At 53.9% G+C, this 57,061-nt stretch carries 58 protein-coding genes and 1 pseudogene (2 of these 59 cut by a window edge); 14 read left to right on the top strand and 45 right to left on the bottom strand.

Features of this window, described 5'->3' with window-relative positions; all coding sequences use genetic code 11:
* The 16 genes and pseudogenes from mraY to G340_RS0101555 form a co-directional block, all read right to left on the bottom strand.
* On the bottom strand, positions 1-76 hold the 5' end (the start) of the coding sequence (mraY, locus tag G340_RS0101485; protein WP_020071880.1) for a phospho-N-acetylmuramoyl-pentapeptide-transferase. Its footprint begins 941 nt before the window's first position; 76 of the gene's 1,017 nt are visible here — the first part of the coding sequence; it begins with the start codon at positions 74-76; its stop codon lies off the left edge, out of view.
* A gap of 43 nt (positions 77-119) precedes the next feature.
* Complete coding sequence (locus G340_RS0101490) at positions 120-671, bottom strand: hypothetical protein (protein ID WP_020071881.1); 552 nt, start codon at positions 669-671, stop codon at positions 120-122.
* Between the two features lie 123 nt (positions 672-794).
* The gene (locus G340_RS0101495; RefSeq protein WP_020071882.1) at positions 795-3,053 is read right to left on the bottom strand and encodes a penicillin-binding transpeptidase domain-containing protein; all 2,259 of its coding nucleotides are present in this window, start codon (positions 3,051-3,053) and stop codon (positions 795-797) included.
* A 135-nt stretch (positions 3,054-3,188) separates the two neighbouring features.
* Positions 3,189-3,677 (bottom strand): hypothetical protein, encoded by a 489-nt coding sequence (locus G340_RS0101500; protein ID WP_020071883.1) that lies wholly within the window; start codon positions 3,675-3,677, stop codon positions 3,189-3,191.
* A 62-nt stretch (positions 3,678-3,739) separates the two neighbouring features.
* Positions 3,740-4,672, bottom strand: coding sequence for a 16S rRNA (cytosine(1402)-N(4))-methyltransferase RsmH (gene rsmH, locus G340_RS0101505; protein ID WP_020071884.1), 933 nt, complete (start codon positions 4,670-4,672; stop codon positions 3,740-3,742).
* Between the two features lie 173 nt (positions 4,673-4,845).
* Positions 4,846-5,265 (bottom strand): division/cell wall cluster transcriptional repressor MraZ, encoded by a 420-nt coding sequence (gene mraZ, locus G340_RS0101510; RefSeq protein ID WP_027103812.1) that lies wholly within the window; start codon positions 5,263-5,265, stop codon positions 4,846-4,848.
* 439 nt (positions 5,266-5,704) lie between these two features.
* On the bottom strand, positions 5,705-7,639 hold the full coding sequence (locus tag G340_RS0101515; RefSeq protein ID WP_177309633.1) for a methyl-accepting chemotaxis protein: 1,935 nt from the start codon (positions 7,637-7,639) through the stop codon (positions 5,705-5,707).
* A 258-nt stretch (positions 7,640-7,897) separates the two neighbouring features.
* Complete coding sequence (locus G340_RS18320; RefSeq protein ID WP_020071887.1) at positions 7,898-8,035, bottom strand: hypothetical protein; 138 nt, start codon at positions 8,033-8,035, stop codon at positions 7,898-7,900.
* Positions 8,036-8,224 (bottom strand): annotated as a pseudogene (locus G340_RS18325) (helix-turn-helix domain-containing protein); the annotation flags it as partial.
* 135 nt (positions 8,225-8,359) lie between these two features.
* Positions 8,360-9,016, bottom strand: a complete 657-nt coding sequence (locus G340_RS0101525; RefSeq protein ID WP_020071888.1) for a sigma-70 family RNA polymerase sigma factor — start codon at positions 9,014-9,016, stop codon at positions 8,360-8,362.
* A complete protein-coding gene (gene spoIIAB / locus G340_RS0101530; protein ID WP_020071889.1) occupies positions 9,009-9,452 on the bottom strand; it encodes an anti-sigma F factor in 444 nt (147 codons plus the stop codon). Before spoIIAB ends, G340_RS0101525 begins: the two co-directional genes overlap by 8 nt.
* A complete protein-coding gene (locus G340_RS0101535) occupies positions 9,436-9,774 on the bottom strand; it encodes an STAS domain-containing protein (RefSeq protein ID WP_009063040.1) in 339 nt (112 codons plus the stop codon). Before G340_RS0101535 ends, spoIIAB begins: the two co-directional genes overlap by 17 nt.
* A gap of 219 nt (positions 9,775-9,993) precedes the next feature.
* A complete protein-coding gene (locus tag G340_RS0101540; RefSeq protein WP_020071890.1) occupies positions 9,994-11,295 on the bottom strand; it encodes a bifunctional folylpolyglutamate synthase/dihydrofolate synthase in 1,302 nt (433 codons plus the stop codon).
* 251 nt (positions 11,296-11,546) lie between these two features.
* Positions 11,547-14,180, bottom strand: a complete 2,634-nt coding sequence (locus tag G340_RS0101545) for a valine--tRNA ligase (protein WP_020071891.1) — start codon at positions 14,178-14,180, stop codon at positions 11,547-11,549.
* Positions 14,181-14,412: 232 nt separating this feature from the next.
* A complete protein-coding gene (locus tag G340_RS0101550; RefSeq protein ID WP_020071892.1) occupies positions 14,413-14,907 on the bottom strand; it encodes an LURP-one-related/scramblase family protein in 495 nt (164 codons plus the stop codon).
* 39 nt (positions 14,908-14,946) lie between these two features.
* Positions 14,947-16,731, bottom strand: coding sequence for a hypothetical protein (locus G340_RS0101555; protein WP_020071893.1), 1,785 nt, complete (start codon positions 16,729-16,731; stop codon positions 14,947-14,949).
* A 560-nt stretch (positions 16,732-17,291) separates the two neighbouring features.
* Between G340_RS0101555 and G340_RS16235 the strand changes: the two genes are divergently transcribed.
* Together G340_RS16235 and G340_RS0101565 are read left to right on the top strand one after the other, a co-directional pair.
* On the top strand, positions 17,292-17,657 hold the full coding sequence (locus tag G340_RS16235) for an HTH domain-containing protein (protein WP_020071894.1): 366 nt from the start codon (positions 17,292-17,294) through the stop codon (positions 17,655-17,657).
* 22 nt (positions 17,658-17,679) lie between these two features.
* Entirely contained in the window at positions 17,680-18,780 is a 1,101-nt protein-coding gene (locus G340_RS0101565; RefSeq protein ID WP_020071895.1) for a DUF3810 domain-containing protein, read from the top strand.
* A gap of 297 nt (positions 18,781-19,077) precedes the next feature.
* Here G340_RS0101565 and G340_RS0101570 read toward each other — a convergent pair whose 3' ends face one another.
* Positions 19,078-19,788, bottom strand: a complete 711-nt coding sequence (locus G340_RS0101570; protein ID WP_326522291.1) for a polysaccharide deacetylase family protein — start codon at positions 19,786-19,788, stop codon at positions 19,078-19,080.
* A gap of 28 nt (positions 19,789-19,816) precedes the next feature.
* Between G340_RS0101570 and G340_RS0101575 the strand changes: the two genes are divergently transcribed.
* Positions 19,817-20,026, top strand: coding sequence for a hypothetical protein (locus tag G340_RS0101575; RefSeq protein ID WP_326522292.1), 210 nt, complete (start codon positions 19,817-19,819; stop codon positions 20,024-20,026).
* A gap of 605 nt (positions 20,027-20,631) precedes the next feature.
* Here G340_RS0101575 and cysK read toward each other — a convergent pair.
* From cysK to G340_RS0101640, 12 genes are all read right to left on the bottom strand, one after another.
* Positions 20,632-21,564 (bottom strand): cysteine synthase A, encoded by a 933-nt coding sequence (cysK, locus tag G340_RS0101580; RefSeq protein WP_020071898.1) that lies wholly within the window; start codon positions 21,562-21,564, stop codon positions 20,632-20,634.
* Between the two features lie 253 nt (positions 21,565-21,817).
* Positions 21,818-21,982: a hypothetical protein gene (locus tag G340_RS18160; protein ID WP_020071899.1), complete on the bottom strand. Its 165-nt coding sequence runs from the start codon at positions 21,980-21,982 to the stop codon at positions 21,818-21,820.
* 430 nt (positions 21,983-22,412) lie between these two features.
* Positions 22,413-23,831, bottom strand: a complete 1,419-nt coding sequence (gene pdxR / locus G340_RS0101595) for a MocR-like pyridoxine biosynthesis transcription factor PdxR (RefSeq protein ID WP_027103815.1) — start codon at positions 23,829-23,831, stop codon at positions 22,413-22,415.
* A gap of 395 nt (positions 23,832-24,226) precedes the next feature.
* Complete coding sequence (locus tag G340_RS0101600; protein WP_020071902.1) at positions 24,227-25,063, bottom strand: DegV family protein; 837 nt, start codon at positions 25,061-25,063, stop codon at positions 24,227-24,229.
* 174 nt (positions 25,064-25,237) lie between these two features.
* On the bottom strand, positions 25,238-25,699 hold the full coding sequence (locus tag G340_RS0101605; RefSeq protein ID WP_020071903.1) for a pyridoxamine 5'-phosphate oxidase family protein: 462 nt from the start codon (positions 25,697-25,699) through the stop codon (positions 25,238-25,240).
* 131 nt (positions 25,700-25,830) lie between these two features.
* Positions 25,831-26,136, bottom strand: a complete 306-nt coding sequence (locus G340_RS0101610) for an MGMT family protein (RefSeq protein ID WP_020071904.1) — start codon at positions 26,134-26,136, stop codon at positions 25,831-25,833.
* A 101-nt stretch (positions 26,137-26,237) separates the two neighbouring features.
* Positions 26,238-27,482, bottom strand: coding sequence for a mechanosensitive ion channel family protein (locus G340_RS0101615; RefSeq protein ID WP_027103816.1), 1,245 nt, complete (start codon positions 27,480-27,482; stop codon positions 26,238-26,240).
* Positions 27,483-27,906: 424 nt separating this feature from the next.
* Positions 27,907-28,938 (bottom strand): uroporphyrinogen decarboxylase family protein, encoded by a 1,032-nt coding sequence (locus tag G340_RS0101620; protein ID WP_020071906.1) that lies wholly within the window; start codon positions 28,936-28,938, stop codon positions 27,907-27,909.
* A gap of 7 nt (positions 28,939-28,945) precedes the next feature.
* Positions 28,946-29,632: an amino acid ABC transporter permease gene (locus G340_RS0101625; RefSeq protein WP_020071907.1), complete on the bottom strand. Its 687-nt coding sequence runs from the start codon at positions 29,630-29,632 to the stop codon at positions 28,946-28,948.
* Positions 29,632-30,336 (bottom strand): amino acid ABC transporter permease, encoded by a 705-nt coding sequence (locus G340_RS0101630; protein ID WP_020071908.1) that lies wholly within the window; start codon positions 30,334-30,336, stop codon positions 29,632-29,634. The genes G340_RS0101625 and G340_RS0101630 overlap by 1 nt, the downstream gene beginning before the upstream one ends.
* A 36-nt stretch (positions 30,337-30,372) precedes the next feature.
* The gene (locus G340_RS0101635) at positions 30,373-31,236 is read right to left on the bottom strand and encodes a transporter substrate-binding domain-containing protein (RefSeq protein ID WP_020071909.1); all 864 of its coding nucleotides are present in this window, start codon (positions 31,234-31,236) and stop codon (positions 30,373-30,375) included.
* Positions 31,237-31,293: 57 nt separating this feature from the next.
* Positions 31,294-32,046 (bottom strand): amino acid ABC transporter ATP-binding protein, encoded by a 753-nt coding sequence (locus tag G340_RS0101640; RefSeq protein ID WP_020071910.1) that lies wholly within the window; start codon positions 32,044-32,046, stop codon positions 31,294-31,296.
* 718 nt (positions 32,047-32,764) lie between these two features.
* Between G340_RS0101640 and G340_RS0101650 the strand changes: the two genes are divergently transcribed.
* Entirely contained in the window at positions 32,765-33,556 is a 792-nt protein-coding gene (locus G340_RS0101650) for an SDR family oxidoreductase (RefSeq protein ID WP_326522293.1), read from the top strand.
* Here G340_RS0101650 and G340_RS0101655 read toward each other — a convergent pair.
* A complete protein-coding gene (locus G340_RS0101655) occupies positions 33,553-34,548 on the bottom strand; it encodes a LysR family transcriptional regulator (protein WP_020071913.1) in 996 nt (331 codons plus the stop codon). The two genes, G340_RS0101650 and G340_RS0101655, sit on opposite strands and share 4 nt — an antisense overlap.
* Before the next feature lie 213 nt (positions 34,549-34,761).
* On the opposite strand from G340_RS0101655, the gene G340_RS0101660 reads away from it, so the two are divergent.
* Positions 34,762-35,964 (top strand): pyridoxal phosphate-dependent aminotransferase, encoded by a 1,203-nt coding sequence (locus G340_RS0101660; protein WP_407635349.1) that lies wholly within the window; start codon positions 34,762-34,764, stop codon positions 35,962-35,964.
* Positions 35,965-36,178: 214 nt separating this feature from the next.
* Complete coding sequence (locus G340_RS0101665) at positions 36,179-37,108, top strand: fumarylacetoacetate hydrolase family protein (RefSeq protein ID WP_020071915.1); 930 nt, start codon at positions 36,179-36,181, stop codon at positions 37,106-37,108.
* 207 nt (positions 37,109-37,315) lie between these two features.
* On the opposite strand, the gene G340_RS0101675 is transcribed toward G340_RS0101665, so the two are convergent.
* Complete coding sequence (locus G340_RS0101675) at positions 37,316-37,696, bottom strand: DUF4363 family protein (protein ID WP_020071917.1); 381 nt, start codon at positions 37,694-37,696, stop codon at positions 37,316-37,318.
* A complete protein-coding gene (locus G340_RS0101680; RefSeq protein WP_326522294.1) occupies positions 37,693-38,361 on the bottom strand; it encodes a DUF421 domain-containing protein in 669 nt (222 codons plus the stop codon). Before G340_RS0101680 ends, G340_RS0101675 begins: the two co-directional genes overlap by 4 nt.
* Before the next feature lie 242 nt (positions 38,362-38,603).
* Between G340_RS0101680 and G340_RS0101685 the strand changes: the two genes are divergently transcribed.
* Complete coding sequence (locus tag G340_RS0101685) at positions 38,604-39,050, top strand: hypothetical protein (RefSeq protein WP_020071919.1); 447 nt, start codon at positions 38,604-38,606, stop codon at positions 39,048-39,050.
* 102 nt (positions 39,051-39,152) lie between these two features.
* Here the strand turns inward: G340_RS0101685 and asnB are convergent, their stop codons facing one another.
* On the bottom strand, positions 39,153-41,006 hold the full coding sequence (asnB, locus tag G340_RS0101690) for an asparagine synthase (glutamine-hydrolyzing) (protein ID WP_020071920.1): 1,854 nt from the start codon (positions 41,004-41,006) through the stop codon (positions 39,153-39,155).
* Between the two features lie 201 nt (positions 41,007-41,207).
* Positions 41,208-41,369: a hypothetical protein gene (locus G340_RS18165; RefSeq protein WP_020071921.1), complete on the bottom strand. Its 162-nt coding sequence runs from the start codon at positions 41,367-41,369 to the stop codon at positions 41,208-41,210.
* 124 nt (positions 41,370-41,493) lie between these two features.
* Between G340_RS18165 and G340_RS0101700 the strand changes: the two genes are divergently transcribed.
* Positions 41,494-41,670, top strand: coding sequence for a hypothetical protein (locus G340_RS0101700; protein WP_020071922.1), 177 nt, complete (start codon positions 41,494-41,496; stop codon positions 41,668-41,670).
* A gap of 404 nt (positions 41,671-42,074) precedes the next feature.
* Here G340_RS0101700 and G340_RS0101705 read toward each other — a convergent pair whose 3' ends face one another.
* The 5 genes from G340_RS0101705 to G340_RS0101725 all read right to left on the bottom strand — a co-directional run bounded on the left by G340_RS0101705 (position 42,075) and on the right by G340_RS0101725 (position 45,113).
* Positions 42,075-42,887, bottom strand: coding sequence for an MBL fold metallo-hydrolase (locus G340_RS0101705; protein ID WP_020071923.1), 813 nt, complete (start codon positions 42,885-42,887; stop codon positions 42,075-42,077).
* Between the two features lie 129 nt (positions 42,888-43,016).
* The gene (locus G340_RS0101710) at positions 43,017-43,343 is read right to left on the bottom strand and encodes a hypothetical protein (protein ID WP_020071924.1); all 327 of its coding nucleotides are present in this window, start codon (positions 43,341-43,343) and stop codon (positions 43,017-43,019) included.
* 66 nt (positions 43,344-43,409) lie between these two features.
* Entirely contained in the window at positions 43,410-43,709 is a 300-nt protein-coding gene (locus G340_RS0101715; protein WP_020071925.1) for a hypothetical protein, read from the bottom strand.
* Complete coding sequence (locus tag G340_RS0101720; RefSeq protein ID WP_020071926.1) at positions 43,706-44,260, bottom strand: DUF1836 domain-containing protein; 555 nt, start codon at positions 44,258-44,260, stop codon at positions 43,706-43,708. Before G340_RS0101720 ends, G340_RS0101715 begins: the two co-directional genes overlap by 4 nt.
* A 4-nt stretch (positions 44,261-44,264) precedes the next feature.
* A complete protein-coding gene (locus G340_RS0101725) occupies positions 44,265-45,113 on the bottom strand; it encodes an AraC family transcriptional regulator (protein ID WP_020071927.1) in 849 nt (282 codons plus the stop codon).
* A gap of 274 nt (positions 45,114-45,387) precedes the next feature.
* On the opposite strand from G340_RS0101725, the gene G340_RS0101730 reads away from it, so the two are divergent.
* Together G340_RS0101730 and G340_RS0101735 are read left to right on the top strand one after the other, a co-directional pair.
* Positions 45,388-45,828, top strand: coding sequence for a hypothetical protein (locus G340_RS0101730; protein WP_326522295.1), 441 nt, complete (start codon positions 45,388-45,390; stop codon positions 45,826-45,828).
* 646 nt (positions 45,829-46,474) lie between these two features.
* Complete coding sequence (locus G340_RS0101735) at positions 46,475-48,709, top strand: ATP-dependent helicase (protein ID WP_027103817.1); 2,235 nt, start codon at positions 46,475-46,477, stop codon at positions 48,707-48,709.
* Between the two features lie 507 nt (positions 48,710-49,216).
* On the opposite strand, the gene G340_RS0101745 is transcribed toward G340_RS0101735, so the two are convergent.
* Together G340_RS0101745 and G340_RS0101750 are read right to left on the bottom strand one after the other, a co-directional pair.
* Positions 49,217-49,873, bottom strand: a complete 657-nt coding sequence (locus tag G340_RS0101745; protein WP_020071932.1) for an undecaprenyl diphosphate synthase family protein — start codon at positions 49,871-49,873, stop codon at positions 49,217-49,219.
* Positions 49,874-50,274: 401 nt separating this feature from the next.
* On the bottom strand, positions 50,275-50,760 hold the full coding sequence (locus G340_RS0101750) for a cupin domain-containing protein (protein WP_020071933.1): 486 nt from the start codon (positions 50,758-50,760) through the stop codon (positions 50,275-50,277).
* A gap of 290 nt (positions 50,761-51,050) precedes the next feature.
* Between G340_RS0101750 and G340_RS0101755 the strand changes: the two genes are divergently transcribed.
* Together G340_RS0101755 and G340_RS18330 are read left to right on the top strand one after the other, a co-directional pair.
* Positions 51,051-51,266: a hypothetical protein gene (locus G340_RS0101755; protein ID WP_020071934.1), complete on the top strand. Its 216-nt coding sequence runs from the start codon at positions 51,051-51,053 to the stop codon at positions 51,264-51,266.
* Positions 51,267-51,289: 23 nt separating this feature from the next.
* A complete protein-coding gene (locus G340_RS18330; RefSeq protein ID WP_326522296.1) occupies positions 51,290-51,709 on the top strand; it encodes a hypothetical protein in 420 nt (139 codons plus the stop codon).
* 53 nt (positions 51,710-51,762) lie between these two features.
* Here the strand turns inward: G340_RS18330 and G340_RS0101765 are convergent, their stop codons facing one another.
* The gene (locus G340_RS0101765; RefSeq protein ID WP_020071936.1) at positions 51,763-52,080 is read right to left on the bottom strand and encodes an AbrB/MazE/SpoVT family DNA-binding domain-containing protein; all 318 of its coding nucleotides are present in this window, start codon (positions 52,078-52,080) and stop codon (positions 51,763-51,765) included.
* 372 nt (positions 52,081-52,452) lie between these two features.
* Positions 52,453-52,680 carry a hypothetical protein gene (locus G340_RS0101775; RefSeq protein WP_020071938.1) on the bottom strand — a complete coding sequence of 76 codons (228 nt, stop codon included), beginning with the start codon at positions 52,678-52,680 and terminating at the stop codon, positions 52,453-52,455.
* Positions 52,681-52,858: 178 nt separating this feature from the next.
* Here G340_RS0101775 and G340_RS0101780 point away from each other — a divergent pair, with 178 nt between their 5' ends.
* Together G340_RS0101780 and G340_RS0101785 are read left to right on the top strand one after the other, a co-directional pair.
* Positions 52,859-54,331, top strand: a complete 1,473-nt coding sequence (locus G340_RS0101780; RefSeq protein WP_154653061.1) for a recombinase family protein — start codon at positions 52,859-52,861, stop codon at positions 54,329-54,331.
* A 69-nt stretch (positions 54,332-54,400) separates the two neighbouring features.
* Positions 54,401-55,066 carry a hypothetical protein gene (locus tag G340_RS0101785; RefSeq protein WP_020071940.1) on the top strand — a complete coding sequence of 222 codons (666 nt, stop codon included), beginning with the start codon at positions 54,401-54,403 and terminating at the stop codon, positions 55,064-55,066.
* A gap of 552 nt (positions 55,067-55,618) precedes the next feature.
* Here the strand turns inward: G340_RS0101785 and G340_RS0101795 are convergent.
* Positions 55,619-57,007 carry a sensor histidine kinase gene (locus G340_RS0101795; RefSeq protein ID WP_020071942.1) on the bottom strand — a complete coding sequence of 463 codons (1,389 nt, stop codon included), beginning with the start codon at positions 57,005-57,007 and terminating at the stop codon, positions 55,619-55,621.
* A gap of 2 nt (positions 57,008-57,009) precedes the next feature.
* Positions 57,010-57,061, bottom strand: partial view of a response regulator transcription factor gene (locus G340_RS0101800; RefSeq protein ID WP_027103819.1) — the 3' end only. The gene runs 650 nt beyond the window's last position; only the last 52 of its 702 coding nucleotides appear in the window; its start codon lies beyond the right edge, outside the window — the gene reads right to left on this strand; it ends in the stop codon at positions 57,010-57,012.

The raw sequence follows: 57,061 nt of genomic DNA on the forward strand, positions 1-57,061 counted from the left end.
GAATCAACCATTTGCCCGATATTCCGGTAATGAGAAATGCCGTACCTGCCGCCGCTCCTATTTCAAACCCTGCCATCACTGTTCCACCTTTTGTATGTTCTCTTATTTTCTCCCGTTCGTCAGCCTAAATTCCGGCTCAACAGCGGAATTTCATTGAGCGCATCCGTTACCCGCGCAAACGGAATCCCACAGCGGATTGCCGCAAGGGCCGCCACAAGGGCCGGTAGGATTTCCCGCTCCTCGCCGAGCGTGACACGCCCCACGATTCCGCCACTTTCCAGCTCAAACACGACCCCATGTCCGCCTGAGCGGATATTCCGGGCGAAAACGTCCGCTTTGGGGCTGTGTACGGAATAGCTGACCCGCTGCGCTCCCGGCAGCACCGGGAGCGCCGTTTCATATTCTACCGCGTGATAGCGGAAAGGGCAAGAGCTACTTTCCGTCATTCTTCCCGAATTTTCCAGGAGCATGTATTCCAGCCCTTCCGCCCGCTTTGGTGCGCCGCCGGGCGGCACCAGAAGAAAGTCCGCCCCGGGCAGCTCCGCCGGGTCACACACCACCCGGTAGCCGCTGCTTTCAAGAAGGTATTGCAGCAGCCGCGCCGCCTCCGGGTTTTCAATCGCCAACAGCCGCGCCGGATATTTCTTTTGTACAGACTGCCACTGTTCCATATGCTTCCTCCGCAAAGCGCCGTCTGTAAAAAACGCCGCCTTTCCAAACAGCTCATTTTGTTTCTTTCCCCGCTTTACTCGGGGGGAAAACAGTTATTTGAAAGTGTTCGGGCAATATTGCGATTACTGCACCTGGTCAAATTCGATGAAACCGACGTTGACCACCGTGCCGGGAGACACCTTTGTTCCCACGGCGATGCTCTGGGAATGCGACTGCGCTTTTCCGCCCGTCAAAGCCGCGCCGGAAACCGTGATGTTGATTCCCGCTTCGGCCGCGGCGCTGTTGGCCTGCGTCAGCGTCATGCCCACCAGATTCGGCACCGTCACCTGGCGGCTCTCGCTCTCGGCGTCCGTCATGAGCACCACCGTGCCGTTCTGCGGGATGCTCTTGCCGGATTCTGGAATCTGCTTGAGCACGGTATCGCCGCCGCCGTACACCTTCTGCTTCAGGCTCAGCTTTTGCAGCGCGGCTTTGGCGGCGTCGAGCTTCTTGCCGGTTACATCCGGCGTCGCCACATCGAGCTTTTCCATTTCCGCATCGGTATATTTTCTCTCAACACCCAGATAGGGCAGGATTTCTTCCATCATTTTGCCGAATACGGGGCCGGCCACCGCGCCGCCGTAGTAGCTGTCGCCCTGCGGCTCGTCAAAGAATACCAGCAGCGCGATCTGCGGGTCGTCCGCCGGGGCAAAGCCGCAGTAAGAGGCAATGTATTCCATCTTTTTCTTGCCGCCCGCATTGTACTCCGCCACCTTTTCAGAGGTACCGGTCTTACCCGCTACCCGGTAGCCGGGCAGGTAACCGTTTTTCGCGGTGCCCGTGGTGGCGTTCATTTGCAGAATCTTGCTCATACGGCGGGAAACATCCTCAGAAATGACCTGACGCTTGACCTTGGTATCCACAGACTGAACAATGTTGCCGTCACTGTCCAGCACCTGACTGACCACATGAGGCTGCACCAAATAGCCGCCGTTCGCCACCGCAGCCGCAGCGGTAATCATCTGCAGGGGAGTAATGCTGAAGTTCTGACCAAAAGACTCTGTCGCCAACTCAACAGGATTCAATTGATTGGCGGTGTAATACAGGCTGCCCGCTTCGCCGGGCAGATCGACCCCAGTTTTTTCGGTCAGGCCGAACGCCGCAAAATACTTAAAGAAGCGCTCCGCGCCCAGCATCTCACCCACCTTGATAAAAACCGGGTTGCAGGAGTTCATCAGGCCCTGCACAAAGGTTTCGCCCCCGTGCCCGCCGTGTTTCCAACAGCGGATGGTGGTGCCGGAGACGACCGCCGCACCGTTGCAGAAGAACTGTGTGTTTTCGTTGACAACGCCTTCCTCCATCCCCATGGAGCCGGTGACCATTTTGAAAACAGAGCCGGGGTAGTAAGTATCGCTCACCGCTTTATTTCTCCATTGGGCTTGCTGGGCGACTATTTTCGCCTGCGTTTTGGCCTGCTTTATTTTTTTGCCCTCTTCGGTCGTACTGTCACCCTCAGGCATATTCGCCACACGCGCCGCTTCGGTTGGGTCTGAAATAATGAGCGGGAAGTTGGGGTCAAAATCCCCCTTGACCGCAAGGCCGAGAATCGCTCCGGTTTTCACATCCATCGCGATGGCAGTCGCGCGGTTCTTTACCTTATTATTGACGACGCCCTCTTCCAGATATTTTTCGAGGAAGTGCTGCACGATCTCGTCGATGGTGAGCACCAGACTGTAGCCGTCCTGTGCCTCCACCTTCTGTTCATATTGGAAGGGCATGTCGGTGCCGATGGCGTTCTTCGCCGTAACCAGCCGCCCGGCGGTGCCGGTGAGCTGCTTGTCATAATAGGCCTCCAGGCCGGATAGGCCCTGGTTATCCGTTCCGGTAAAGCCCAGAATGGTGGCCGCAAAGCTCCCAAACGGGTAGTACCGCTTATAATCCTCAATCAGCCGTATGCCGTTGCCGATTTTCTTTTCTTCCTTAAATTTCAGAATCTCATCCTTGACTTCGGTTTCCACCTTGCGCTTTAAAACGTCGTAATAGCTTTTTTTCTTCGTGTGCTCCAAAATTTCCTTTTTGTCCATGCCCAGAATCTGAGAAAGGCCCGCGGCAATCGTCTCCCGCTGCTCATCGGTCGTGAGATAGGCGGGCTCCAGCACAACGGTCCATACCGTTGCGCTCTGTGCCAGCGGGCGCATGTTGCGGTCGTAAATTGCCCCGCGCATCGCCGGAATGGTCGTGTCCTTCATCTGCTGCTCCACCGCGCGCTCCTGAAGGCTCTCGCCCTCCACCAGCTGCAGCTTGATCAAACTGAATATAATTGCCCCGAACCCCACTACCATAAATACAGCCAGCAGAAACAGCGTTCTGCGCCACATCCGGATGGTTGTTCCCTTTGCCATAACACATTCCCCCGCACTTTCCGGCTTGCCAGCTTCTTCTATAAAAATGAGAGTTAAGATTATCTCTCAACTCTCGGCTTTCCGTCCCCGGCACTCGCAGTACCGGTATTCATACTTATTTGTGAGCAGCCATAATTATGACAGCAGGTTTTGCAGCGAATTCCATGCGGAAGTCCACCAGTTACCCGCGGCGTTTGGATCGAGAACCTGGCCCTTGTCGCCGGGAGACAGCTTGATGCACTCCACCTGGGCGTATGTAATCTTGCTCATCCCCAGCCGATCCTTGGCGTACACCTCGGCCGCCTGCAGGGGCATGCGGGAATCTGATTTTACTTTCAGCTGCGTATGCAGACTTTTCTGCTCCTCCATCTGCTTGGTGGCGGAGTTCAGCTGCTCGGTCAGCTCTGTCAGCTGAACCTGTCCGTACACCAGAGTGCCCAGAATGGACACCATGAAAGCCATAAAGCAGAAGGTAGCCACCAGTCTGAACGATTTTCGCTTTGGCCGTCGATTTTCCTCGAGCTGCTGCGAAGGGAGCTCGATGACATTGCTTGGCTTTCGGGGCAGCTCTTTCCGCTGCGGCTCAAACAAAGAAAAATCGTATGCCGTGTTCTGCTTACTCATTGACCGGTGCCACTCCTTCCTGATTGCCGTAATTCTTTTTCATTTTCGTTTACCACTATCATTTAATCCAATTTTGTGCACACCCTCAGCCTGGAGCTGCGGCTGCGCGGATTATCTTTCAGCTCTTCCTCCGACGGAGAAAGCCCCCTTTTATAGAGAAGCTCCGCCTTCGGCATTCGGCCGCACACACACACCGGAAAATCCGGCGGGCAGATGCAGCCCCGGCACCACTCGGCCATTCTTTTTTTCACGATCCGATCCTCCAGCGAATGGAAGGTGATCACCGCAAGGCGGCCGCCGGGCTTTAAAAGCGAGAACGCTGCGTCGAGCCCCTCCGAAAGGCGGTCAAGCTCGCCGTTGACCTGAATTCGCAGCGCCTGAAAGGTTTTGCGGGCCGGGTGCCCCGGTTCTCTGCGAACAGCAGCCGGAACCGACTGCCGCACAATTTCCGCAAGCTGCAGCGTTGTGGTAATCGGCTGTTCTTCTCTGGCGGCCACAATACCCTTTGCAATGCGAACCGCGCTTTTTTCCTCGCCGTACCGGCTCAGGATTCCGGCCAGCTCCTGCCACGTCAGCGTGTTCACCAGATCGGCCGCGCTTGTCCCCTGCTGGCTCATGCGCATATCGAGCGGCGCGTCCTGATGATAGGAAAAGCCGCGCTCTGCCGTGTCGAGCTGATGGGAGGATACGCCGATATCCATCAGCACCCCGTCGACCCCGGCGATCCCGCACGCTTCGGCCAGCGAAGTCATCTGAGAAAAGTTGCCCCGCCGCACCAGCACATTGGGGAAATCCTTCAGGCGCTTTTTTACGGCCTCAATCGCGTCCGGGTCCTGATCAATCGCCAGCAGAACGCCCGCAGCGCCAAGGCGCTTTGCGATCGCTTCGGAATGACCGCCTCCGCCCGCGGTGCCATCGATATAAATTCCATCCGGCTTGATGTTCAGGGAATCAATCGTTTCCTGAAACAGCACCGGAATATGTTCAAAGCTCACAGACCGTCACCCACCTTACCTAACGAGAATCGGAACGTTTTATCTCAAGCGGCGGGTACCTCCCGCTTGGCGTTTCGGCATAAAGTTCTGATCACGAGAATTCAATCTTCCCGCCTTTGATCGGGAGCAGACGCCGGAGGTTTCATCTGGCTCGGGTTCACGGTGCAAGGCTCTTACAATTCGAGAGTATCCATCGCCTCCGCGATGCTCTCCTCCGTCAGGCCGGAATTGAATTCCGCCCAGCGGGCCGCGTCCCAAATCTCCGCACGGCTGGAAGCGCCGATCACCGCCACATCCTTCTGAATCTGCGCGTAATCCCGCAGCTGCTGCGGAATGAGCACCCGGCCCTGCTTGTCCGGCTCAACCTCGGCCGCGCCGGAAAAGAAAAAGCGCTGGAGCCCTCTGGCCTTAGAAATCGGCATCTGCCGGATTTTCTCCTGCAACCGTTCCCATTCCACACCCGAAAGCACAAAAAGGCACCCATCCAGGCCCTTGGTGATGTAGAACCGTTCGCCCAAATCCTCACGGAATTTGGCGGGAACGATCACCCGGCCCTTCGGATCGATATTATGTTGGTATTCTCCAATCAACATAACGGCCTGTCCGGGGAGCAGCGGCAAACCACTTTGCTCTACTTCCCTCCACCTTTCACCACTTTTGTTTAAATTATACTGGATCGAAGCGGAAAAAGCAATCTTTTTTTTCCGCCCCTTGACAAAAGAAATCAAGCAATTTCGGGCAAAACCCAGCAATTCCTCAGTGAAATGGCAAAAATTTCCTTTTATTTTTTCAATAATTTACCAATAACGAAATTATGAGTTATTACTAAAAAACACACAGAAGCCCGATTGCTGGCTACTGTGTGTTTTTTCGCTGTTATTTTGTTGTGATTATTCCAAAAGCTTCTTTCGCAGGCCTCACAGAATCACCTTTTTCCTGCGGGAAACCTGCACCTGAGTCATCCCCAGGGTCTGCGCCGTTTGCGCCTGAGGCGATGACAGTCCTAATTTTTTTGCAACCCACGCATTGACATCACCGCTCTTGACGTGATGCATCAGTCCCCTTGTTCAACAGCTTAATCCAAGCGATTTCGTCCCGCATGGTTTGTGACTGGGACGCCAATTCCTCGCTGGAAGCAGAGCTTTCTTCCGCGGTTGCCGCATTGGTCTGCACAACCGCGGACACCTGCGCCAATCCTGTATCAATCTGTCCAATCGCTTCCACCTGCTCAGTGGATGCTTCTTCAATTTTTTTCATGGACTTCCCTACCATTTCCGCCTGTTCCGCCACTTCAACCAATACAGCAGCCGTTTCTGCCGACATTTTTTCACCGTCCGCAACGACCAGGGAAGAATGCTCAATTAAAGAAGCAGTCTGTTTCGCCGCATCTGCCACTTTGCCTGCCAATTCACGCACCTCTTCCGCAACCACCGCAAAGCCCTTGCCGGCCGAGCCGGCGCTCGCAGCTTCAATTGCGGCGTTCAGCGCAAGAATATTGGTTTGAAAAGCGATGTCCTCTATCACCTTTGTGATATTGGATATTTTTTCTGACGCTTCAGCGATTTCACTCATCGACTGACTCAATCTCTGCATATGAGAATTCCCTTGATTCACCTTTTGGTTTACCAGCATCACATGTTCCCCAGCCTGCCTGACTGTTTCGGCATTCTCCTGCGCCTGCTGTGCCACACTGGAAACAGAAGCATTCAGTTCTTCAATCGTTGCGGCCTGCTCTGTTGCCCCGGAGGCCAGCAGCTGGGCCCCGGAGGATACCTGATCAGCCCCCGCGGCCACCTGATTAATCGAATCGCGGAAATTCCCGAAAATGGTATTTAAGTTTGAAATAATACCGTTGAGCGCTGTTTTCAGCGGAATAAAATCACCTTTCAAATCCAACTGAGAGCTTACGGTACAGTCCCCTTTTTCCAGACTGCCCAATACAAAGGAGGTTTCCTCAATGATTGATTTCAGCGCGGTCACCATGTAAGCGAGCGAATCCGACAGTGTGCCAATTTCGTCTTTGGTGCGAAACTGCGGCACTTCCGTATGAAGATCCCCCTCATCCGCAAGCAGCGTCAACCGCCGCACCATACTGATGATGGGATTTGCAATCGGATTCGCGATTCTGGCCGCCAAAAAGAAAGAAGCAAGAATAAATAAAACGAGAAGAATCATCATCAAACGCATCGAAATATAAAAATTATTCATCATTTCCGCTGTCTGCGCGGTCACTCCGATGGACCATCCGTCCGTACCCGGAATTCCGGTGTACCCCACTGTCATTTCGGTACCCTGATACTGGACGGGCCGCACGCTGGTATTCCCGGAAATCATGTCGGTTATTACCGAGGCAAGCCCGGCATAGCTGCTGTCCTTTTTTGCCTGCTCAATATAGTTCAGCTGCTGAGATACCGTCTCCTGTTTTTTATGAGCAACAATGGTTCCAGCTTTATTCACAATAAAGCCGTACCCAGAGGCGCCGATCGAAATATCATCGATCATCTGGCTGAAAACATCACTGGAGAGCCTTGCGAATACAATCCCCTTTCCGCCGCTGAGCTGTGCGGAGATAATCAGAACCATCTTACCAGTCGCTTTGCTTAGCAAAGGCGACGAAAGATAAGTTTCTCCCGCGATCGATTTTTGAAAATATTCGCGGTCTTTCACATTGGTCCCGTCAGAGGTATCGCCATTTGCATCGGATACTACCACAGACTCGAAACCAAATTTCTTCGCGGCAGCGGCCAAGGCATCACTCTTCTGCTGCGCGCTTTGGGCAGAGTCTAAAATAGATGCACTCTGCGCAATTGTCTCTATTTTGGCCTTATAAGTATTAATCGCATTTTGAACCGACTGGCTGTACGCGGCAGCCCCTTCCTGTATCCTCAACGTCATGTTTTCTGTGGCGTCCCGCATGAGCAGAGCGGAACTCACAATACTCAAAATAGAAGATACTGCTACTACCAAGACTACAATGCTGATTTGCAATCTTTTTTTTATAGAGCCAGAGCCGCCGCCGAACATCTTACGAACCGCATTTCTCCCGCGAGAATCGCCTGTTTTTTCTTTGACCATGTTCTCTCCTCCATGTGAAATACTTATTTTGTAGAGATATACTATACATAATTATATTCTATTTATTAAAAGCTTTCAAGCCCACCCGAAAAAGACAATAAAAAAGAAGAATCCGCAAAGGATTCTTCTTTTTTATACTGATTCACTTTTTTACGTATCCAGAATCGCGTCAATGATGCGTTCCACCATTTTAAGCTGCTCCGGTGTAAGATGCTTGCATTTTTCAGAGATTCCCGATAAAACGGTTCGTTCGTTCCATTCCACGCTGTCCTGTACAAAATAATCCAAAGATCGATGTAAAACATTACCAAATTTAATTAATGTTGAAATACTGGGCTGGTATTTTCCAGATTCGATTTGTCTGACATACACCGCACTGATATTACATTCCGATGCTAATCGCTCAGAAGTGTATCCGCTTTCCTTACGGGCTGCCGACAATCGTATTCCAAGTGCCTTTCGATCCAGTAAGCCCACCTCCAACTGTTAATAATACGCTACAAAACTCTTACTATTAGTTTACTTTCTTTCTTTTATTTTTAATAGCAGGATATAAAATACAGCACTGTATTTTATATCCTGCTATCCTGATTTTAGGCACTCTCTTCCCGGCTATTCCAAAAGCTTCTCCCGCAGACCCCGCAGAATCACCTTTTCCCTGCGCGAAACCTGCACCTGAGTCATCCCCAGGGCCTGCGCCGTTTGCGCCTGTGTCTGACTTTTAAAATATCGGTATACGATAATGCTGCGGTCCTTCGGCTCAAGCTCGCCGATCACCTGCTGCAAAGACAGCAGCTCCGAAATCCGCTCGTCGGGCGCCTCCACCGGCACATCGATTTGCCCGCCGCCCTCGTCCTCCGCCGCGGTGAGTGAAAGGGGCTGCTGGCCGGCGTTCACCGCCTGCGCCGCTTCGGTGATTTCGACCCCGAGCTCCGCCGCAAGCTCCCCGATGGTGGGGGTTCTGCCGTGAACTCTGTTAAACTCCGCGGTAGCCCTTGTCGCCTTGAGCGAAAGCTCCTTGAGGGAGCGCCCTACCTTAATGCTGCCGCCGTCGCGGAACAGGCGGCGCATTTCACCGAGGATGACCGGCACCGCATAGGTGGAAAAGCGCAGCCCGCGCTCCTCCTCGAAATGATCGACCGCTTTGACCAGCCCCATACACCCCGCCTGGAACAGATCCTCATACTCCACGCCGCGCGCCTTAAAGCGTTTGGCACACGCGTGCACCAGACCGATGTTCTCGCTGATCATGCGGTCCCGGTCAATCATGAGAGGCCCGCCTGCGGGCCAGCTTCTTCTTCAGTGTGACGGTGGTGCCCTTCTGCACGCGGGAGGTCACGAGGACGTCGTCCATAAAGCTTTCCATCACCGCAAAGCCCAGCCCGGCGCGCTCTTCCCCGCCGGTGGTAAACAGCGGCTCCCTCGCCTTTGCCACATCCTCTATGCCACAGCCCTTGTCGCGAATGCGGATCTGCACCCCGCCGTCCTCATACAGCTTGGCGGTTATGTAAATCATGCCCAGCGTATCGCGGTACGCATGGACAATGCAGTTTGTCACCGCCTCCGACACCGCCGTTTTAATATCGGAAATCTCGTCGATGGTCGGGTCCATCTGCGCCACAAACGCGGACACGACCGCCCGCGCAAAGCCTTCGTTTGCGGAACAGCTGAGAAAGGACACGTTCATTTCATTCATCGGTTTCACGGTATACCACTCCTTTTTCAAATTTCACCAGCTTGTCCAGCCCGGCCATGGAAACCACTTTTTCCACCTTCGGCGGCAGATTCGCGATGGTGACGGAACCCCCCAGCACCTGCATCAGCCGGTAACGCCCCATAATCAGCCCCACGCCCGAGCTGTCCATAAACTGCACTCTGGAAAAATCCAGAATCAGCTCTTTGGGCTTCGTTTTCCCGGCCGTTTCGTCAATGGCCTCACGAATCCCCCGGGCGTTATGATGGTCGATTTCGCCGCTGAGCAGGGCCGTCAGCGTGCCTTCCTTTAAAATCAGCCTGACATCATTCATGATCTTTCCTCCCGGATGTTTACCCGCATTTGTTTTCTTCCTTTATTTTTTCCAGAAATTCCCGATTATACACACCATTGCAAGAAATTCGACAAAATCGGAGTAAATTCTAAAAAAATCATCGGGAAACGGCTTGTCCCATTCCCGGAAAAACGCTGCGGGAAATAAAAAAACCTCTACCCATTAGGATAGAGGTTTTCTGGTAAAATTTTACTCGAATTATGCGGACGGAGCCATTCCTTTTAAAATTTCGATGGCAACCGGGCGAATCTCGGCCGCAAGGTAGAGCGAACCGCACACGATGACCGCGCCGTCGCTCCCCGCATGGGCCAGCGCCAGTTCCACCGCCTGCCGGGGCGACTGCGCCGCCTTGGCAGAAACCCCCATTTCCCGCCAGAGAGCGGCAAACTCCTCCGCCTGCATGGCACGGGGATTATCAGGCGTGAGGGTGTAGACCTGATCGAGCAGGCCGTTCAGGTAGCCGATTGAGGCATGGCTGTCCTTATCGGCAAGCATGCCCATAATGGCCGTGATTCTCTTGCCGGAAAGATACTGCCGCAGCGCCGCCGCCAGCGCCTGCACTCCGTTCGGGTTATGCGCGCCATCCAGCAGAAAGACCGGATGTTTGGAGAGCAGCTCCAGACGCGCCGGGAAGGATACCTGCGCAAAGCCCTGTGCCACTGCCTGCAAAGGCAGCTCGAAGCCCTTTTTGCGCAGAACGTCCAGCGCCGCCAGAACGGTGGCCGCGTTGAGCACCTGATGCTCGCCGATCAGCGGCATGTGCATTTGGGTGCCGCGGTACACAAAGCGGGTGCCGAGCAAATCGCTTTCCACCTGCTCCATCTCTTCCGGCTCCGCAACGCAGAAGCTGTTGTTCCGCTGCTGCGCCGCCTCGCGCAGTACCTGCATGGCGCCGTAGTCCTGCCGCGAGAACACGACGGTATCGCCGCCCTCTTTGATGATGCCGGCCTTTTCAAACGCGATTTTCTCCACCGTATCGCCGAGAATGCCGGTGTGATCGAGCGAGATGGACATGATGACCGACACGAGCGGAGTCCCTATGATATTGGTCGCGTCGAAGCGGCCGCCCAGGCCGACCTCCAGCACCACCACATCACATTTGCTGCGGGCAAACCACTCCATTGCCAGAGCGGTGATGAATTCAAATTCCGTGAGAGCGTCGCCGTCCTGCTCCATCTCCTGAATGAGCGGCAGAAGCTCCTCGGTGAGCGCGGCCAGCTCCTCCTTCGGGATCATCTGCCCGCAGATCTGCATGCGCTCGCGGAACTCCAGAATATAGGGGGAAATATACAGGCCAGTTTTGTAGCCCGCCGCAGTCAGCACCGAAGAGAGCAGCGCACAGGTGGAGCCCTTGCCGTTGGTGCCGGCCACATGCACAAACTTCAGCCGATTCTGCGGATTGCCCATTTTATCGAGCAGCTTTATAATGCGTTCGAGACCCGGCTTAATGCCGAACTTTGCCTGAGAAGAAATTTGTTCCAGCGCTTCTTGATATGTCATAATCGCGTCCCCTTTTCCGGCCATCCGTTTTGGGGCCTTGCAAGGTCAGTTAAAGGACAACGGGTTTCAGGAAAAACTGTGCCGGACAGGAAAACCGCACAGGAACACGTTCCGCATTCCGGGCATTCTGGATGCCGGGCAGACAATTTCAGCCGAAACAGAGACGTCCCTTCCTTTTTCAAACAAGGCCTGAATCAAAGTCGCCGGCCGCCAAACATGGCGGCGGCACTTGGATCAACCGGGTTCCTTCGTTATTTGCTGAGATTTTGAATCGCCAAACGGATACCGGCGGCTTTTTCCGCCAGCTTCTCCGCGTTTTTACGCACACCGTCCACCACATTGTCGGGCGCTTTGGAGAGGAACGTTTCGTTTTTGAGCTTGGCCTCGGCGGAATCCAGCTGCTTTTGCGTGGATTCCAGCTCTTTTTCGAGCCGGGCCAGCTCTGCCTTTTTATCCACGAGCTCGTCGGTAGGGATATACAGCGTCGCGGCATCGGCAACGATCGTCACGGCGTCCGGCAGGTTCCAGGCATCCGCGATTTCCACCCGGCTCGCGTATGCAAGGCGGGAGATCACGTCCACATTTGCGCGGAACGTATCCGCGGCTGTGCCCGTTACGGCGACGGAAAGATGTGCCTTGCGCGACGGCGGCACGTTCATTTCGGCACGGCGGTTGCGCACGGCGCGGATGGCGTCCATCACGCGGCGCATCTCCACGTGGTCCCGCTCAAAGCTGAGCGCCGCATCGTATTCCGGCCATTGGGAGACCATAATGGAATCGCCCTCATGCGGCAGCGACTGCCAGATTTCCTCCGTGATAAACGGCATAAACGGATGCAGGAGCTTGAGCGTATTGGACATGACCCACACCAGCACCTGCCGGGCGCTCTGCGCGGTTTGCTCGTCCTCGCCCTGCATGCGGATTTTTGCAATTTCAATATACCAGTCGCAGAAGTCGTCCCACAAAAAGTCGTAGAGCTTCTGCACGGCGATGCCGAGCTCGAACTTCTCAAGATTCTCGGTGATCTCCCTTGCCACCTCGTGGAAGGTGCCGATGATCCAGCGGTCGGCCTGCGTGAGGTGCTCCGGCAGGCGGTTTTCCACCTCATGGCCTTCAATATTCATGCGGATAAAGCGGGCCGCATTCCAGATTTTATTTGCAAAGTTGCGGCTGGCGCTGACCTTGTCGTCTGAAAAGCGCAGGTCGTTGCCCGGGCTGTTGCCGGTCGCGAGCGTAAAGCGCAGCGCATCCGCGCCGAAGTCCGCGATGACCTCCAGCGGGTCGATGCCGTTGCCCAGCGACTTGGACATTTTGCGCCCCTGCGCGTCGCGCACCAGGCCGTGGATCAGCACGGTGTCGAACGGCACCTGATCGGTCTGCTCAATGGCGGAGAAGATCATGCGCGCCACCCAAAAGAAGATGATGTCATAGCCCGTTACCAGCGTGTTGGTCGGGTAGAAATAGTTGAGATCCTCGGTATTCTTTGGCCAGCCGAGTGTGGAGAACGGCCACAGTGCAGAGGAGAACCAGGTATCGAGCGTGTCGGGGTCCTGGTGCAGGTGATGGCTGCCGCACTTGGGGCAGGTATCGGGCGCTTCCTTCCTAACGATCATTTCGCCGCAGTCCGCACAGTACCACGCGGGAATGCGGTGCCCCCACCACAGCTGGCGCGAAATGCACCAGTCGCGGATGTTTTCCATCCAATGATAATAAATTTTTTCAAAGCGCTCGGGAACGAATTTCACTTCGCCGTCCTTCACGCGGTCGATCGCGGGCTCGGCCAGCGGCTGCATTTTGACAAACCACTGCTTGGAGACGCGCGGCTCTACGATGGTGGAGCAGCGGTAGCAGGAGCCGACATTATGCTTGATCGGCTCAACTTTCAGCAGGTAGCCCTGCTCGTCCAGATCCTTGACAATCTGCTTTCTCGCATCCAGACGGTCCATCCCCTGATATTTGCCGCCGTTTTCATTGATGATACCGGCCTCGTCCATCACATTGATGACGGGCAGGTTGTGGCGCAGGCCGACCTCGAAGTCGTTCGGGTCGTGCGCCGGGGTGATCTTTACCACGCCGGTTCCGAAATCCGGCTCCACATACGTATCCGCAACAATCGGAATCTCTTTGCCGACCAGCGGCAGAATCACGGTTTTGCCAACCAGATGCCGGTAACGCTCGTCGTCCGGGTGCACTGCCACGGCGGTATCGCCCAGCATGGTTTCGGGGCGGGTCGTCGCAAGGCGGATGTCGCCGGAGCCGTCGCTGAGCGGGTAGCGCAGGTGCCAGAAGCTGCCGTCGTGCTCGCTGAAATCCACCTCCGCGTCGGAAATGGAGGTGCGGCAGTGCGGGCACCAGTTGATGATGCGCTCGCCGCGGTAAATCAGGCCCTTTTCGTACAGGCGCACAAACACCTCACGAACCGCTTCGGAGCAGCCCTCATCGAGCGTGAAGCGCTCGCGCTCCCAGTCGCAGGAACAGCCGAGCTTTTTTAGCTGGCCGATGATGGTGCCGCCGTATTTCTCTTTCCAATCCCACGCGCGGCTCAAAAAGCCCTCGCGGCCGATTTCTTCTTTCGTGATGCCCTCTTTGCGCATGGCCTCCACAATCTTCGCCTCCGTGGCGATGGAGGCGTGGTCGGTACCCGGCAGCCACAGGGCCGAGTAGCCCTGCATTCTGCGCCAGCGGATCAGAATATCCTGCAGGGTTTCGTCCAGCGCATGCCCCATGTGGAGCTGGCCGGTAATATTCGGCGGCGGAATGACAATGGTGTACGGCTTCTTCTGCGGGTCCGCCTCCGCGTGAAAATAGCCGCCGGAAAGCCAGAACTGGTAAATTCTGTCCTCTACCTCCTGCGGCTCATAGGTCTTCGCAAGCTCCTTGCTCATTCTGTTTCCTCCTAAAAATCGATCCAAATCAAGCGGCGCCGCAGGGCGCGCCGACCGGGCCGAAGGCCCGGCCGGACTTAAAAGCAGACCACGCTGCGTTACCCGCCCGAAAAGCACAAAGCGCGGGGATTCCCACGCCCTGTTTTCCGCAATTTTCCGCACAAAGCGCGGCAATTCGCGGCTGTTCGCATCTTTCTCATATTATTACATCGTACCGGGGCTTTGTCAATGCTTAATTGGCCGGAACCGCGCACCCCGGGCCGCACAGCGCCGCATTGTCCACAATCACGGCAAGGCACAGGGAAAGCGGCACATCCTGCTGCCGTTCTACGTGAATTCCGTAGCCGTCGCCGTGGGCCGTCCAGCAGGGCGCGTGAGTCATGCGCACGTTGCCCCGGCCGTCTACCGCGTCGAAGCTGCGGGTGAGAAGATCGCCGCGAAGGCTCCAGTCCGTCTTGCTCAGGCGCAGGCTGCCGCCCGACGACGCGAGGTTATGCGTCACGCGCATGCGTTCGCGCTCCCCGACCTGCACGCTGTACTTGCACAAGCCGTGAATTCCCACGCAGCTGATTTTGGCCGTTTCGGCCCCGGAGGCGTCGCGCAGGTACAGTTTGCCCCCGAACGAGCCCCAGTCGCCTTCCACGGTATAAAGACAGGTACCGGCTGTGTCGAATACATCAAACAGAGTCGAACCCGCTTCGGTATGTCTGTTCAGATAATAGTCCATCCGGATATCCCCTTCGATATTCCATCGATTCTCTTACCCTTATTTTTTGGTAAATTGGTAAGAATATTCCGTTTCTTTCATAACCACCGCTCCGCCCAGAATGCGCTCCGCCGTGCGCTGCGTAACCGGCTCGGTGCCGTTATTCACGCCGTAGGGCGCCTTGACCACATAGAGAAGGGCCGGCCGGTTCTGCGGATTTTTCTCAAAAAACACGTCGATTCGTTTTGACGGCAGCTCCGAGCGCCAGAGCGACGGCGGCGCGGGTCTTTGCTGGCCGCACAGATAGCCGAACGGCAGCAGCTCGTTAAACATTACTCTGCCGTCTCCCGGGGGCATGGCGTTCTGAATGTCCTCCACAAGGCCGGTATAACGGGCCGCCGCGGCCGGCGTGGTGTAAAGGCCCTTGGCCGGGCCGGTCGTCAGCTGCGTGCGCAGGTACACGATCGGCTCGTCGCGGTAAACGGCCTGAGCGCGCATGACGGTGTTGCACAGCACCAAAAGCACCAGAGAGCTGGCAAACGCCGCCCACAGGGTTTTCAGCACGCGGCGGCGCGCCGCGGGCGCCTCGCGCTCCGCCGTGTAAAAATCATACGCCGTTAAAACCAGCGCCAGCGAAGAAAGATTCAGGATGTACGACGCGCCCGTCATCCCGTTATTGCTGGCGGCATACACCGCCCAGCTGAGCACAAGCGACGGCACATACAAAACCCAGACCACAATCCGGCTGCGGCGCTGCGGCCGGTACGCCGTTAAAATCAGCGGCCAAAGACCCGCACAGGCCTGAATATAATTCACCTTGGACGTAAAGGTCAAATCGGATTCCGACTGGATCAGCACCATACCCACATTAAAAACCAGGCTCAGCGGCATGCAGATCCAGATCATCACTTCCAGCACCGGCGCAAGGTCAAGGTCTGTTTTCATCTGGCGCGACAAAACAATGAGCACCAGCAGCGTAATTTCAAGCAGAGAAAGAATGGTGAGCATCTGGTAATCCTGCAAAAACAGAGAGGTTTTGACAAGCAGGCTCTGGTAGGGGTGCTCCGGGTCCTGAAACAGATACCTGACGTTGTCGAGAATCCCCCAAACGCCGCTCACCGCCAGCAGATAACCGGCAGCCAACAGCAGCGTCGCCGCCCCGCCGCAGAGCATCCCGAACAGCGGCGCGCGCGATTCCGGCTCGAGTCCGTTTTTCCGCACGCGCGGGCGAATCCGGAACAGCGCCAGCAGAAAAATCGGCACCATTACAATGAAAAACGGGTAGGAAATGCACGCGAACGCCAGCAGGGCCCCCGAAAGCGCCCCGACGCCAAAAGCCCCCGGCGCCGAAAAGGAATCCCCGTAAAGGAAAAACAAAAGCATGGCGGCGGATGTCGTAAACAGATACCCCATGCTGTTATAAGAAAAATTATTGATTCCGAACGGGGTAAACGAAAAAAACAGGCCCGCGCAGATCAGCGCCGGAAGCCTGCGCCGGTACAGCCGAAATACCGCCCGGTACACCAGAACGGCCGCGGCGGCATCCACGCAGATATACAGGATGCGCATGAACAGAAGAATTCCCGTCATGTCCCCCACGGCCAGCCGGTACAGCCATAAAATCGGCGCAATCAGCAGGGCCCCGGTCTGGTGAATGTCCCAGGAATCCAGAAACGGGCGGTCGCCCAGCGAGAACCGGTAGGGCAGGGCCAGATAGTAGGTTTCGTCGGACCAGTCGAATCCAAAAACGGAACGAACTAGAAACAAAACCGCCATCCCCGCGATGACAACATAGGGCAATATGTGAAGCAGCTTGGAACGAGATTGCAAAAGAGATTTCAGCATGGCCGGCTCCCGTAATTAATGTCTGAACAGCGTCGATTCAAAGTCTCCCATAAAAATATGGAATCGTGGCCGGTGTTTCCCCTGCCCTGAGCGGAAAAAACACGATATCTTCCATTTTTTCACCGTAAATTTCAGCATGGCGCGAATCAGATCGTGATTGGGTTTATTGTATCACAATCGACCAGCATTTGCCAAGCGCAGAAAGCGGTTTGCGGAGAAAAGAAACGTCATTTTTCCGCCGGATTGCCCCTCACAGACGAAAAAAAGACAATTTTCTTTTACTTCTGATATTTGATGCTATATAATGACCTCAAATGGGAAGTATCATAGCCGTTGTGTGGCTATGACGAATCACCAGGCTGATGATTCATTTCTCTCCCTGAGGAAGGCCATGCTTTCGATTTTACTGCGGGATATCCTGCAACGTGTATTGTGCCCGTGGTATAATTTTAATCGTAATACAAATTCGGGAATGTTCGTATATCGGGAGGTTGATTGTCATGAGTGTCGCCGATGTCTCACTTTGCCTAAAAAAGCTGTTGTAAGAATCTCATTTCAATGTGGAAACTTTGGCGAAATATCTTTCTCTCAGCGTCGAAAGTGTGTATCAGATTGCTCAGGGAAACAGGCAAGCTCTTCCGGATGGTTTTATGGAACGAACAAAAGCTTTAGATAAAATCATGTTTTTAGCCATGATACCGGAAGAACTGCCTGACCTGAAGGTAAAAGCCTTTTTGGAAATAGTATTGTCTTATCATCAGCTTTCAAAAGAAACCATCGCAAAAATGGCAGGAATTAAAGTCGCTGATGTAGATCGATTTCTGAATGACCAATGGGAAAAGACGGACGCCGAAATCAAGTATAAAATAGCTGCTGTCACAATGGCGCTCCGATTTTTCTTAAAGGACAATGAGCCTGAACAATAATCTAAGAGGATAAGGAATACTTATGAAATCCCTGCTTTCATTTAAACGAATCCGGCTTTTTCTGCTGCTGCCGCTTTCACTGGCCGTTTCATATGCCGCCTCCAGAAATCCTGACTGGGCGGAGTGGTACGCCGCAACGATTTACCCCGTCTTTTCTTTGGGTGAGAACCGCATCACCTCTCTGCTCCCTTTTTCCATCATGGAGCTGCTGCTGGCGAGTTTGATTGTATTTCTCCCCGCTCTGCTGATCCGCCTGATCGTCCGGGTGATCCGCCGCGGGCAGGAGCGAAAAACGCTTTTGCTGCGCGCGGCGGCCTCTCTGCTCTGTGCGGCGGGCGTGATCTCCTTCTGGTTCACGTTCAGCTGCGGCATCAACTATTCTCGTGACCCGTTCGCTCAGGTTGCGGGACTGACGGTGCGGCCCTCCTCTGCAGAAGAGCTGAAAGCGCTTTGCACGGAGCTGGCGCAGAGCGCCAACCGCGACCGTGCCGGAATAAAAACGGACAGCCATGGCGTCGCCGTTCTCCCAGACCGAAACGCGGCTGCCGAAACAGCGCGCGGCATCATGGACGCTATGCAGGCGCGGTACCCCACCCTAAAAAGCGGCTACGGGCCGCCAAAGGCCGTGATGGCCTCGCGGCTGATGTCATACCTTAACATTACCGGAATCTATTTTCCCTTTACCATGGAGGCAAACGTCAACGCGGACGCCCCGGCATACGGCATCCCGGCCACCATGCTGCACGAGCTGAGCCATATGCGGGGCTATATGCGCGAGGATGAAGCCAATTTCATCGCGTATCTGGCCGGCCGGAGCAGCACCGACCCCGCGTTTTCCTACTCCGGCACCTTACTGGCCTTTATTTACGCAAACAACGCCCTGTATTCCGCCGACCAGAAGGCCGGGCGGGAAACCTATGCCCTTTTGGAAGCCGGCGCGCAAAAAGACCTTGCCGCGGCCAGCGCTTACTGGAAGCAGTTTGAAGGCCCGGCGGCAAAGGCAGCGACAACGGTGAACGACAGCTACCTGAAATCGAACCGTCAGGAGGACGGCGTAAAAAGCTACGGCCGGATGGTCGATCTTCTGCTGGCGGATTACCGGCAGCGCCACGGCCTGAAATAACCTTTATTTTGCCGCCGCGGATAACCCCTTCCCTCCATCCGTCTGCTTTCATCGCCCGGCAAAGGATTAAAATGCTTTGGGGACGGGGGCAGTTAGCCTCTTCTTTTCGTTTGAAAAAGAGTGATTGCAAAACAAATCCGCAATTCCAAATTGCACTGCAGCAACATCCGGAAGAAACAGAAAACGCGCCTTGAACCGCCAGGGAAGAGCCGGTTTAAGGCGCGTTCTTGTGTACTGTGTTCAGTGGGTGCTTTATTGGTTCGCAGGCGGACGGACGGGGCCGCCGCCCGGCGGCATTCACTGGGCCGGGAGCTTAAAGATGATTGGTTTGACGGAGGGGTCAAGCTTATCAAAGCGATAACCGTTCTTTTTCAGCGTCCCGATGATTTTGGGGAGCTCTTTGACCGTATCGTGTTTGGTGGAAGAGTCGTGAAACAAAACAACCGCCTTTTCAAACTGAACGGCTTCGTTGACGGTATTCTGGTAAATCGACTGCGCTGTCGCACCCTTTTCCGCATCACCCGCGCTCACGTTCCAGTCATAATACGTGTAGCCTCTGCGCGTCAGCTCGTCTGCGACCGGGCGCGCAATGCCCTTATTGTAGCTGTTCACACTCCCGCCGGCAAACCGCACGATCTGCGGCTTCACTCCGGTGGCCTCGGTGATCAGATCGTTCAGCTCTGACAAATCGGTGAAAAACGCGGTGGGCGACGCGTAAATCTTTCTGTAATTGTGAGTGTACGTGTGCATCCCGATGGTATGACCCTGATCGACGATTTCTTTCATCCACTTTTTGGACTGCGCATCACTGCGCCCCACCACGAAGAAGGTCGCCTTCACATCGTTGTCCGCCAATATTTTCAGCACCTGCGGAGTCAGCTCGGACGGCCCGTCGTCAAAGGTGAGGTAAGCCACCTTATCGCCGGCCTTATGTGCGATTTTTTCCGTAGGCTCCACATAAAAGCTGGGGAACATGGCCCGGATCGCCTCCATTTCTTTTGCGATCACCGCCGGATCAGGCGCGGAGGACGCTTTGGTGGAAGACGCTTTTGAGGAGGACGAAGGAGCGGAAGCTGGGCTTGAAACCGACGAAGAAAGGGGCTTTGAGGACGGAATTTCAGAAATTTCTACGGCAGACGAAACCGGCCGCTCAGAAACGGGCTGCGACGTGACCAATTGCGAGGGGGCTTCGCCGACCGACACCGCGGAGGAAGGAGTATTCGCAAAAGCAGACTTCGTAACATAACCGGCAACGGACCCGATCAACACCCCAATACAAATCGCAACGGCAAGCATAGAGGCGGCAATAACAACACGTTTTTTCCCGATAGACACGATCAGCACTTCCCTCTTTTTAACTTTTTTTATTATAGCACAAGCGCCGAAAAATGGGTGCTGTTTAACAGGATTGTAACCTTTATTTTGTTTCCAAATTACGCCATCGACACAACATCCGGGATGATTCGATCAAAATGAGAAAAAAGCATCATCTTAACCAACCACTGTTTTATACCGCTATAAACTGTCGTTTATAGGCTTGCATTACATACTATAAAAAGCAATTTTATATGGATATTCAAATCTATTAAAGAATACCATAGACAAGGATAAAATATAGTATTGATGATTCATACACATATTTTATATGATTCTTTTATATAGTTAGCCTTGTCTACGGTCTGAAGGAGCTGTTTCAAAATAGCCTTATCCAATAAAATACACAAAAAAACGCGTCTTGGTTTGACCTATAAAGGTCGTTCCAAGGCGCATTTCCTTATTATTAAGGCTGTTTTTTGTTCCATTTGCTATCGCAAATTCATTTTGCAACAGCCTGTTTAAAAATCCTGAAAATTAATCAGAGAATAAAGGAGTAGAGAGATAGCGCTCGCCGGTGTCCGGGAGAAGCGCCACGATCGTTTTCCCCGCGTTTTCGGGGCGTTTTGCCAGCTGTTCCGCTGCCCAAAGCGCCGCACCTGCAGAGATACCCACCAGCAGTCCCTCTGTTTTGGCGACCTCCTTGCTCTTTGCAAAGGCGTCTTGATTCTCTACCGGAATGACCTCATCGTAAATCGCGGTGTCCAGAACATCCGGAACAAATCCGGCGCCGATTCCCTGAATCTGATGCGGGCCGGGAGTTCCCTTCGACAGAACGGGAGAACCGGCGGGTTCCACCGCAACGATCTTCACGTTGGGGTTCCGGCTTCTCAGATACTCGCCGACACCCGTGATGGTGCCGCCGGTGCCGATCCCCGCCACAAAGAAATCCACCGTTCCGTCGGTATCCTGCCAGATTTCGGGGCCGGTGGTTGCCCGGTGCGCCGCCGGATTCGCCGGATTCTCAAACTGGCCTGGAATATACGCATTCGGGATTTCCTTCGCGAGCTCATCCGCTTTGGCGATCGCGCCCTTCATCCCCTTGGAGCCGTCGGTCAGGACGACTTCCGCGCCATAGGCCTTGAGCAGGTTTCTTCTTTCAACGCTCATGGTCTCCGGCATGGTGAGTATGATCCGGTAGCCTCTGGCCGCCGCGACCGACGCAAGGCCGATGCCGGTATTGCCGCTGGTCGGCTCAATAATCACGGAGCCCGCTTTGAGCAGGCCCTTTTGCTCGGCGTCATCCACCATGGCCTTTGCAATGCGATCCTTTACACTTCCCGCCGGATTAAAATATTCCAATTTTGCGAGGATCGTCGCCTTTAAGTCATTTTTTTTCTCAAAGTTTGTCAGTTCCAGCAAGGGGGTCTTCCCTATCAGCTCCGTAATATTTTTTGCAATTTTCGCCATAAACGCAATCTCCTTTTCCAAATAATCTATCTGAATGAGCAATCCTGATTGGAACGCAGCCATTTTGCAAGGCGAGAATCCCAATCCTCCGAAACCGCGCGTTCAAATAATTCATATCTATTTTATATGGTTTTATTATACCATACCCCTCATCCTTGTCAATAGAAAGGGGGCGGCCTTAAAAAGCGCATCCTTCTATGTAAAACCGGCGGTTTTACGCAAAAGGGATCCGTCGGCAAGACGGACCCCTTTTTCAGCATTTTGGGATTGCCTGTACGACCCTGTCGTAAAATTCGCCGTAGGAGCTGCACCCCTGCATCAGCCGCAGCTGATCCAGCTCGGGAAGAGCATCAAAAAACGCTTTCAGCTTGCGGTCTTCCGACAGAGCCTCGAGAAAAGAAAAGTTAAAATCCTCCATACAAAATCACCTCGGGAATAGTGTATGGAAAATCCATGTTTTCATACAGCCCGCGCACCATCCGCTTTCAAAGCGGATTCAAGTACTGCACCCGCTTTTTAATCATACCACGGAATACAGTGACCGTTATAGCAGAACCACCAATGACAACAATACCAAACCCACATATCAAACCCTCCTTTTTGATAGGTATTTCATTATATGTGGGAAGGACAAGGCGGGACAATCAGCCCCCGGAGAATCCCCCGCCGGAGTTTCGAGCCCGATTTTCCGAACATTTTGGCCTTTTTTAAGCAAACCGGCAAGCGGCAGAACGGCACAAGCCGCCGCGGAAATCCTGTATGATATTGCCCTGTGACTTACAGCAAATTACAATCATTCTTCATTCAGCGCCTTTTTGCGCGAAGATTTTTTGAACGCATGCCGCCGCTTACCTTGCAGCCTGCTCCGTGCCCTGCCACGCCCGCTTTAACAACGCCACAGCCGCCGGAATTTCTTCGATTTTCAGGCAGGCGAACCCCAGCAGGAGCATACTATCGCACCCGTTCGTCGGCGGGGCAAAATAGTATTGGGATACCCCGTACACCCTCACTCCCTGCTGAAAAGCCGCCTGAATCAGCTTTTGCTCCTCCCAGCCGTTGTTTACACGCAGTAGAAAATGCAGCCCGGCAGAATCCCCCCTGATTTCAGCCTCCGGCAGCAGGCGGCGCACCGCGGAAACAGCCGTTTCTCTTTTCTGGCGGTACAGATTGCGCATCCGGTTCAGGTGGCGCTCAAAATGCCCCTCGTCAATAAAGCGGCGCAGGGTTTTCTGATCCATTTTCGGTACGGGACAGATGTAAAAGCTGAGCTTTTTGTGGTATGCCTCGAGCAGATGGCGCGGCAGCACCATATAGCTGACCCGCAGCGCGGGCGAAAGCGATTTGGAGAAGGCGCCCATGTAGATCACCCGCCCCGTCTCGTCCATCCCCTGCAAGGATGGGATCGGCTTGCCGGAATAGCGGAACTCACTGTCGTAATCGTCCTCAATCAGGTAGCGGCCGGGCTCTTCATTTGCCCAGTTCAGCAGCTGAATTCGGCGGCTGACCGGCATAATGGTGCCGGTCGGGAACTGATGCGACGGTGTAATGCAGGCCACGTTCGCCCGGCTCTCGCGCAGTGCGTCCGGCTGCATTCCGCTTTCATCCAAGGGAATCGGGAGACAGGCCGCGCGGCTGCTTTTGAAAATCATATTGAGCTTTTCATAGCCTGGGTTTTCAATGGCGTACGCAAAATCCGCATCGAACAGCTGAATCAGCAGCAGAAGCAGAAATTCGGTTCCCGAGCTGATGATGATTTGATCCGCGCAGCAGTTCACGCCGCGCGAATAATGCAGATAGTGGGCGATGCTCCCGCGCAGGCCGGGGTCGCCCTTGGGGTCGCCTGCTGTCAGCAGGTCGCGGTCGTACTCGTTGATCACCTCTTTGGTGAGCCTGCGCCAAACCGAAAACGGAAAGCCGTCGTGATCGACCCCCTGATGGGAAAAATCATACCGAAAGCTGACGCTCTCGCGCGGCGGGACGACCTCTTTTTTCGGCTCCCGGTTCATGCGCAGAATCCCGCCCAAATCCGCGACATAATATCCGCTTTTCTCCCGCGCGACCAGATACCCCTCCGCCACCAGCTGATTATAGGCCGCCTGAACGGTATTTTGGCTGCAATGCAGATAGGCGGAGAGCTGCCGTTTTGACGGCAGCTTTTCATCCTTGAGATAATTCCCGCCGGTGATCTCGCGCTTAAAAAAGTCATACAGCTGCTGAAACAACGGAATATCCGCCCGCTTTTCCAACCGCAGAGAAATCTCATTCAAATCGCCCGCCTCCATCTGATCCCCTCAAAAGTGTTGCATCCAGCACTTTTTATATGATCAGTTTTTTCTATCATAAAGCAAACCTGAAAAACATGCAAGCATTATATGTAACAAATTTCAGTACAAAGCTGTTTAAAAGCACACAGGGCAATTGCCGGCGATTTGCTGCTGGTCAATTCTCACGGAAAGGTACGCTGCGGAGATGACGGCTCAAAGCCGAGAAGTTTTTGCGTGAATGGGCGATACCGGTGCGCTTACTATGAGAGGGTTGCTTTAAAAAGCGCCGTCAAATCGGCCTTTCGGTAAATGTTTCCCCTAAGTCAGGACACAGAAAGGCTCCGCCCGAAAAAGAGCGGAGCCTGATTTTTTTGTCTGGCAAAATCAAATTAGAATGATCAGAAGGAAAGCACAATGCCGCCGTCGTCGGCATATACCGTACTCAGGCCGCCGGCCTGAAAAATGATGACCTCCCGGAACGAAAACAGGCTTTTGATTTTCTCGCACAGCTCTTCCGCCTTCGCTCTGGCGTTCACATGGCTGATCGCCAGAACCGTTCCCGTCATATTCACCGCATCGCGGCGAATGATGTTGAGGAGCTTCTCCAACGCCTGCTTTTCCCCGCGGGCCTTCTCCTTGAGCTCCAGAACGCCGTCGCCGTTGGAACCGAGAATCGGGATGATATGGAGCACTCTGCTGATAATCATCTGAATCCCCTTGATGCGGCCGTTCTTTTCCAGATTATCCAAGGACACCGGTACAAACAGCGTCTGCAAATTGGCAATATAACGGCTGAGACGGAGAAGAATCTGGCTGTTTTCCATCCGCTGCTCCAGCATCCGCTTGAGCTGCAGCACCACAAGGGTCTGCCCCGCAGAAGCGGATTTGCTGTCGATTACATACACCTTGCTGGTGCTGCCGGATTCCTCCAGCATTTGCTTTGCCGCCATAGCGCTTTGAAAGGAACCGCTCAACCGGGAAGAAATCGTGACCACATAATTGACTGCGCAGGACTTATAAGCCTCCAGATAATCATGCAGAGACGGACAGGCCGTGGTGATTTTACGCTTACTGGCTTTCATTTTCCGGATCAGTTCATCGGAATCGAGGCCTTCGTCCGTTAACGCCTCGTCGTCAATCAACAGCTGAAACGGGATTCGCTTGATCTCACTGGGGTCGCCGAATGCCTCTTCGTTAAAATCGACACAGCTGTCTACGATGATTTGATACTTCACTGGGCTTTCCTACCTTTCATTCCCGGCATTGGGTATGATCTTTTTCGATATGAATCAGTTTACCACTTTTTCACAGCAACTTCAATAAGTAATTTTAATAATCAAATGTAAAGATTTTGAAAACTAAATGAAAAGGCACTCACCTGACGGTTATTTGACCGCGAACCGACCCGCTTATTTTCTGCTCTTCCCCGTCAGATGATCCACTGTGATTTTGATCACCTTTACCCTGCTGTCGGCTTTTTTGATGTAATCAAGCCCTTTCTGCATGAATTCGGGGGAATATTTCTGCACCAGCAGCTCCATCGCCCGCTGCTTTTCCCCGGCAAAGACCTCATCCGCCTTCCCAAACAGCACCGCGCTTTCATAATTTGTGGTGAAATCCCCCGGCAGAACCTGTGTTGCACCGACAATGCAGAAAGAAACCCTTGGATTTCTGGTGATATTCTCCAGCTTGCTGCCGACGACGGCGCAGTGAATATAAACCGCCCCGTTCTCATACACGTAGCTGACCGGAACGCCGTAAGGGTATTCCTCGCCCATGGTGGACAGCACGCCGTATTCGCCCTTTTGGAGCAGCTGCTCTGTGTTTTCAGGGGAAAGGATACGGTCTTTTCTTCTTATTTCCGGAAACATTTTTTCACATCCTGTTCTTGATATCAATGTCTTTTCAATTATGAATAAAGCCAATACAGGTACACGGATTACTTGTCCCGCCCGCGGCGGAGAAAGAAACCGGCGGCGTTGAAAGAGGCGCGGCGGTCAGGTCACTCCCCCGGCCTCCAAAGGCTGCGCGCAAGATCTACGGTGCCGTTTTCCCGAAAGGGAACGCCTTCGCTCTCCAGCAGGCGGCGCTGCTCCGGCCAACCCGGCGCCGTACGGCCCAAACGGTTTACCACCCGGTGGCAGGGCAGCGACAGAAAGGAAGGGGTATGGCTCAAAGCATTCCCAACCTGCCTTGCGCTGCGCGGCGCCCCAATAAAAAAAGCGATTTGCCCGTAGGTGGCCACCCGCCCACAGGGGATTCTTGCGACAATCTGATAGACCCGATCCGTGAAAGTCCCTTGCTCCATGGCATTTTCCCTTACTATGATAATTCACTTTGATTATATCGAAAGCGCCCGCAGAATACAAGAATTTTATCCTGCGGCGCGCCGGTGTGCGGCCGCCGGCCTCACTGCTCCGGTTTGGACCTTAGCAGTGTTTTGAGGTCATTCCCGCCCGGGTTCTGCTGTATCCTCAGATCAAAGGCGGGAACAATTGCAAAAACATGGTCAAAAATATCCGCCTGTATGGACTCATATTCCTCCCATACGGTTGTGCCGGTAAAGGCGTAAAGCTCAATCGGCACCCCGTTTTCGGTAGGGGGCAGCTGCCGAACCATGATGCCCATGTCCTGGCGCAGACCGGGATGATTCTTCAGATAGGCCAGCAGATATGCACGGAAGATTCCCAAATTGGTCGGGCCGTCCGCGCGGAGCGCGCCGGGCAAATCCGCCATATGGGGGTCGCCGTGCCCGCGCGGCGCTGCGGCCTTCCCATCCAGATATTCCCCGACATACGGGATTTGCCGATAGCGCCGCAGCATTTCATCGTCACAAAAGCGCACGCTGGTTATATCGATATTCACGGCCCGTTTCAGTCTTCTTCCGCCGGATTCCTGCATCCAGCGCCAATTTTTGAACGGCTCGTTGACCATCGAATAAGTGGGGATGGTGGTGACGGTATTGTCCCAGTTCTTCACCTTCACCGTATGCAGCGAAATCTCGATGATCTGCCCATCCGCCTGCCCCGGCTTTTCAATCCAATCCCCAAGGCGCGCCATATCGTTCTCCGTCAGCTGGATGCTGGACACAAAGCCAAGGATCGTATTCTGAAACACCAACAAAAGAACCGCGCTTGCGGCGCCGATGCCGCCAAGCAGCAAAAGGGGCGAACGGTTCATCAGCACGCTGACGACGACAATCAGCCCCACCGTGTAGGCCAGAATTTTGAGCACCTGAAAGTAGCCCTTCAACGGGCGGGTCTTCGCGGTTTCTCTTTTCTGGTAAATGGCGTCTAACGAGTCTAACAACCGGTCCGCGGTTTTCACGACCCCGATCACAATCAGGCACGACGCCCCGCGCTGAAGCCACTCCTGTCCGCCCCGAAACAGGGGCGCCATCGCATAGACGACAAACGCGGGAACCACCAGCGCCAGCTGTTCAAACACCCTGTGAGCGAATAAAACATCGCCCCACTTCATTTTGGATTTGGAGACAATCGCCCGCAGTACCCGCAGGACAATATTTTTGGCGATGAAATACGAAACCACGGCACTGAAAAAAACGATCAGCACCAAAACAATAACGGAGACGATTTGTGCGGTGGTCTCACCGGCGCCATAACTTATGATCGTATGGTTCAGCCATTTCAACATGATATTTGCGCTCCTTATCTCAAACCAGTCTTTTTTCCTCATTCCCGCCCATACGGCCGGCAGCGTGCAGAAAAACGCAACCGATTCCCGCAATGCTTGCGAAAGCGGGAAATTTTTATGGGGAAAGTCCATCCGGTATCGCACTATTCCTGCAAAGAAACAGGGGTTTCATCCTCAGAACCGCACGAACGGCAAAAACCGGGGCGGGGAGCCCCTCTGCCGCATACTCTTTTGCCCTTTTCATCCCCTGCGATAAGTAAGTATACCATAAAAAATCCCGGCAAATCAAATACAAACCGCATTGATATGCCGGGAGTAGCGGACTACGCCGAAAAGGCCGCATCGGATATCGCCGTCCGCTGGGCCGACGGGTTCTACATTGACAAAAAACGTTCCGCGTTGACTGCGGAACGTTTTCACTAAATTATCCTGCCAGCGCGGCGACCCGGTAGACTGCCCGGCAGAGCGCATACAGATTTTTTTCCGGCAGATCCTGATCCGCAACACATCCCGGCCCGATGATCAGGCCCCTGTCTCCGGCGGCGGCGATCGCCTCCTGCACATGCTGCTCTACCTCGGCCACGGAACCGGAGACCAGAAGGCTTTCGCGAATTTTTTCCCCGTTTTCATTATAATAAGGGGTTTCGCGGATTCCACCCAGCAGGCACTTATCTGTTATCTTCCGTGCCTCCGCCAGAGTCGGACTGCTCCACCGGTCGTGCCAGTTGATGCAGTTGACGGGGTAATCCGCAATCAGCCGGAACATTCCGTTGTCCCCATGCAGGTGCGCCACGTTGAAAAAGGTTTCCTCCTGATATGCGGCGATGACCTGACGGTCGTAGAATTCCCCGAATTCGCGGTACTGCTCCTCGGTCAGGAAATCGAAATTGGCGCATTGGGTGGCAAAGAAAAAGCCGTCCACCCCCGCCTCGATGTTGGCTTTTACAAAGTGAATGGTAGTTTCCGTCAGGGCCTGCAGCGCCTGCTTGAACAGGCGCGGGTTCTCCTTCATATCCAGCAGAATCCGATCCCCGGCCAGCTTTCTGGCCGTGGTCAGAGGGCTGAAAATCGTCTGGATCACCGGGAACTCTTTCTTCGCCAGAAGAATCGTGTGCCGGGCCGCCTGAAGCTGCTTGCCGTAAGAGCCATAAATGGCCGGCAGCGGCTCAATCCGCTCCCAGTCGCTGATTCGGTGAATGCCGTAGTCATCCACAATCGGCGGAAAATTCACGCGGTTGAAGATTTTCACCTTCACGCCGTAATCCTGAACGCCGTACAGCCCAAAGGGCATCAGCTTAATGAAATCGAAGTCGTACTTTTGCGCAAAGGCGACCTGCGTTTCCGCCAGACTTCTGGGGTCCTGATCCACGGCGGAAAAATGCATCCAGACATTCAGCGGAATCTTATCCACCTCCTGCCCTTTCAGCGCTGCCTGAATTCGCTCAAACTTATTCATAATACACCTACCATTTCTTAAATGCCAGCTCAATTCGGCTGAACACCACATCCAGCAAGCCGCACAGCGCCCAATAGATCAGCGCCGCCGCAATATAAGCCTCCAGGTAATGCGCGTTTTGAGCTGAAGCCAGCTTTGCTTGGGACAAAATATCTGCCACACCAATGGTAAAAGCAAGGGAAAGCCCCTTGATAACGCCCAAAAAGGTATTGAAAAACACAGGTACCACCACCGTGACTCCCTGCGGCACAATGATCCGAAGCAGCGCCTGAAGCCCGGTCATGCCGCTGGCATAGGCGGCGTCCCACTGCCCGGGGTCGATGGAGTAAAACGCGCCGCGAATATTCTCCGACTGCCCCACCGAAATATAGAAGGCATAGGCCACCACCAGCACGGCAAGCGGCGATACCTTCACGCTCTGCTCGATTCCGAGCGCGCGGCAGATGCCGTCGATCGCCATGGGCAGAATAAAATACGCCAAATACAAATGGATGACTAGCGGGATTCCCCTCGTGTAATCCATAAAAACCCGGGCAATCTGTTTCGCCACCGGAATCTGGCGGATTCGCACCGCCGCCACCACAAAGCCCAGCAGAATGCCGAAAATCAAAACGATCAGCGCCGTTCCAAGGGTAAAGGGAACCACGGAGAGGATAAACCGCATATCTTCCAGAATGACTGTTCCGCTCAACATTATCCCACCCGCTTTTCCGTTGGATTGCCAATCATAATCTTCTTTTCAAGCAGCTGGCAGAGCTTGCTTACCGCAAACGTGATGCACCAGTAAATGGCGGCCGCCGCCAGGTATACCTCCAGCTTTTTTACGCCGTAATCGTTGGAAATAATCTTCTTCGCCATTCCCATAATATCCGTCAGCCCGATCACGAACAGCACGGAGGTATCTTTGACCAGCTCTACAAAGGCGTTCTCCAGATTGGGCCACGCAATGGGCAGCATCTGGGGCAGAATAATCCTGCGCAGCTTCGTAAAGCCGGTCATCCCAATGCTGTCCGCCGCGTCGTGCTGCCCGCGATCCACCGCCAGATAGGCCGGACGCAGGTATTCCGACATGTAGGCGCCGTTGAACAGAATCAGGGCCAGAGAGACGTAAATGGTCTTGCTCCAGTCGTCGGCATCGATGCCGAATTCGCGCAGGAGCAGCGGCAGGCCGTAATAGACCAGAAAAATATGGATCAAAGGAGGCGTGCTGCGAAAGAAGGATACATAAACATCTGCCAGCGGGGAAAGCACCTTCCATTTTCTGATGCGGATTGCAGCGATGCCTGCCGCCAACAAAATCCCAAAGCTGCCCGAAATCACAATGATCAACAGGGTATACGGGATCGCTCCGCTGATTCGGTCAATGACTTTCAGAACGTAAGAAAAATCAATTCCCATGGCCGCAGGTGTCACTCCTTTCCGGTAAAAGCTCTGTTATTCGGTAAAGTATTTGATGGTGTCTTCTCCGTACCAGGTTTCGGAGAGCTTTGACAAAGTGCCGTTTTCACGCAGGGTCTTCAGCGCCTGCTCCACCTTTGCGGAAAGATCGGTCTGATCCTTGGCCAGGGCAAAATACGTGCCGTTGATCTTTACGGGAGGGTTCACAGCCTTAACCTTCAGGCCCAGCTCTTTCTTGATCTCTGTAAAGCCCAGGTTGTTTGGCAGCACCAAAGCGTCGTATTGCTTGTCGCTGACAGACTTGAAACGGTCCGCAACAGAAATGCCTTCACCGGTGGTAATCGTGATCTGCTTGTCGGGATGCTCTTTGTTATAGGCGGTCAGCAGGTTGAAAATGCCGCCGTTGGGGGTGGAGGGAACCAGCTTTTTGCCTACCAGATCGTCGAGGCTTTTAATGGAATTGTCGTCTTCATTGACATAAATGTTGATCAGGCTGACGCCGTTGATCGCGTTGGGGATCAGGTATTTTTGCTCTCTTTCGGGGGTCTTATACAGGCCGCCGCCGATCAGCACATACTTGCCGGTCTCCAGGCCGATCTGGGTGGCGTCGCTCTCCACCAGTTCGACATTGAAATTGTAGTCGGGGATCAGCTCATCCACCGCCTTGAGCACGTCGACCTCATAGCCGACCTTTTCGCCCTTATCATTTTCAAAGCTCAGGGGCTTGGAGCCGGATTCCAGCGCCACATTTACGGTTTTTACCTGAGCTGCCGCGGAAGGCTCCCCTGCGCTTTGAGCGGCAGACGCGTTGGCGCCCGCGCTTTGGTTGGATGCGCAGCCGGACAGCACCCCTGCGAACAGCGCCGCCGCCAATACAGAACCAAACAGTTTCGTTTTCATAAATTCTCCTCCTGATTTGTGTGGAAGCCACATGTTTTTCTGTTTTTGAAAGAATGATTATATTTGATAAACAAAAGGCTGATAGATACAATCTAAAAACCGTTTTGTTGCCGCTTCTTTGGGCGAAAGAAAAACTTCTCGGGGCGGCCCCTGCTCCACGATAGTTCCGCCGTCCATGAAGATCACTTTGTTGGCGATGGTCTGGGCAAAGCTCATTTCGTGGGTGACCACCACCATCGTGATCCCTCTGCTCGCCACCTGCTTCATCACCGAAAGGACTTCTCCCACCAGCTCGGGGTCGAGCGAAGACGTGGGTTCGTCAAAAAGGATAACAGAGGGATTCATGGCAAGGGCCCTGGCGATCCCGACCCGCTGCTGCTGGCCGCCGGAAAGCTGATTGGGGTACGAGTCCTCCTTTCCCTCCAGCCCGACGCTTTTCAGCTGCTGTTTCGCCGTTAAAATCGCGTCCGCTTTGGGAACCTTCTGCACGGTAATGAGGCCCTCCGTGATGTTCTCCAGAGCCGTTTTATTTTTGAACAGGTTGTAGTGCTGAAACACCATGGCCGTTTTTCTGCGCAACGCCAGAAGCTGCTTTTTGGAAGATTTTTTATAATCGTAGTGAACCTGATCGATCGTAATACTTCCCTCGTCGGCCTTCTCCAGGCCATTCATACATCGCAGCAGCGTGGTCTTGCCCGTTCCGCTTGGCCCGATAATCACCGCCACATCGCCCTGCTCCACCGTCAGATGGATGCCTTTCAAAATCTCTTTGGAAGCAAAGGATTTGCGAATATTTTCTATGACAATCATGACTGCTCCTCCTTCCACAACTCCGGATTTTTCACTTTAGCACCGCACTAAAACATACTAATCTTATATGGTTAAGATGCTTTGTTTAATAAAGAATACGTTGCGCACCGCAATAAGTCAACACTTTTTTCACAAAAAAAGATTTTTTATTCAAGTTTTTCTAAAATACATGTATGTTTTATAATTTTTTGGTTACATTCATAGGTTGCGTCAGAAGAAAAGAGGATCAGAAGCCCGGGCCGCGACGACACCGAGGCGCTTTTTCGACGGCTCGTCTGTTCCCGCCTTTCTTTCAAACTGGAGGAAGCGTAAAACAAAGGACCGGATTCGGTTTTTCGTTTTCACGCCGACGGGGCTGCTGTAACATGCATCTACCGAAAAACAGTGCGCAAAAATGCGCTTTGATCTGGCTGCCATGCCAGATCAAAGCGCATTTCTTGTTTTTTCGGATGCTTTTATCGTACCGTTGCAAAATTGTTTTCAGAAACGGTTCGCGGTGAAAAAGCGCATCTTTTTTGTGAAGCTCATATTTCAAAGAGAATAGTTTTATACAGTGTTACGTATTTTACGGCGCGTTTGATCCCTGATATGATAAAGAAGGGAAAACGAACCGATCCGGGCAGCACGGAACCGCCGAAGCGTTTTGAGACAGAGCGGTGGTTTTTGCACGGAGATGTCCAAAGAAACGATATGAAACCAATACGAAAAGGAGAGATGGATGATGGAACTCGGGCTCAAGGGAAAAGGAGCGCTGGTCATGGCTTCCAGCAGCGGGCTGGGGAAAGCGATTGCGCTGGAGCTGTGCCGGGAGGGTGCGAAGGTAATGCTGTTCAGTCCGTTTGAAGAGCAGCTCAGGGAGGCACAGGCTGAAATCGCAAAGGAAACCGGCAATCAGCCGGAATTCTTTACCGGCAGCATCACCAATGCGCAGGACATTGAGAATCTGGTTCAAGCAACCGTGGAAAAATGCGGCCCGATCTTCGCTTTGGTCAACAATACGGGCGGCCCGAAGCCCGGCGTATTCGACGCATTTTCCGATCAGGACTGGCAGGACGCCTACGAGCTCTGCCTGCTCTCGTACATCCGCACCATCCGCGCGGTTCTGCCCTCCATGCGCCAAAACGGCGGCGGGCGCATTCTCTGCTCCACCTCGTCCTCCGTGAAGGCGGTGCTGGATAACCTGATCCTGTCCAACACCTTCCGCATGGGCGTGATGGGCCTTGCGAAAACGCTTTCGCAGGAGCTGGGCAAGGATCACATTCTGGTCAATGTGATCGGCCCCGGCCGCATCGGCACAGCCAGAATCGACCAGCTCGACGCCATCCGCGCGCAGAAGCTGGGGATCACCGTGGAGGAATTGCAGCGGCAGACCTGCCAAACCATCCCCCTGGGCCGCTACGGCAAGCCGGAGGAATACGGAAGGCTCGCGGCGTTCCTTTGCTCCGAGGCCAACACCTTTATCACCGGGCAGACCGTGCTGGCAGACGGCGGCATGGTCAAGGCGTTTTAGAACTCATCCGACGCGCCGCCGAACAGCACGCCGGAGTCTGCCTTTTTGGGGGCCAGCGTCTGGTTCTTCATAAAGGCGATCAGCTTTTTCTGCACCTCGCTCGACTGTTTTTTGCGGTATGAGAGAAAGATGTTCCGCGTGGCAAGCGGATCGTCGAGCTGGTAAAAAATCACCTTGTCCGTATGCGTCACATATTCGGGAATGGTAGAGCGCAGAAACGAAACGCCCCTCCCCTCACAAACCAGGTAATAGGCGGTCATCATCTGCGTGAGGTATAAAGAGGTTTTGGGAACAAAGTCGGCGTTTTTGCAAATGGCAATGCTCCTCTTGTAAATATCATTCCCCGGCGTCAGCATAATGAATTCTTCCTCAGAAAACGCCGAGAGGGGAACCGGCGGCTTTCGGCGCCCTTTCTCGCGGCGCAGTAAAAATTCGTCGAAGGTGTAGCCGAACTCTTTCAGCCGGCCGTTGATTTCAAACTCGGCCGGAACCGCCAGAATGATTTCCTCTGTCGCCCACGGTATGGAGTGGAGCAGGTTTTTATCGGGGCCTTCCGCCTCCAGAAGAAAATCCAGCTTGTCCTCCAGCAGGCGTTCGGTCAGCATGGGGCTGCTGCCCTCGGAAAAAGTGACGACGACATGGGGGTACTTCTCGCGGAATTCCGCCAGCATATTGGGCAGCACATAGGTGCAGAAAAACATGGAGCTGCCGATGCGCAGCTGGGTTTCGAGGGAATGAGCCATCGTTTCAAAATGCCGCTGCATTTCTTCTTCAATCGCCATGATCTTCTCAACCTGCTCAATATAATACTGCCCGGCGTCCGTCAGGCTGATCGGGTTGGTACTGCGGTTAAACAAAGGGGTTTGCAGCTCCTGCTCCGCCTTTTTCACGGCGGAGCTCAGCCAGGGCTGAGAGACGTACAGCTTGCGGGCCGCTTTGGAAAAGCTGCGTTCCTGGTAAACGGCGTAAACGTACTTCATGTAAGGCATCATGGCGCTTCGCTCCTTTGAATCAATCCGCCGTGAGGCGGCGGGCGGCAGAACGGCGGCAAGCCGGCTGCTTTCTCTGCTCCATTATAAAACAAAATCTAACAAAGAGATAGTCAATTTCACTGTAAAATCATTAGGCGCAGGCGCAGCGGACTTCTCCCCCCGCCGCAGACGGGAAAGAAATCGGCCGCTTGCTTCAGGAAACGTAACTGTAACATGACTGATGAGAGGATGATCGGGATGAACAAAAAAATTGCCGCCCGCATGGATATGCTGGAGCCCTCCGGAATTCGCAAGGTGAATGAGAAGGCGCTGGCCATGGAGCGGGCCGGAGAAAAGGTTCTCCACTTTGAGATCGGCCGCCCGGATTTTGATACGCCGGAATACATTAAAAAGGCCTGCGAAAAGAGTCTGGAAGCGGGAGATGTGTTCTACACCTCGAACTTCGGCTCCATGGAGCTGCGCACCGCGATTGCGGAAAAGCTCAGAAAGCAGAACCATATCGATTACAAGCCCACAGAGATTCTTGTGACGGTCGGGCTTTCCGAAGCCGTGTTCGACGTTCTCTGCTCCATTTTAGACGAGGGGGATGAAATTCTGGTGCCCGATCCGGTGTGGATCAACTACAAAAATGTTCCCCGCCTGCTGGGTGCGGTACCGGTCAGCTTTGGGCTCAAGGAAGAAACCGGGTTCCAGATTGACCTGGCCGAGGTTCGTTCTAAGGTGACCGGCAAGACGAAGGCGCTCGTGCTGATTTCCCCGAACAACCCGACCGGCGGCGTTCTTTCGGAAGAAACCCTGCGCGGCCTTGCGGAAATCGCCATTGAAAACGACCTGATGGTCATTGCGGATGAAGTGTATGAGCGCCTGGTGTTTGACGGTGAGCGCCACATTTCCATTGCGTCTCTGCCGGGAATGAAGGAGCGCACCTTCACGATGAACGGCCTTTCCAAGGCGTATTCCATGACGGGCTGGCGCCTTGGCTACGTGGCGGCGCCCGAGGAGTACATTGCCGTGCTGAATAAGATTCATCAGCACAACACCACCTGTGCGCCGTCGTTTGTGCAGACGGCCTCAATCACCGCACTGCGCGACGAAACCGACGAGGTGGAAAGGATGGTGGCGGAATACAGCCGCCGCCGGGACTATGCGGTGCGTGCGATCAACGGGATCCCCGGCCTGAGCTGCCAAACCCCAAAGGGCGCGTTCTATATCTTCATCAACGCGAAGAAGCTCGGCGTGTCCTCCGCGCGGCTCGCGGATTACCTGCTCGATCACGCGAAAATTGCGATGGTTCCCGGCGATGTGTTCGGCCCCGGCGGCGAGGGCTATCTGCGGATGTCCTTTGCGAACAGCTACGAAAATATCATCGAGGGCTGCGAGCGCCTGCGCAGAGCGGTAGAAGAGCTGCGCGGATAAAAGCCAAAAGTGCCAAAGAACCGTTTTTGCCCGGGCGGGGTCTTTGCAGCGCCGCCCGAAACGCCGCCAAAAGCGCAGAAAAACGACTGTATCCGCACCATCCAATGAGAGCCAAAAACGAAAATAATTTTCGTCGATAGAATAAGACGGGCTCTATCTGAAAGAAAATCGCGGCCGCAAAGCTGCAATTCAATATGGGAAAGGAAGACAGAACATGAGATTTGTAACCATTCGTCTGGAGGAACAGGAGGTTGCCGCCGTAGTCACCTCGAAGGGAGCCCTGCCGGTTTTCCGCATCAATCAGTGGAAGGGCACCGCGTGGAAAACCGAGCTGTATGACCTGATCTGCGCGGAGCAGGTTCCCGGCCTCACCGCCTGGTACAATGCAGGCGGAAAAGAAGAACTCGAACGCATTCCGGGGGTTGTCCCCGCCGATGAGGCAGTATACGCCCCGCTGTACCGCAACCCACCCCGCATTTTCGGAATCGGCCTGAACTATGTGGATCACGCGGGCGATCTGGGCGAAAACGCCCCGGTCGGCTTCCCGGGCAGCTTCTATAAGCCGGCTTCCAGCATTGTGGGCCCGGGGGACGACGTGTGCATCCCCGCCCTGCCCGAAGCGCAGAAAACCACCGGCGAGGCCGAGCTGGGCATCATTCTCGGCAAAAAATGCAAATTCATCGACGAAGAGCACTGGATGGACTATATCGTCGGCTACACCACGATTCTCGACATGACCGAGGAATCCATTCTGCGCCAGAACCCGCGCTTTCTCACGCTCGTGAAGGGCTTTGATACCTTTTTCAGCTTCGGCCCCCAGCTCGTCACTCCCGACGAGGTGGACGACGTTTTGCAGCTCGAGGTTCAGACCGTGCACAACGGTGAGGTTCACGCGAAGAATATTGTCAACAACATGACCCATAAGCCGGCGCGTCTGGTTTCGCTGGTGTCTCACCTGCAGGGCTGGCTGCCGGGAGACATCCTCTCCACCGGAACGCCGCGGGCCGTGCACATTGAAGACGGCGACACCATCGAGTGCCGCATCCATGGCCCGAACGGATTTTCCATGGAGCCGCTGGTTAACCCGGTGGTGGACTTAAAGCTGTGTAAACCGGCGGATGATCCCCATCAAAACGGACAGTGAAAAGGCTGCTGTGTAAAGTTGTAGAATGAAGGCCGCGGACTCCTTTTTGAAAAACGGGTACAAAAAAACCTCCTGCTGTAGAATGAACCTACGACAGGAGGTTTTTTACTGCCCGGAAAGCATACCGGCAAACAGCGATGCAAAAGAGCCCCAGCGCCGTGCGCGGCAGCAGGGCCGCGGCGGCTGAGAGCGCTTTGCACCCCGAATTCATAAGATGTTGTTCATGTACGGCATTTCGGTATCCATTAGTGTGTGGAGCTGATTCAGCGCGCGGTTGCACTCCGCCCGCGCTTCGTCCTCGGTTCCGCTCTTTAAAAAAGACTGTGTGGTGGAAAGCGTCTGGCTGACTGTTTCAAGACGTTCATGAGGAATAAAATAAGACATCAAATGATGATACCCGTGCCAGGTATTGACCACCTGCTGAATCAGCGCTCTGGATTGCTCGGTATCCCCGCTGTCCATGGTGTCCTGAACCTGTACCAGCATTTCAGTAACCTCGGTAGTCATGCGCGACACCTCATTCATTCCCCAGAAACTGCCCCCGAAAAGGATTACCAGAATCGCCAGCGCTGCCCAGATACGATTCATTGTGTTTTCCCTTCCTTTTTAATGATTTGAAAATCCCCCGCCGTGTTCGCGGTCATCAGGAATACCTGGTCGGCGGTCAGATTTTTGCCTTTCAGCACGCCTTCTACCCACGCGACGGATTTTTTGCACAGCTTGGCGGAGGTTTCGGAAATCACGCCGTCGCTGATCACAACGGTTTCGATTCCCGTATCGGGAACCACCAGCTGGAGCATATCCGGCGTGACGGATTCCTTGCCGGGCTTTTTGATCACGCTCAGTTTGCCGTTTGTTTCCACAATGGCATAGGCTACGTCTGAAATGGAAACAATGCTGTTCTGGCGCAGGTCTTCAAATAAATCTTCGGTCGTCATGCGCAGGCGGCGCAGCTCGTTCTGCTGAATTTTCCCGTCATTGATGACAACGATCGGCCGCCCGCAGATCACCTTGCGGAAACGGCCGCTTTTCAGCATTAAGACAGACAGAATGATTTCAATCGCAACCAGCATAAAAATAGGCACCAGCCCGCTGACCAGGGGCTGGCCCGTGTTCTGCATCGGGATGGATGCAATGTCTGAAATGAGAAGCGTCACCACCAGCTCCGACGTTTGCAGCTCACTGATCTGGCGCTTGCCCATCAATCTGACGGCAAATATGATGACAAGATACAACAGAAACGTCCGAATCAAAGAAATGATCATTTTTTATCACCTAGCATCTATTTTGGCCTTCCGCACCTGTTTTATACGGCAGCGCAGCTTGTCCAAAAGACGGAAAAGGCGCGCTTTCAAACACCTGAATATACGCGCACCATTCTGAAAATCTGTTTGTCTGCCGCATTGCCGGTATGAATACAGCAAACGCTTGACACTGCATCCGGCCGGATGCTACACTGTGCTTATATCTATTTATGTCAGCAATGGAGAACCATATGGAGTTTGCAAAATTATATCAAAAACTGGAAACAACAGATAGGTGTGCTTTCTACCAAGTGGATGCTGATTTCCTGCTGGAGACCCTTCAAATGAGAAAGGACGATCTTCCCGATTGTCTTCGGATCTACAGTACAATCTCTCAATGGTTCGGAACCTCTCTGCGAAGCGGGGTATGGACTTATTATGAAATGGAAGACATGCGGGAATTACAATTAACAGCACAATATTTATCCGGCGATTCGTGGAAAGAGCTATACCGTATGTTTTGTCTGGGTATCCATGCCTATCAGTCTCCTCAATTCATTGGAAATTTTAACTATCCCCGTGAATGGATCGATGAATCGTCTTCCATTGACGAATGGATTATGAAAAACGAGCAGAAGCTGTACGAGTGGCAAAGAGAATTTTTACTTGAGCACAGAGATGAAATTTGCTCTTTGTAACACCGCAGCAATGAGCGGGGTCTGCGGAATCAAGTGATTCCGCAGACCCCGCTGTTATTCCTTATGAAGCATATCGCTTCATAGAGGCTTTTGCCGGCTGCGTCAAAGCTGAATGCTGATGTCGTAACGCTTAAGCCAGAAATTGATCTGAAGCAGATAGGCCATCAGCTGCGGGCCGGCCATCAGCTGCCCGAACCACGGCTTGCCGTAGTCGGACTTTTCGGCCAGCAGCGCCCTTACGGCGCCGTCGTCGATCAGCTGGTGGATTGGTTCAACCGGATCCTCCATGATTCTGGTCAGGCGGTGGCGCACCAGCGCCTCATAGGACGGATTGTGCGTTTTGGGGTATGGGCTTTTTTTGCGCATCAGAATATCTTCGGGCAGCCAGTCTTTGGCCGCGTCCCGCAGCAGCCCTTTTGTTACGCCGCCGTGGGTTTTGTATTCCCAGGGAGTGTTGAACACATACTGCACCAACCGGTGATCGGCGTAGGGTACGCGAACCTCCAGCCCGCTGGCCATGCTGCAGCGGTCTTTGCGGTCGAGCAGCGTGGACATGAACCAGTGAATGTTCAGGTAGCTGATCTCTCTGCGGCGGCGCTCCTCGGCGCTTTCGCCCGCAAGGCGCGGCGTGGCCTCGACGGATTCGGTGTAGCGGCGATCCACATATTCGTCAAGGCCCAGCTCACGGAGGATTTCGGGTTTAATCAGCGACTTGCGGATGCTCAGATCGGGAGACCATGGGAAGGTTTTGCCCTCAAAGGCTTCTTTTTTATGGAACCAGGGATATCCGCCAAAAATTTCATCGGAACATTCGCCGGACAAAGCGACCACGTGGCCCGCTTTCACCTGCGAGCAGAAGTGCAGCAGAGAAGAATCCACATCGGCCATGCCGGGCAAATCCTTCGCGATTACCGCGTCGTACAGGCAGTCTGCCAGCGTTTCGGTATCGCACTCCAAAAAACGGTGCTGCGTTCCGAACTCCTCAATCATGCGGTCTACCCAGGGGCGGTCCTCATCCGGCTGGAACGCCGTCGGCTTGAAATACTTTTCATTATTCTTATAGTCAAAGGAATAGGTGTCGAGAAGCCGGCCCTCGTTTTTGTACTGGACAGCGGCCAGCGCCGTGATGATGCTTGAATCCAGCCCGCCGGAAAGAAAGGTGCACAGGGGCACATCCGAAATCAGCTGACGGCTCACGGTGTCTGCCAGCAGCTCGCGCACGCGCAGCACGGTATCTTCGTAGCTGTCGGGGTGTTCGTAGCTTTCCAGCTCAAAATACGGATACGCGCGCAGCCCCTCGCGGTTGAACACGGCGGAATAGCCGGGCTTTAGCTCCCGGATTCCCTGAAACACACCGCACCCCGCCGTTCTGGCGGGCCCCAGGCCGAACAGCTCGCACAGGCTTGTTTTGTCCAGCACGGGATTGATGCCCGGGTACTCGAACAGAGCCTTCATTTCGGAGCCGAATACCAGGCGGTCGTTTACTGTGGTATAAAACAACGGCTTTACGCCAAAACGGTCGCGGCACAAAAAGGTGCAGTTCCGCCGCTCGTCGTCGATTGCAAACGCGTAGATTCCGTTGAGCTTTTCCGCGCAGAACGGCCCGAAGTGAATATAGCAGTAAAGCAGCACCTCGGTGTCGCTGTGCGACTGGAACTGGCAGCCCAAAAGGCGCAGCTCTTGCCGCAGCTCTTCCGTATTGTACAGCTCACCGTTGTAGGTGATCGTATAGCGATATCCGTCCTGCACACGGGTCATGGGCTGGCGCCCGCCCTCAATGTCGACGACCGCAAGCCGCGCATGGGCAAACGCCGCATGGCTCGAAACATGTACTCCAGCGTCATCCGGGCCCCGGTGCCTGAGTCGGTTGCCCATCCGTTTGGCCAGCGCGCCCCACAGCGGGGCTTCTTCTGTCAGTGTGTCGTGATAATCGCAAAATCCCGCAATTCCACACATAGCATTCCCTCATTTCTGTAACAGCATCGTTTTTTGTCTTTTGCTATAATATGAGGAAATATGATTCTGGTTAACCAAATAGAGGGGGATGATTCATCTAAAGAATTCTTCCAGCATTAAAACACCGTGCTCGAAAAGCTGCCCCAGTGTGAACCGAATGCCATTTTTCATTGACTTAAAAGTCTTGCAAACGGTTCTCCCTCATTCTCCATCTTCTTTTGGCGAAAATGAAATTACCTTGAGCTCAGGCGCTGAATCTGCGACCAAAAGCTCCTCGCATTCTTGCTGTACACTCAGGATTAGAGCAAGAGCTTTCTCCGAAGCATGAAACATCTTAAAATACATCGTTTTGTAATCTGGCATCCCTTTCTCCTCCACCTTTTATCCGTCATATTTTCACCATTTTACCACCATTTTCGTTATGACGCAATATTTCCACTATAATTGAATCAAAATAACATCAAATTGGTGAAGTGCAGGAGGAACTATGGAAGAGAAAGTATTGAGATACACCCTGCGGGTAGATCGTATACTGTTTCAAAAGTTTCGCTACATTGCAGAATCGGAAGGTCGTTCCGCCAACAAAGAGATTGAACAATATATTAAAAAACGTGTTTCCGAGTTTGAAACCGTTCACGGTAAAATTGAAACAAGCGGCGAATAGTACCTCCCCCCCGGCACAGCCGGGGGTTCTTCCTATGCGGGCAAAGCCCTGTTTTACTGGCTGCGCCTCAAGGCGCTCGGGGTTTCTTACACTTGCAACGGTACTTCTCACCCCTGCCCCCTCCCGCACAGTAAGCAAACTGAAAATCGAAAGCAATCTTTGTGCAGAAGAGAATGAATACGGGAGTCGGCTGCGCCCCTTCCCTACCAAATCCTTCACATTTCATGGAAGCCCCCTATGTTGCTTTGAAAACGCAGTCAACAGGATTGTGTATCAGGTTTAGCTTACATTTTTGCTCATCGCTAAAGCTTTTTGGAACTCCCGGCACAGCCGGGAGTTTTCCCACTATAAAAAGAGCAACAGGGAATTTTCATTCCCTGTTGCTCTTTGTTCGTATGATCTTCCTAATTTTTGAGAATCTTATCACTCATTGTCCGAAAGACCTGAAAATACTTTTGGATTCCGTTCGACCCAATGATATAGATGTTAGGCATATAGGATAATCTTTTTCTGGAGTATGCGATACGTTCCAAACCATTGTCGATCGCCGTGTGATTACTTAAAACCACATCCACATTTTTGCACATTGCCGCGTCAACGAAATAATCCAATGATTTTAAGTATTGATTCACCCCATCCTTTTCCCATGGAGGTGTCGTGCCGCCCCATAAGGCTGCCATGTGGATATCCCCGTCTTCTTCTACAGGGAATATATAACTGAGGCATCCGGGCGTATGACCGGGTGTACTGTAGGTATAGATCGTCTTTTCCCCCAAGGTTATGGTATCCCCATCCTTGAGAAAATGGTCAATCTCATAGTCCTTCCACGTTTCGGGCCTGTCCGGCTTTGCCGGATGTTCCTTCCAGAAAATCTCATCTTCTTTTGAAAGGTATGTGTCAACATGATACTGTTCAACAAGCCACCTACCGCATCCCGTATGGTCGACATGGCCATGCGTTAAAACCAGCTTTTGAATGGTATCCGGATCCCATTTTACCTCTTTTACTGCATTCACGATGGCGTCAAAAGCCCTTTGGTCCGGCCAAATGGCATCCATAACAATCAGCCCATCCTCCGTCTTCAGCACAAAGCAGTTCGTTTCTTTTTGCGCCACAATCAGCAGGTCATCAAAAATGAGAGAATGGGTAAAAAACGACATATCCTCCATCGCCGTGATAGTATCACTCGTTATGTCCGGCATATCTAATCGATTCATTTATTTTACACTCCTCTGTACAATTTATCTTATCTTTGCACAGAGGAAAAACGGTTCTTGGGAGGCATATCATCACTTCTTCGTTACTCTTTCTATGTATTCTGCTCGTAATCTCCCGATGAACAGAAATTATTCTTTTCTCAATATTTCTTTCGGCGGCTCAATTTCATAGGAAATGGTATGTTCGGTCAGTTCTGACAGCGGCTTGATTTTTTGATTGATCATCGGCCTCATGCAATTGGGAACATGCTCCTGGTGCGCCCTGTGAATGGCAACACACTCTTTGCAGTTCCCATGATAACGGCACGCTTTTTTGCATGGACAGTGATCTTTGTTTTTATACTCTTCCCGAAACTCCGAAGCAAACTCTTCCTGTAACCGTAAGCCCTCTTGTCTGTCACCGCGGTGAAATGCTTCCATTGCTTCTAATTCTTTCGGGTTATTATCAATGAGCATTTGAAACCTCCACAAAGTTTAATACCGGAAATCCCACAAGTTTCTGACCTGCTGTACGTCCGGCTATCACGCCACAAAATAGGTAACAACGGTATATAACGTCAGCAAAATGGCAGCCGCCAGCGCAAACAGATCGCGCACGATAAAGGACACCCGCGTGCGTTTGTTCCGGTAGCTGCCGCTCCGAACGCTGTCTGCAATGAGCGCGGCCGTGGACACCCAGAAGCAGGCGCACATCAGGACAAAAGAAGTAGCCATGACGGTCGGATTGTTCCAGCCGCTGGCCAGCCACGAAAAAATGGCAAGGGCGATGACAATAAAATTCAGCACCGTAGAAATACGGTTTAAAAGACTTAGCTGTTTCAAGACGGTTTCTCCTCCGTTTTCTCTTTTGAGCGGGAAAGCTCACTTAAAATCCGTTCCGCGGCGATTCGCCGGGCAGAAGCCTCAACGGCCAGAGCGCAGGCCAGGGTGCGCAGCTCCTCTTCCCCCTGCCCGGCCGCCTGCCCTACCCGTTCGCAGACTCCGGCCAGTTCCCGCTCCTGCGCGATCCGGAAGCTCTCGTAAATCTCTTTCTGGTAGTCCTCCCCAGAGCTATAATTCAGCACGGAAGAAATATCCTGAATCGACAGCACCTGCTTTAACAGGCAAACCACCGTCAGCATGGCCAAATGCTCGCGAGTGTACTTTTTCTTATCGGGGCGCGGCAGAACCCCGTCTTTCACATAGTTGTTGATCATGCTGGGGGTCAGCAGAACGCTTTCGTCGTCCCGCCCGAACAGGTGCAGCTGGCGCTCCATGTAATTGACGACCTGATCCATATAAAGATAGATCTCCGGCAGGGAATCCCAGCCGGCGGTGCGGTGCTCCTGCACCTGCCGCACCCAGTCCTGTATTTTGTCACAAGCATTGTTCATATGATTACTCCTTCTCCGCCTTTCGCGCGGACTCGGCAAATTTGCTGGGAGGAACTCCTTTGAGCTTGCGGAACACCCGCGAGAAGTACAGCTGATCGGAAAAGCCGGAGGAATACGCCGCCTCGCCCACCGAAAGATTCTCGTCTTTCAGCAGATCGGCCGCCTTGTTGATGCGGTATTTGGTCAGGTACTCGTTCGGGGTCATATCCGTGTGCTGCAAAAACAGCCGGTATAGGTGGCTGCGGCTGATTCCCGCGTTGGCCGCGATCTGCGTGATATCCAGATCCTCGCGCGAATAGTTGAAGTCGATAAACTGGATCGAGCGCTGCACATAGGCGTAGCCCGTATCCTTGCGGCAATTGCGGTCGCCGTGCAGCACCATCAGCGCCGCGAGAAAGCGCAGCAGCGCCGCCGTCATCTGGGCCTCGTTGCTGGGGTTTGGCCCCGTTGCGGTGTAAATGTCGTTGAGCATATTTTCGATGGCGCCGTCTTTGTCGTAGTGGAACAGCGGCGATTCCTCCGAAAGCCCGGTCTCTTTGACAAGGCGGCCGGCATCCGCACCGTTGAAGCCCACCCAGCAGTATTCCCACGGCTCGTCGTGATCAGCCTGATAGGAAGAGACCACCCCGGGAACCACAAGAAAGCCGTCCCCTGCGGAAAGCGCGTACTTTCTTTTTCCGCTGTCAAACGTTCCTTTTCCGGAAAGGATATAATGGATCAGGTAATGATCGCGGACTCCCGGCCCCCAGGAATGGTCGGGCGCGCAGCGCTGCAGCCCGGAGCGGTATACGGCCAGACCCAGACTGTTCTGAAACGGAGTGCGGAAAGAACGCTTGAATTTTTCGTTTTCCACCGTACGGCCCCTCCTTTGCCGGATTGTTTTTCACATTTATTATAAAGCCTGCCACCTGAGGATGCAATGATAAACTTTGCGAAAAGCCGTGATTGCTTTCTGTGAAAAAGAATTGAAATCACGCGGAAGATCGGGTATAATAACCTCAATTGGGATTTTATTCTACGTCAGGGCACAGGACAACCTCCTGACATCGGCCTGAAAACGGGTCATGCGCCCGAATGGCGGCACACTCCCGAACAGAATACTTATTTAAGAAATGGGGATGTTTTTGATGGAGGCTACACAGCTTCAGATTTTCACCGCAATATCGGCAGTCGCGGCAATTGCATTGTTGGCCATACTGGTTGTTTTGCGCGGTACCCTGCAAAAGCTGAACGAATTGAATGAAAAACACGAAGAGACGTTGCGTCGGGCACAGGCCGCGCCCGCAACCGCGCCCGCAACCGCGCCCGCTTCAGCCCGGCAGACTGCCACTGCCGCACCCGCGCCTTTGGCCGCGCCAGCTGCGGCGGCGCAGGGAATTACCGGTGAAATTCTGGCGGTTATCGCAGCGGCGGCCTATACTCTGTACGATGTGCCGGCCAGCGCGATTCAGTCGGTGACTCTCGCAGAGCCCGCTCCGCTTGCAGTGGCCGCCGCCCCCGCTCCGGCCCCCCGCACACGCTCTGCATGGGCCACCGCCGGTTTGCTGGAGAACACCCGCCCGTTCTGATTTGGGCCCTGTTTTGCAGGCGCCCGGGCCTTTCGGCCCGGGCGCTTTTTTCATCAGGTGATTTGCCATTTACCGCAAAATGGAGTATAATGGTCTTTAGCGTAACCGAAGGCAGCGCTTTCGGCCAGAGCATCGAATCATCTGCCTTGTGGTTCCGACCACTTGAGCAGCTTTTTTTGTGGGCGTTCTTTCAAAATGTATGGTATAATAACCACAGGGCGGCTGTTATATCGGCTTGGTCAATGGATCAAAATATTACAACGGCGTTTGGGCCTGTGGTATAATGAACCTTACGTCATGTGCGAAAGCAAAGCTTTCGACGCCTGAGAGAGCACTGAATCATCAGCTTGCCGGCTTCAGAATCTGCGGTCCGCGCGTTTGTCAGCTTGCCTGATGATTTATGATAGAATCAGTTCAGAAATCGGCCAGAGCGCCAAAACAGCCGGCATCCAAAACGGAGCTCCCGCCTTGCAGGCTGCCGAAAACCATGGCGGAACCGGTCCGATGAAAGGGCAGGCTCCCTTTTTCTTTGCTTTTCGCTTGCGGAGTGTGCACAGCACACGTTGATTTGAAAAATGGCAAAAGAAATGCCGCAGCGCGGGGGTTCCCGCCGGTACAGGAACGAAACAGGAGGATTGTATTGAATATGTCTACACAGAATGAATCGCTGCTTGCGCAGAATTTTTCTAAGATGAATCCCAGACAGCAGGAGGCCATCCGGCACAAAGATGGACCTCTTTTGATTTTGGCGGGAGCCGGCAGCGGAAAAACGACCGTTCTGGTCAACCGTGTTGCGTATCTGATTCAGGAGGGCTGCGACCCTTACCGGATCATGACCATCACCTTTACGAACAAAGCGGCGGGCGAACTGAAAGACCGCCTGGTTGCCATGCTCGGCGAGCAGGGCGGCCAGGTGTGGGCCTCCACGTTCCATTCCACCTGCGCGCGCATGCTGCGCCGCGACGCGGACAGACTGGGATATACTCCTCATTTCACCATTTACGATACGGACGATTCCCGCAGGGTGATGAAGGACTGCCTGAAGACCTTGCAGATCGACGAAAAGGAACTGCCGGTCAAATCGGTGCTGGGTGAGATCGGGCGCGCAAAGGATTCGCTGGTAGACGCGGAGGAATTCGCCGGCCGGGCCGGAGACGATTATCGCCTCAAGCGGATTGCGGAAGCATACCATATGTACCAGAGCCGCCTGAAAACCTCCGACGCGATGGACTTTGACGACCTGATCTTCAACACGGTCGAGCTGTTCCGCGCCTGCCCGGATGTGCTGGAATACTACCAGAACCGCTTTCACTATTACATGGTGGACGAGTACCAGGACACCAACCATGCGCAGTATGTATTCGTGTCGCTGCTGGCGCAGAAAAATAAAAACCTGTGCGTCGTCGGCGATGACGACCAGAGCATTTACAAATTCCGCGGCGCAACCATTGAAAACATTCTGAGCTTTGAAAAGACGTTCCCGGGCACGAAGGTGATTCGGCTGGAGCAGAACTACCGCTCAACCAAAAATATTCTGGACGCGGCCAACGCGGTGATTGAAAACAACACCCAGCGCAAAGGGAAATCACTGTGGACGGAAAATCCCCAGGGCTGCCCGCTGTACCTGCACACCTCGTTCAGCGAGCAGGATGAAGCGGATTACGTTGCCACGCATATTCTGGATGGAGTGGCAAAGGGACGCAAGTACTCCGACTTTGCCGTTTTGTACCGGATGAACTCACAGTCGAACTCACTGGAAAAAATGATGGTGAAATCGGGCATTCCCTACCGGATCGTCGGCGGTGTGCGCTTTTACGACCGCAAGGAAATCCGCGACATGCTGGCGTACCTGAGCGTGATCAACAACCCTGCGGATGAAGTCCGCCTGCGCCGCATCATCAACCAGCCCAAGCGCTCCATCGGCGAAAAGACAATTTCGCAGGCGGTGGATATTGCCCGTGAAAACGGCATGCTTCTCTTCGACGTGATCAGCAGCGCTGAGGATTTTGAGCCGCTGCGCCGTTCCGCGGCAAAGCTGCAGACCTTCGCCCGCCTGATGCAGGAGCTAATCGACGCTTCAAACCATTCCGATATTTCTTTGAACGATCTGTACCAGCTGATTTTGGAAAAGACTGATTACATCGCCTCTCTGCGGGCGGAAGAGGATGACGCGCAGGATCGCGTGGACAACATCAACGAGCTTTCTTCCAGCCTGATTAAATACCAGGAGGAGAATCCCGACGCCTCTCTCTCCGGCTTTTTGGAGGAGGTTTCTCTGTTTACCGATATCGATCAGCTCGATTCCAACACCGACCAGGTGGTGCTGATGACGATGCACTCCGCAAAGGGCCTGGAATTCCCCGTGGTGTTCCTGCCCGGCTTGGAGGACGGCCTCTTCCCCGGAATGCAGGCCATCTACAATCCCTCCGAAATTGAGGAGGAACGCCGGCTGGCCTATGTGGCCATCACCCGCGCGCGCGAGGAGCTGCACCTGACGAACGCCGAAAGCCGCATGATCTTCGGCTCCACCTCGCGCAACAAGCCGTCGCGCTTTTTGAGCGAGATTCCGGAGGAGCTTGTCGAGCGCAGCCGTTCCAGATCGTGGAAAAAGCCGGAGCCCGGCACGGATCTGCCGACCTCCGCCTATGAAGCCCGCACAATCTCCATTCACGCCGCGCGGCAGTTCGGCCCGGTGGATCTCCCCGCGCAGAAATCCGCCCAGTGCTACCAGACGGGCGACCGCGTGGAGCACAAGACCTTCGGCGTCGGAAAAATTCTCTCCGTTACGCCCATGGGCAACGACCACCTGCTGGAAATTGAATTTCAGCAGGTGGGCACCAAAAAGCTGATGTCTAATTTTGCCCGCCTGACAAAGCTGTAACCACCGGCCAAAAGACGGCGCCGGGCTCCCCCGGCGGGCGGAACAGCCCCCGGCGGAACAACGGGAAACTGCCGGGGAAGCAATATTGTCCACGCTGCTGTTCTTTGTGATAATTACCCTGTAACAAAATTGAATCTGAGCCATAAAATGTTATAGAGAACATGGGAAATTAACCTGTTAGGAGGAACATTTTATGGCTCAAGATTTTAATATTGCGTCCGAAGAGCGCGGAGCAGGATGCTTTAAAGAAGCTGTTTGCATTGACGCCATGCGTATCTATGATTCGTGCAGCGAACAAGAGTGTGCATAGGGTAGAACGGCCCACCCTTACCGGTTATTCCGGCGGGGTGGGCTTTTTTGATTTTTATTTGCAGCCTGAACGATTCCCTCTGCCCTGCCAAGGCTTTCGCCAAGGATAGGCCAACTCCGCAAAAGCGCCTTCGGAATTTGGCCGATTGCCTGAGCGGCCCCGGTTCGGAGCATGTTCGGCGCACCGCGAGATTGCCTTTAACCGCCCAAGGTCACATCCTGATTCTGGTACCAGTCCAGAGCCTGATACAAATCCTCCGGGCTGTAATCCGGCCACATTTTATCCAGAACATAAAAATCGGCGTAAATGGACTGCACCGGCAGAAAGCCGCTCAGCCGCCTTCGGTCCCCCCAGCGGATGATCAAATCAATTCTCGAAATATCGCAGGAGGCGATCCTTTGGCTCAGCCTCTGCTTTTCCGAGGAACGATTCTCCAAAGAATGATTCAAATCCCATTCCCACCCGTAATTGACCAGAAAATTGACATTGATCAGTCCCCGGCCAACCTTGACGCGTTTGGTATAGGGGATCAGCTCGGGCGGGAACAGCGGGGAATCGGTATTCCCGATCACCAGCAGGTTTGCGTCGTACCTTGAAAGCTCCTGAACCGCGTCCACACACGCCTTTTGAAACGCCTGTGTCTGCACCGAGGGGCGCTTCGTGTTATCCTGCGTGAATCCGTAAAAGGTGATCTCTTTGACGCCTAATTCAACGCATTGCCGGTAAAGCTCAAAGCCCGGCCTGACCCCGTGGGAATACCCGTCCTGCTTTTGCAGACCCTTGCTTTGCGCCCACCGCCTGTTTCCGTCCGGAATGATTCCGATATGCTGGGGTAATCTTTGAAATGTTCGCATGCTGCAATCCCTTTCGCCTATTGAAATATTACATAATACCTTACAAACTGCAAAACGAAACGTTTTGCAGCCGTTCCTGCTCCATTTGCACCGAAACGGTGCGCCGCGGGGTTCCCCGCAGCTTGAAACCTGGACGGTTTTCAAGTGAATTGACTATATAATTGAACAATTGCAAGCAAACTATTCCTCGGCAAAAGGTAAAAAATTCCGCAGCCGGAATTGCACACCGCACAAAACCCTCGGCCACAGATTGTGACATCATTCTGAATCAATCGCCGCCCTACCCTTGACAGTTCAGAGAACATAAAAAAAAGCGGGGCAGGATTTTCTCGATCCTGTCCCTGCGCGCCCTGAAAGCCGCCTTTCACATGCCGCTGGAGCTGCCCGCGCGGCCCGGCTTTTCATTTCGTCGATTGATTTGATTTGATTCTCTGCTCCTGATGCTCCGCCGCCAACGCGTCGGCCTTTGTCTTGTGAACCGTGCCGTGTGGGTGATGGGGCGGCGCGTAAATCGTATACAGCTTTAAAGGAATGTTCCCCGTATTCACCAGATTGTGCCATATGCCCGCCGGAATAAAGATGGCGCAGCCGGAAGAAACACACGTCTGGAAGCTGAGATTCTCCTTGCCGGTTCCCATCCGGATCGTGCCGTTCCCCTGCTCAATGCGCAAAAACTGATCGGTGTCCGGGTGAATCTCCAGCCCGATGTCTCCGCCGACCGGAATGCTCATCAGCGTTGCCTGCAGGTGTTTTCCCGTCCACAATGCGGTACGGTAGTTGCTGTTTTGTTTGGCGGCCGCCTCAATATTGATGACAAACGGCTGCGGGCCCACATCCGTTATTTCGCAGTCGGAACGACGGCAGGAATTGGAATACCTGTTATTCATCCTATTGCTTCCCCCTTTCTTTCACATAATATGAGAGCAAAGGAAAATGTTTATCCGAACTGAAGCGGCGGCCGACGATTGCCGGGCGCCGCACAGCCCTCCCTAACCGGGCAGCCGTCTGCACGGCCTTTTCACCGCAGCGCTCCGGGCACGGGTGCCTTGTCTTGATTCCCGAAAATAAGGATCCCCAAAAATCTGGCCCGCGGCAAGATCTCTTTCATGAGAAAAGCACGGACGAGTTAAGAGCAGACGCATATTATGTACTATCACCTTAAAAAGGAGGTAAGAACATGGCAAGAACTTCTGCCGATTTTTGGAATGAAAGAGTTTCCGGAAGCAACGACAGCGAGAATTCCAGCCGCAGCAGCAATAATTGGTCAAGCTGTGACCGCGAAAGCTCAAAAGCGTTAAGGAACATTCTGTCCCAGCTGGACGATCTCAACAATTCCGATTTACGTCTGCTCGACGATATTATCGAAAGATTATTGTGCGAACGCAAGTGCTAAAAGCAATATAGCATAGCAAACTCATGATTCGCAGAAAAATCAGTACTGATCCGGCAGGATGGGTACTGATTTTTTCTTTTGGCCGCCGCTCTTTCTCATCTGACCGCCCATTCGCCGCAAAAGACGATCTCTTTGCTCCTTTTTTTGTGCCGGCTTTCCAAACGGTCTTCAGCGAGACTTTGCGCCGACAATCACAGGCTGGTATTCAAAACAGCGATTGCAGAATAATATGGAGTGAGGTGAATGACATGCTGAAAGATTGCGGCCCGGAGGAATTATCCTATTTATCCACAAGCTTTGCGGTAGCGATCGCAAAAGGCCAGGATATTCATTCTTTAAGGGTATTGTGCAGCTTTTTTACGAATGTCATCGCCACTCTGAATGTGATCATCAATCAGCAGGCGCTGATTGATCACCACCGGCACAAGCACATTGACGAATGACGCGCCGTACGCCGATGCACGCTTTGATCTGCTGCGGGCGGGCCCCAAAAGCGTCACGGGCCGCAGCTGTCTTTCAGATCGCTGAGATTGGTGATCTGCCGTATGCGGGAAAAGGCTTCGTGAATATTGAACAGCTGTCTCGCCTCATAGGCAAGCGTTAACTGATTGATCTCTTTTAAGCGCCGACGCAGCTCCTCGTTGGTTGCGGCAAGGGGATCCGGCTTATATGCTTTGATTACAAGGCCATTGTCCTGACAGATTATTTCGAGCGGGTCCCCAACTTCCCATTTCAGGGTGCGGCGCAGCTCTTTTGGGATGACAATGCGGCCTGCCAAATCAATGTTTCTAACGACACCTGTAAACTCTTTCATACTCCAATCCCTCATTTCACAAATTTTAGCGGCAGGCCGTACTCCTTCCAGCCTGCCGTTTCAGCCTGAATTCCCGGTTTTCGTGCTTAGGATTCCTTTCGTCCAAAGGATCGCTGCTGCGAACAGGGAAACCGGAAGGACGCCGCCGGGAAGCGGGGATTTCGGCGGCCGGCTGAACCAGTCCATTTTACCATAAGTTTGCCTCCTGTAGGTACACCGCCCGTTTCTTTTTCCGGCTGAAACACACGAAGGGTTCCCGGATGTTCCGCCCGGCCTTCAAACCGATGTGGTATCCTTTCAACCCGGCAGGCGCAGGTAGGCTTGTCCGGTTATCGGCGTCCCGATGCCAGCCGCATCGGGTATGTTTTCCTTTCACTCGCCTGATGTTTCCTGCTCTTTGCGCTTTCTTTCGCGGTACCGGCGGCAGTTCTCCTCGTTGCCCTCCCAGTCCGGCTCAACCGCGGTTTTGCAGCCGTTCAGGCGGGAGAGCCCCGTTTCAAGCGCCGCCTGAAACGCGGCCCGGTTCATTGTGACCTCCCCTGCCGAACCGGGCAAAAAATGCACAATCACCGCGGGGGTTCCCACGTCTCTCTTCTGCAAGCGGCTCACCTCCCGTTCCTCAAAATATGATTCCGCGCGATTGTCCTATGACTGGCGCGCTCCCTTTCGGGCAGGAGGAATAAAGAGAATCGATTTCTCATACATAACTACCGGGCCGTACAGGGAATCCCGGTAACCACGGAAAGGGGGGAGCAGCATCGCGAACATAGCTATTTACCTGCGCAAATCGCGCGCGGACGACGCCGACGAGCCGGTGGAGGAAACCTTGGAGCGCCACCGGAAAACCCTTCTGGAATTCGCGGAAAAGAACGCGCTGACGATCTCGGAGCAAAACATTTACAAGGAGGTTGTTTCCGGCGACGCGCTGTACGCCAGACCCGAAATGCTGCGGCTGCTGAAGGATGTGGAGGCGCAGGCGTTTGACGCCGTGCTGTGCATGGATATCGACCGCCTGGGCCGCGGCTCCATGGCGGAGCAGGGCATCATTCTGGAAACGTTCAAAACCAGCGGCACCAAGATTATGACGCCGGCAAAAACAGTTGATCTGGATAACGACGCCGACGAGGATTACACCGAGTTCAAAACCTTTCTTTCCCGGCAGGAGCTGAAAATGATCAAGCGCCGCCTGAAGGCCGGTACCCAGCGCACCATCAAAGATGGCGGATACATTGCCAACGCCCCCTACGGCTACGAAAAAGCCTACAGAAACAAAAAGCCAACCCTGTGCATCAGGGAGGACGAAGCGGGAATCGTGCGCCTGATGTTTCAAATGTACGTTGAGGAAGGCGCCGGCTGCCAGATGATCGCCGAAACGGTCAACGCCATGGGCGCCCGGCCGCGCCGGGCCGATCGGTTCGGCCGTACCAGCGTGATGAAAATTCTCAAAAACAGCGTATACATCGGGAAAATCGTCTGGAATCAAACAACACATCTTCGCAAAGGCAACGGAAAAAGCGTCGCCGTTTCCAACCCGAAAGAAAAATGGATCATTACCGAGGGCATTCATCCGCCGATCATCGACGAAAAAACCTTTGAGAGGGCACAGGAGATTTTCGGGAGTCGGCACCATCCCCCGTCTTACACCGGCCGGGTGGAAAATCCGCTGGCCGGGCTGATCTACTGCAAAAACTGCGGCGGCCTGATGCAGCGGCAGGTTATGAGCCGCAGCCCCGAGCCATACCTGCTGTGCCAGAAGAGAGGCTGCGTTGTCTCGAGCCGGCTGCCGGCGGTGGAGCGGGCCATCCTCCGCGAGCTGGAGCAGCAGCTTCGAAAGCTGCGGGCAGTGCAGCGGCCGGAGCCCGGGGCCGAGCACCCCTATACCCAAACACTCGACGCGATCGACCGTGAGATCCGCTCCGCCCAAAAACAGCTGGACGCCGCCTGCGAGCTTTTGGAGCGCGGCACCTACACGCCCGAGCTGTTTGTACGCCGCGAGGCCGCCGTTCGGGAGCGCCTGGAGCAGCTGCGCAATACCCGCAGGGAATTCGCCGGGAAGCTCTCTGCCGGGCCGCCCGCCGCGGTGATAAGCGGGAAAATCGAGGAAGTGCTGCGCCTCTACCCCCATCTGGACGCGCAGAGCAAAAACCGGCTTTTAAAATCCGTTCTAGAGCGGGCCACCTATTATAAAGAAAAAGGCTGGAAGCCGGCACAGTTTCGGCTTGAGCTTTTTTTCAAGCCGCTCTACCTCTAAGCCGCACACTCCTGCGACAAAGACTGCTTAGAAGATTTGCGTGTATACTTTACGCCGGATAGACAGCAGTTGATCAACGAAGCGGCAACTGTCAAGATTAGAAATGTAGAGGTCATCACGGTTTATCTGGATCTGGAATCCGTCCCCTTTAACAAGGGCTTCTATTCCGTAGACATGACCTTCTTCTTTGATGTTGCACTGGATGTTTACTGCTCGCCTACCGCCGGTTCCGTTCAGGTGAACGGCATTGCCGTATTCAACAAAAAGGTGATTCTGTACGGCAGCGAAGGCAACGTAAAGATGTTCAGCTCCGATAATGGGCTGGATGATCTGGAGGTTCAGTCCTGGGCCTGCCGCGCGCTGCCCAAGGCAACCGTGCAGGTGGCGGAACCCGTTGCCCTGTCTGCCAGAGTGTGCGACTGCCCCGCGAATCCCTGTGAGATCTGCTGCCGCATTCCCGACTGCATCTGCAGAAGATATGGCAGTGATTTTGTGATGGATCCTGTTCGCCGCACGGTATACGTCACCATCGGTATTTTCACCATCGTGCAGATTGTGCGCAATGTGCAGATGCTGATCCCCGCCTATGATTTCTGCATTCCGGAAAAAGAGTGTGAGGCCACCTCGGATGACCCGTGCGAGCTGTTCCGCCGGATCGATTTCCCCACGGACGAATTTTTCCCGCCGAAATCCGGGGACTGCGGCTGTGAGGACAGGGGCTGCCGCCAAAGGTAAGCGGTCAAACCAACCCATGCACCCTCCAAACCGTCAAAAGCGCTTTATGAATTTCAGGGTGGATTCCTCTTTTGCGGAATCGCCCTGAAATTTTTTATTGGAGCTTACAGGGGCGAGTCAGGTGCGGAAGTTTTTTCATAAATGCACCGCGTGGCATTACCGGCCCGACATTTGCGACTACCGTGCGGCTGCTAAAACAGGCAGGGCCTGCTCTTTTCGCCGGAGCACCCGCCCCACGGAGCATTTGGAGAGACGAACCGCCGATTTCTCCCGGCTGCCGCAATACCCGCCGCTGTGCAAAGAAAAAGAGCCTGCCGCCTGCAATTCGCAGGCAGCAAGCCCTCTCGGCCGCTAATTAAAATGATTTCTCACCCTTTTTGCGATTCATTTCCATCACGCCCTGCCGCTGCTTTTTGAGCTGCCGGTTACGCGGCAGGCGTGTGGGGAGCTTTACATATCCCCGCCACAGGCGGAATGGAATGTCCTTCCGGCTTCATCGGAAAACAGAAAGGGCATGGATGAGAAATGACACTGAATCCATGCTCTTCCGTGTTATCTCTGTTTGGGCAGCAGCACCGTAAAGCGGCTGCCTTCGCCCACGGTGCTTTCCACGGTGATCTTCCCGCCGTGCGACTCGACGATGGATTTGGCGATCGTCAGCCCGATTCCTGTTCCGCCGGTCTTTCGGTTGCGGGATTTATCCGTGCGGTAAAAGCGCTCGAAAATATACGGCAGCTCCTCTTCCGGGATGCCGATCCCGGTGTCCTTTACCCGAAGAATACTTTCCGACTCTGTTTCAAATGTCTCCACCTCAACGCGCCCGTTCGGGGGAGTGTAACGCAGCGCGTTCGACAGAAGATTCATCACAACCTGAATGATTCTCTCTCGGTCTGCGTCCGCATAGGCCGGGCTGCCACAGGCCGAAAGAGCTATCCGCTTTTTCATGCCCTCGGATTCCAGATTGCGAACCGCCGTCAGCGCAATCTCATGCAGATCCACCCGGGTTTTGACGAGCTTCAGGCTGCCGTCCTCAATATCGGCCAGCCGCTGCAAATCGGCCACCAGGCTCGCGAGCCGCTTGATTTCCTCCTGGCAGCTTTGCAGCCTTTCGGGGGTCGCTTCCCAAATTCCCTCGATCATCGCTTCCAAATGTGAGCTAACCGCCGACAGCGGCGTGCGCAGCTCATGCGCAACATCGGAGGTCAGGCGCTTGCGGAGGCTTTCCTGCTCAGACAGCGCCTCGGCCAGATGATTGATGGCGGTCACCATTTCCTGCAACTCGCGGGTATTGGGCGTGCTTTCAAATCGAATTCCGTAATTCCCCTGTGAAATTTGCGTGGCAATATAGGCCGTTTTCGAGATGGGCCGCGCGATGCGGCGCGCCAGCAGGGTTCCCGCAGCAACGGCGAACGCGGCGGACAAAAGCCCGACCGCCAGCAGGATGCCGTTCAGGGTTTTGATGAACCGGTAATCGTTCTCCGTAAAAAAGTAAGGCCCGTAATAGGTGATGGAGACCGAACCGGCCTGCTTCCCATTGCGGCTGATCGGATAGGTGCGGGTGACGAAAGCCCCGGATTTTTTCGCGTCCTTCATCCGGTCTGAAATTTCGCCCATGATCTGCCCGCACAGAGACATATCGTGATTTTCGGCGTCCCACAAAAGCGTTCCGCGCGCGCCGTAGATTTTGAGAATATAGCCGTCGTACAGCGAATACATGCCGATGGTATGCAGAAAATCCCGGCTCCAGCCGCCCGTAAGATCGTTGTATTGATGGCCGAGATCATTGACAATGCTCACGCTGCGGTCGTTTTCCTGCCGGATCATATACTCCTCAAATTCGCGGTTGATGAACCAGTTCGAGGCGGCGCTGATCAGCGTGACCATCACCAGCAGAATCAGTAAAATAGACAGCGACAGCTGTGCCCGAAGACTGCGCAGCATGCTCATTCCCCTCCAAACTTATACCCCAGGCGGTGAACCGTGAGAATATACACG

The sequence above is a fragment of the Faecalispora sporosphaeroides DSM 1294 genome (assembly GCA_000383295.1).
Classification (GTDB): domain Bacteria; phylum Bacillota; class Clostridia; order Oscillospirales; family Acutalibacteraceae; genus Faecalispora; species Faecalispora sporosphaeroides.

What these genes read in the sequence shown, in the direction of transcription:
- G340_RS0101490 (WP_020071881.1), bottom strand. Translation starts at nt 671, where the DNA reads ATGGAACAGTGGCAGTCTGTACAAAAGAAATATCCGGCGCGGCTGTTG.
- G340_RS0101495 (WP_020071882.1), bottom strand. Translation starts at nt 3,053, where the DNA reads ATGGCAAAGGGAACAACCATCCGGATGTGGCGCAGAACGCTGTTTCTG.
- G340_RS0101500 (WP_020071883.1), bottom strand. Translation starts at nt 3,677, where the DNA reads ATGAGTAAGCAGAACACGGCATACGATTTTTCTTTGTTTGAGCCGCAG.
- mraZ (WP_027103812.1), bottom strand. Translation starts at nt 5,265, where the DNA reads ATGTTGATTGGAGAATACCAACATAATATCGATCCGAAGGGCCGGGTG.
- G340_RS0101525 (WP_020071888.1), bottom strand. Translation starts at nt 9,016, where the DNA reads ATGATTGACCGGGACCGCATGATCAGCGAGAACATCGGTCTGGTGCAC.
- G340_RS0101535 (WP_009063040.1), bottom strand. Translation starts at nt 9,774, where the DNA reads ATGAATGATGTCAGGCTGATTTTAAAGGAAGGCACGCTGACGGCCCTG.
- G340_RS0101540 (WP_020071890.1), bottom strand. Translation starts at nt 11,295, where the DNA reads ATGACATATCAAGAAGCGCTGGAACAAATTTCTTCTCAGGCAAAGTTC.
- G340_RS0101545 (WP_020071891.1), bottom strand. Translation starts at nt 14,180, where the DNA reads ATGAGCAAGGAGCTTGCGAAGACCTATGAGCCGCAGGAGGTAGAGGAC.
- G340_RS0101550 (WP_020071892.1), bottom strand. Translation starts at nt 14,907, where the DNA reads ATGGACTATTATCTGAACAGACATACCGAAGCGGGTTCGACTCTGTTT.
- G340_RS0101555 (WP_020071893.1), bottom strand. Translation starts at nt 16,731, where the DNA reads ATGCTGAAATCTCTTTTGCAATCTCGTTCCAAGCTGCTTCACATATTG.
- G340_RS0101565 (WP_020071895.1), top strand. Translation starts at nt 17,680, where the DNA reads ATGAAATCCCTGCTTTCATTTAAACGAATCCGGCTTTTTCTGCTGCTG.
- cysK (WP_020071898.1), bottom strand. Translation starts at nt 21,564, where the DNA reads ATGGCGAAAATTGCAAAAAATATTACGGAGCTGATAGGGAAGACCCCC.
- G340_RS18160 (WP_020071899.1), bottom strand. Translation starts at nt 21,982, where the DNA reads ATGGAGGATTTTAACTTTTCTTTTCTCGAGGCTCTGTCGGAAGACCGC.
- G340_RS0101605 (WP_020071903.1), bottom strand. Translation starts at nt 25,699, where the DNA reads ATGTTTCCGGAAATAAGAAGAAAAGACCGTATCCTTTCCCCTGAAAAC.
- G340_RS0101610 (WP_020071904.1), bottom strand. Translation starts at nt 26,136, where the DNA reads ATGGAGCAAGGGACTTTCACGGATCGGGTCTATCAGATTGTCGCAAGA.
- G340_RS0101615 (WP_027103816.1), bottom strand. Translation starts at nt 27,482, where the DNA reads ATGTTGAAATGGCTGAACCATACGATCATAAGTTATGGCGCCGGTGAG.
- G340_RS0101620 (WP_020071906.1), bottom strand. Translation starts at nt 28,938, where the DNA reads ATGAATAAGTTTGAGCGAATTCAGGCAGCGCTGAAAGGGCAGGAGGTG.
- G340_RS0101625 (WP_020071907.1), bottom strand. Translation starts at nt 29,632, where the DNA reads ATGTTGAGCGGAACAGTCATTCTGGAAGATATGCGGTTTATCCTCTCC.
- G340_RS0101630 (WP_020071908.1), bottom strand. Translation starts at nt 30,336, where the DNA reads ATGGGAATTGATTTTTCTTACGTTCTGAAAGTCATTGACCGAATCAGC.
- G340_RS0101635 (WP_020071909.1), bottom strand. Translation starts at nt 31,236, where the DNA reads ATGAAAACGAAACTGTTTGGTTCTGTATTGGCGGCGGCGCTGTTCGCA.
- G340_RS0101640 (WP_020071910.1), bottom strand. Translation starts at nt 32,046, where the DNA reads ATGATTGTCATAGAAAATATTCGCAAATCCTTTGCTTCCAAAGAGATT.
- G340_RS0101650 (WP_326522293.1), top strand. Translation starts at nt 32,765, where the DNA reads ATGATGGAACTCGGGCTCAAGGGAAAAGGAGCGCTGGTCATGGCTTCC.
- G340_RS0101655 (WP_020071913.1), bottom strand. Translation starts at nt 34,548, where the DNA reads ATGATGCCTTACATGAAGTACGTTTACGCCGTTTACCAGGAACGCAGC.
- G340_RS0101660 (WP_407635349.1), top strand. Translation starts at nt 34,762, where the DNA reads ATGACTGATGAGAGGATGATCGGGATGAACAAAAAAATTGCCGCCCGC.
- G340_RS0101665 (WP_020071915.1), top strand. Translation starts at nt 36,179, where the DNA reads ATGAGATTTGTAACCATTCGTCTGGAGGAACAGGAGGTTGCCGCCGTA.
- G340_RS0101675 (WP_020071917.1), bottom strand. Translation starts at nt 37,696, where the DNA reads ATGAATCGTATCTGGGCAGCGCTGGCGATTCTGGTAATCCTTTTCGGG.
- G340_RS0101685 (WP_020071919.1), top strand. Translation starts at nt 38,604, where the DNA reads ATGGAGTTTGCAAAATTATATCAAAAACTGGAAACAACAGATAGGTGT.
- asnB (WP_020071920.1), bottom strand. Translation starts at nt 41,006, where the DNA reads ATGTGTGGAATTGCGGGATTTTGCGATTATCACGACACACTGACAGAA.
- G340_RS18165 (WP_020071921.1), bottom strand. Translation starts at nt 41,369, where the DNA reads ATGCCAGATTACAAAACGATGTATTTTAAGATGTTTCATGCTTCGGAG.
- G340_RS0101700 (WP_020071922.1), top strand. Translation starts at nt 41,494, where the DNA reads ATGGAAGAGAAAGTATTGAGATACACCCTGCGGGTAGATCGTATACTG.
- G340_RS0101705 (WP_020071923.1), bottom strand. Translation starts at nt 42,887, where the DNA reads ATGAATCGATTAGATATGCCGGACATAACGAGTGATACTATCACGGCG.
- G340_RS0101710 (WP_020071924.1), bottom strand. Translation starts at nt 43,343, where the DNA reads ATGCTCATTGATAATAACCCGAAAGAATTAGAAGCAATGGAAGCATTT.
- G340_RS0101720 (WP_020071926.1), bottom strand. Translation starts at nt 44,260, where the DNA reads ATGAACAATGCTTGTGACAAAATACAGGACTGGGTGCGGCAGGTGCAG.
- G340_RS0101730 (WP_326522295.1), top strand. Translation starts at nt 45,388, where the DNA reads ATGGAGGCTACACAGCTTCAGATTTTCACCGCAATATCGGCAGTCGCG.
- G340_RS0101735 (WP_027103817.1), top strand. Translation starts at nt 46,475, where the DNA reads ATGTCTACACAGAATGAATCGCTGCTTGCGCAGAATTTTTCTAAGATG.
- G340_RS0101745 (WP_020071932.1), bottom strand. Translation starts at nt 49,873, where the DNA reads ATGCGAACATTTCAAAGATTACCCCAGCATATCGGAATCATTCCGGAC.
- G340_RS0101750 (WP_020071933.1), bottom strand. Translation starts at nt 50,760, where the DNA reads ATGAATAACAGGTATTCCAATTCCTGCCGTCGTTCCGACTGCGAAATA.
- G340_RS0101755 (WP_020071934.1), top strand. Translation starts at nt 51,051, where the DNA reads ATGGCAAGAACTTCTGCCGATTTTTGGAATGAAAGAGTTTCCGGAAGC.
- G340_RS18330 (WP_326522296.1), top strand. Translation starts at nt 51,290, where the DNA reads ATGATTCGCAGAAAAATCAGTACTGATCCGGCAGGATGGGTACTGATT.
- G340_RS0101765 (WP_020071936.1), bottom strand. Translation starts at nt 52,080, where the DNA reads ATGAAAGAGTTTACAGGTGTCGTTAGAAACATTGATTTGGCAGGCCGC.
- G340_RS0101795 (WP_020071942.1), bottom strand. Translation starts at nt 57,007, where the DNA reads ATGCTGCGCAGTCTTCGGGCACAGCTGTCGCTGTCTATTTTACTGATT.